Origin of the sequence: Acinetobacter beijerinckii CIP 110307 (genome assembly GCF_000369005.1) — a bacterium.
GTDB classification, from domain to species: Bacteria; Pseudomonadota; Gammaproteobacteria; order Pseudomonadales; family Moraxellaceae; genus Acinetobacter; species Acinetobacter beijerinckii.
This window is the reverse complement of the sequence record NZ_KB849766.1, coordinates 40808-98478: the sequence shown is the minus strand read 5'-3', so window position 1 is coordinate 98478 and position 57671 is coordinate 40808. Positions and strand designations below refer to the sequence as shown.

The 57671-nt window shown below is 36.5% G+C and carries 57 protein-coding genes and 1 tRNA gene (1 of these 58 cut by a window edge); 27 read left to right on the top strand and 31 right to left on the bottom strand.

The features are described 5' to 3' along the window. Together F933_RS13615 and F933_RS13610 are read left to right on the top strand one after the other, a co-directional pair. Window positions 1–1059, top strand: partial view of a 5-oxoprolinase subunit B/C family protein gene (locus tag F933_RS13615; protein ID WP_005062119.1) — the 3' portion only. 525 nt of this gene lie to the left of the window's left edge; 1059 of the gene's 1584 nt are visible here — the last part of the coding sequence; its start codon lies beyond the left edge, outside the window; the stop codon is at window positions 1057–1059. Continuing rightward, on the top strand, window positions 1052–2779 hold the full coding sequence (locus F933_RS13610; protein ID WP_005062116.1) for an acetyl/propionyl/methylcrotonyl-CoA carboxylase subunit alpha: 1728 nt from the start codon (window positions 1052–1054) through the stop codon (window positions 2777–2779). Before F933_RS13615 ends, F933_RS13610 begins: the two co-directional genes overlap by 8 nt. 67 nt (window positions 2780–2846) lie before the next feature. Here F933_RS13610 and F933_RS13605 read toward each other — a convergent pair whose 3' ends face one another. Together F933_RS13605 and crp are read right to left on the bottom strand one after the other, a co-directional pair. Beyond that, on the bottom strand, window positions 2847–3623 hold the full coding sequence (locus tag F933_RS13605) for a M48 family metallopeptidase (protein ID WP_005062113.1): 777 nt from the start codon (window positions 3621–3623) through the stop codon (window positions 2847–2849). Window positions 3624–3827: 204 nt separating this feature from the next. Beyond that, window positions 3828–4535 carry a cAMP-activated global transcriptional regulator CRP gene (crp, locus tag F933_RS13600; protein ID WP_005054388.1) on the bottom strand — a complete coding sequence of 236 codons (708 nt, stop codon included), beginning with the start codon at window positions 4533–4535 and terminating at the stop codon, window positions 3828–3830. 147 nt (window positions 4536–4682) lie between these two features. Here crp and F933_RS13595 point away from each other — a divergent pair, with 147 nt between their 5' ends. Continuing rightward, the gene (locus F933_RS13595; RefSeq protein WP_005062109.1) at window positions 4683–5105 is read left to right on the top strand and encodes an OsmC family protein; all 423 of its coding nucleotides are present in this window, start codon (window positions 4683–4685) and stop codon (window positions 5103–5105) included. A 66-nt stretch (window positions 5106–5171) separates the two neighbouring features. On the opposite strand, the gene F933_RS13590 is transcribed toward F933_RS13595, so the two are convergent. After that, entirely contained in the window at window positions 5172–5972 is an 801-nt protein-coding gene (locus F933_RS13590) for a peptidoglycan DD-metalloendopeptidase family protein (RefSeq protein WP_005062107.1), read from the bottom strand. Between the two features lie 262 nt (window positions 5973–6234). Here F933_RS13590 and clpB point away from each other — a divergent pair, with 262 nt between their 5' ends. Both clpB and F933_RS13580 read left to right on the top strand, forming a co-directional pair. Further along, the gene (gene clpB, locus F933_RS13585) at window positions 6235–8814 is read left to right on the top strand and encodes an ATP-dependent chaperone ClpB (protein ID WP_005062104.1); all 2580 of its coding nucleotides are present in this window, start codon (window positions 6235–6237) and stop codon (window positions 8812–8814) included. Between the two features lie 165 nt (window positions 8815–8979). Further along, window positions 8980–9399 (top strand): hypothetical protein, encoded by a 420-nt coding sequence (locus F933_RS13580; RefSeq protein WP_005054381.1) that lies wholly within the window; start codon window positions 8980–8982, stop codon window positions 9397–9399. Window positions 9400–9415: 16 nt separating this feature from the next. Here F933_RS13580 and rlmKL read toward each other — a convergent pair whose 3' ends face one another. Next, on the bottom strand, window positions 9416–11620 hold the full coding sequence (gene rlmKL / locus F933_RS13575; protein ID WP_005062102.1) for a bifunctional 23S rRNA (guanine(2069)-N(7))-methyltransferase RlmK/23S rRNA (guanine(2445)-N(2))-methyltransferase RlmL: 2205 nt from the start codon (window positions 11618–11620) through the stop codon (window positions 9416–9418). 230 nt (window positions 11621–11850) lie between these two features. Here rlmKL and F933_RS13570 point away from each other — a divergent pair, with 230 nt between their 5' ends. The 6 genes from F933_RS13570 to F933_RS13545 all read left to right on the top strand — a co-directional run bounded on the left by F933_RS13570 (window position 11851) and on the right by F933_RS13545 (window position 16731). Then, the gene (locus tag F933_RS13570; RefSeq protein ID WP_005054377.1) at window positions 11851–12210 is read left to right on the top strand and encodes a hypothetical protein; all 360 of its coding nucleotides are present in this window, start codon (window positions 11851–11853) and stop codon (window positions 12208–12210) included. 207 nt (window positions 12211–12417) lie between these two features. Then, entirely contained in the window at window positions 12418–12711 is a 294-nt protein-coding gene (locus F933_RS13565; RefSeq protein WP_005062100.1) for a hypothetical protein, read from the top strand. 108 nt (window positions 12712–12819) lie between these two features. Continuing rightward, on the top strand, window positions 12820–13836 hold the full coding sequence (locus F933_RS13560; protein ID WP_005062097.1) for an aspartate carbamoyltransferase catalytic subunit: 1017 nt from the start codon (window positions 12820–12822) through the stop codon (window positions 13834–13836). Window positions 13837–13848: 12 nt separating this feature from the next. Continuing rightward, window positions 13849–15081, top strand: coding sequence for a dihydroorotase (locus tag F933_RS13555; protein ID WP_005062095.1), 1233 nt, complete (start codon window positions 13849–13851; stop codon window positions 15079–15081). A 191-nt stretch (window positions 15082–15272) separates the two neighbouring features. Next, a complete protein-coding gene (locus F933_RS13550) occupies window positions 15273–15848 on the top strand; it encodes a hypothetical protein (protein ID WP_005062093.1) in 576 nt (191 codons plus the stop codon). A 106-nt stretch (window positions 15849–15954) separates the two neighbouring features. After that, entirely contained in the window at window positions 15955–16731 is a 777-nt protein-coding gene (locus F933_RS13545) for a Rossmann-like and DUF2520 domain-containing protein (RefSeq protein ID WP_005062092.1), read from the top strand. Window positions 16732–16863: 132 nt separating this feature from the next. Here F933_RS13545 and ruvC read toward each other — a convergent pair whose 3' ends face one another. Then, window positions 16864–17409, bottom strand: coding sequence for a crossover junction endodeoxyribonuclease RuvC (gene ruvC, locus F933_RS13540; RefSeq protein ID WP_005054365.1), 546 nt, complete (start codon window positions 17407–17409; stop codon window positions 16864–16866). A 277-nt stretch (window positions 17410–17686) separates the two neighbouring features. Between ruvC and F933_RS13535 the strand changes: the two genes are divergently transcribed. The 8 genes from F933_RS13535 to F933_RS13505 all read left to right on the top strand — a co-directional run bounded on the left by F933_RS13535 (window position 17687) and on the right by F933_RS13505 (window position 21569). Next, window positions 17687–17763, top strand: a tRNA-Met gene (locus F933_RS13535). 191 nt (window positions 17764–17954) lie between these two features. Next, window positions 17955–18173 carry a hypothetical protein gene (locus F933_RS13530; protein ID WP_005054363.1) on the top strand — a complete coding sequence of 73 codons (219 nt, stop codon included), beginning with the start codon at window positions 17955–17957 and terminating at the stop codon, window positions 18171–18173. 115 nt (window positions 18174–18288) lie between these two features. Further along, window positions 18289–18498, top strand: coding sequence for a cold-shock protein (locus F933_RS13525; RefSeq protein ID WP_005054361.1), 210 nt, complete (start codon window positions 18289–18291; stop codon window positions 18496–18498). A 334-nt stretch (window positions 18499–18832) separates the two neighbouring features. After that, window positions 18833–19045 (top strand): cold-shock protein, encoded by a 213-nt coding sequence (locus F933_RS13520; protein WP_005054358.1) that lies wholly within the window; start codon window positions 18833–18835, stop codon window positions 19043–19045. A gap of 471 nt (window positions 19046–19516) precedes the next feature. After that, the gene (locus F933_RS17285) at window positions 19517–19678 is read left to right on the top strand and encodes a hypothetical protein (RefSeq protein ID WP_005054355.1); all 162 of its coding nucleotides are present in this window, start codon (window positions 19517–19519) and stop codon (window positions 19676–19678) included. Between the two features lie 182 nt (window positions 19679–19860). Next, the gene (locus F933_RS13515) at window positions 19861–20286 is read left to right on the top strand and encodes a hypothetical protein (protein WP_005062090.1); all 426 of its coding nucleotides are present in this window, start codon (window positions 19861–19863) and stop codon (window positions 20284–20286) included. Between the two features lie 97 nt (window positions 20287–20383). Beyond that, the gene (locus F933_RS13510; RefSeq protein ID WP_005062089.1) at window positions 20384–20818 is read left to right on the top strand and encodes a putative hemolysin; all 435 of its coding nucleotides are present in this window, start codon (window positions 20384–20386) and stop codon (window positions 20816–20818) included. Window positions 20819–21008: 190 nt separating this feature from the next. Continuing rightward, window positions 21009–21569 (top strand): FxsA family protein, encoded by a 561-nt coding sequence (locus F933_RS13505; RefSeq protein ID WP_005062088.1) that lies wholly within the window; start codon window positions 21009–21011, stop codon window positions 21567–21569. Between the two features lie 45 nt (window positions 21570–21614). Here the strand turns inward: F933_RS13505 and F933_RS17280 are convergent, their stop codons facing one another. Further along, window positions 21615–21791 carry a hypothetical protein gene (locus F933_RS17280; RefSeq protein WP_005062087.1) on the bottom strand — a complete coding sequence of 59 codons (177 nt, stop codon included), beginning with the start codon at window positions 21789–21791 and terminating at the stop codon, window positions 21615–21617. A 241-nt stretch (window positions 21792–22032) separates the two neighbouring features. Here F933_RS17280 and F933_RS13500 point away from each other — a divergent pair, with 241 nt between their 5' ends. Then, window positions 22033–22290: a hypothetical protein gene (locus F933_RS13500; RefSeq protein ID WP_005062086.1), complete on the top strand. Its 258-nt coding sequence runs from the start codon at window positions 22033–22035 to the stop codon at window positions 22288–22290. A 50-nt stretch (window positions 22291–22340) separates the two neighbouring features. Here F933_RS13500 and metK read toward each other — a convergent pair whose 3' ends face one another. Continuing rightward, complete coding sequence (gene metK, locus F933_RS13495) at window positions 22341–23507, bottom strand: methionine adenosyltransferase (protein ID WP_005054343.1); 1167 nt, start codon at window positions 23505–23507, stop codon at window positions 22341–22343. A gap of 382 nt (window positions 23508–23889) precedes the next feature. Here metK and tkt point away from each other — a divergent pair, with 382 nt between their 5' ends. Together tkt and F933_RS13485 are read left to right on the top strand one after the other, a co-directional pair. Then, window positions 23890–25878 carry a transketolase gene (tkt, locus tag F933_RS13490; protein ID WP_005062085.1) on the top strand — a complete coding sequence of 663 codons (1989 nt, stop codon included), beginning with the start codon at window positions 23890–23892 and terminating at the stop codon, window positions 25876–25878. Between the two features lie 137 nt (window positions 25879–26015). Further along, window positions 26016–26648, top strand: a complete 633-nt coding sequence (locus tag F933_RS13485; RefSeq protein WP_171065965.1) for a hypothetical protein — start codon at window positions 26016–26018, stop codon at window positions 26646–26648. Window positions 26649–26686: 38 nt separating this feature from the next. Here the strand turns inward: F933_RS13485 and F933_RS13480 are convergent, their stop codons facing one another. After that, window positions 26687–27097 (bottom strand): OsmC family protein, encoded by a 411-nt coding sequence (locus tag F933_RS13480; protein WP_005062082.1) that lies wholly within the window; start codon window positions 27095–27097, stop codon window positions 26687–26689. A gap of 227 nt (window positions 27098–27324) precedes the next feature. Between F933_RS13480 and F933_RS13475 the strand changes: the two genes are divergently transcribed. Beyond that, window positions 27325–27903, top strand: a complete 579-nt coding sequence (locus F933_RS13475) for a YceI family protein (protein WP_005062080.1) — start codon at window positions 27325–27327, stop codon at window positions 27901–27903. Between the two features lie 76 nt (window positions 27904–27979). On the opposite strand, the gene F933_RS13470 is transcribed toward F933_RS13475, so the two are convergent. The 3 genes from F933_RS13470 to F933_RS13460 all read right to left on the bottom strand — a co-directional run bounded on the left by F933_RS13470 (window position 27980) and on the right by F933_RS13460 (window position 29612). Continuing rightward, window positions 27980–28486 (bottom strand): GNAT family N-acetyltransferase, encoded by a 507-nt coding sequence (locus tag F933_RS13470; protein ID WP_005062077.1) that lies wholly within the window; start codon window positions 28484–28486, stop codon window positions 27980–27982. Window positions 28487–28566: 80 nt separating this feature from the next. Continuing rightward, a complete protein-coding gene (locus F933_RS13465; protein WP_005062075.1) occupies window positions 28567–28824 on the bottom strand; it encodes a YjhX family toxin in 258 nt (85 codons plus the stop codon). A 254-nt stretch (window positions 28825–29078) separates the two neighbouring features. Continuing rightward, window positions 29079–29612 (bottom strand): lecithin retinol acyltransferase family protein, encoded by a 534-nt coding sequence (locus F933_RS13460; RefSeq protein ID WP_005062072.1) that lies wholly within the window; start codon window positions 29610–29612, stop codon window positions 29079–29081. 210 nt (window positions 29613–29822) lie between these two features. On the opposite strand from F933_RS13460, the gene F933_RS13455 reads away from it, so the two are divergent. Then, complete coding sequence (locus tag F933_RS13455) at window positions 29823–30524, top strand: phosphodiester glycosidase family protein (protein WP_378235770.1); 702 nt, start codon at window positions 29823–29825, stop codon at window positions 30522–30524. A gap of 45 nt (window positions 30525–30569) precedes the next feature. On the opposite strand, the gene F933_RS13450 is transcribed toward F933_RS13455, so the two are convergent. The 3 genes from F933_RS13450 to putA form a co-directional block, all read right to left on the bottom strand. Next, the gene (locus F933_RS13450; protein ID WP_005054329.1) at window positions 30570–30797 is read right to left on the bottom strand and encodes a hypothetical protein; all 228 of its coding nucleotides are present in this window, start codon (window positions 30795–30797) and stop codon (window positions 30570–30572) included. A 249-nt stretch (window positions 30798–31046) separates the two neighbouring features. After that, entirely contained in the window at window positions 31047–32132 is a 1086-nt protein-coding gene (trmA, locus tag F933_RS13445; RefSeq protein ID WP_005062062.1) for a tRNA (uridine(54)-C5)-methyltransferase TrmA, read from the bottom strand. Between the two features lie 197 nt (window positions 32133–32329). After that, the gene (putA, locus tag F933_RS13440) at window positions 32330–36094 is read right to left on the bottom strand and encodes a trifunctional transcriptional regulator/proline dehydrogenase/L-glutamate gamma-semialdehyde dehydrogenase (protein WP_005062061.1); all 3765 of its coding nucleotides are present in this window, start codon (window positions 36092–36094) and stop codon (window positions 32330–32332) included. A gap of 117 nt (window positions 36095–36211) precedes the next feature. Here putA and F933_RS13435 point away from each other — a divergent pair, with 117 nt between their 5' ends. Next, window positions 36212–36703, top strand: coding sequence for an Lrp/AsnC ligand binding domain-containing protein (locus tag F933_RS13435; RefSeq protein WP_005062059.1), 492 nt, complete (start codon window positions 36212–36214; stop codon window positions 36701–36703). A gap of 51 nt (window positions 36704–36754) precedes the next feature. On the opposite strand, the gene putP is transcribed toward F933_RS13435, so the two are convergent. From putP to F933_RS13395, 7 genes are all read right to left on the bottom strand, one after another. Continuing rightward, the gene (gene putP, locus F933_RS13430) at window positions 36755–38251 is read right to left on the bottom strand and encodes a sodium/proline symporter PutP (protein WP_005062058.1); all 1497 of its coding nucleotides are present in this window, start codon (window positions 38249–38251) and stop codon (window positions 36755–36757) included. Between the two features lie 592 nt (window positions 38252–38843). After that, entirely contained in the window at window positions 38844–39218 is a 375-nt protein-coding gene (gene gcvH / locus F933_RS13425; RefSeq protein ID WP_005062057.1) for a glycine cleavage system protein GcvH, read from the bottom strand. Window positions 39219–39312: 94 nt separating this feature from the next. Further along, window positions 39313–40338, bottom strand: a complete 1026-nt coding sequence (locus F933_RS13420) for an AraC family transcriptional regulator (RefSeq protein ID WP_005062056.1) — start codon at window positions 40336–40338, stop codon at window positions 39313–39315. Window positions 40339–40468: 130 nt separating this feature from the next. Continuing rightward, a complete protein-coding gene (locus F933_RS13415) occupies window positions 40469–40909 on the bottom strand; it encodes a MaoC family dehydratase (protein WP_005062055.1) in 441 nt (146 codons plus the stop codon). Then, entirely contained in the window at window positions 40909–42756 is a 1848-nt protein-coding gene (locus F933_RS13410; protein WP_005062047.1) for an ABC transporter ATP-binding protein, read from the bottom strand. The genes F933_RS13415 and F933_RS13410 overlap by 1 nt, the downstream gene beginning before the upstream one ends. A gap of 762 nt (window positions 42757–43518) precedes the next feature. Further along, on the bottom strand, window positions 43519–43836 hold the full coding sequence (locus F933_RS13400) for a DMT family transporter (RefSeq protein WP_005062044.1): 318 nt from the start codon (window positions 43834–43836) through the stop codon (window positions 43519–43521). 204 nt (window positions 43837–44040) lie between these two features. Continuing rightward, complete coding sequence (locus F933_RS13395) at window positions 44041–44982, bottom strand: metal-dependent hydrolase (protein ID WP_034711094.1); 942 nt, start codon at window positions 44980–44982, stop codon at window positions 44041–44043. Window positions 44983–45274: 292 nt separating this feature from the next. Here F933_RS13395 and F933_RS13390 point away from each other — a divergent pair, with 292 nt between their 5' ends. Further along, the gene (locus tag F933_RS13390; RefSeq protein WP_005054312.1) at window positions 45275–45469 is read left to right on the top strand and encodes a hypothetical protein; all 195 of its coding nucleotides are present in this window, start codon (window positions 45275–45277) and stop codon (window positions 45467–45469) included. Window positions 45470–45595: 126 nt separating this feature from the next. Here the strand turns inward: F933_RS13390 and F933_RS13385 are convergent, their stop codons facing one another. The 10 genes from F933_RS13385 to F933_RS13340 all read right to left on the bottom strand — a co-directional run bounded on the left by F933_RS13385 (window position 45596) and on the right by F933_RS13340 (window position 56137). Next, the gene (locus tag F933_RS13385; protein WP_005062041.1) at window positions 45596–46855 is read right to left on the bottom strand and encodes a mechanosensitive ion channel family protein; all 1260 of its coding nucleotides are present in this window, start codon (window positions 46853–46855) and stop codon (window positions 45596–45598) included. Between the two features lie 113 nt (window positions 46856–46968). Then, entirely contained in the window at window positions 46969–47508 is a 540-nt protein-coding gene (locus F933_RS13380; RefSeq protein ID WP_005062039.1) for a DUF2058 domain-containing protein, read from the bottom strand. Window positions 47509–47511: 3 nt separating this feature from the next. Beyond that, complete coding sequence (locus F933_RS13375) at window positions 47512–48192, bottom strand: YoaK family protein (protein WP_005062036.1); 681 nt, start codon at window positions 48190–48192, stop codon at window positions 47512–47514. A 13-nt stretch (window positions 48193–48205) separates the two neighbouring features. Further along, window positions 48206–49399: a serine/threonine transporter SstT gene (gene sstT / locus F933_RS13370; RefSeq protein ID WP_005062034.1), complete on the bottom strand. Its 1194-nt coding sequence runs from the start codon at window positions 49397–49399 to the stop codon at window positions 48206–48208. Window positions 49400–49594: 195 nt separating this feature from the next. After that, the gene (locus F933_RS13365) at window positions 49595–51295 is read right to left on the bottom strand and encodes a SulP family inorganic anion transporter (protein ID WP_005062031.1); all 1701 of its coding nucleotides are present in this window, start codon (window positions 51293–51295) and stop codon (window positions 49595–49597) included. Window positions 51296–51383: 88 nt separating this feature from the next. After that, window positions 51384–51695 (bottom strand): ArsR/SmtB family transcription factor, encoded by a 312-nt coding sequence (locus F933_RS13360; protein ID WP_005054304.1) that lies wholly within the window; start codon window positions 51693–51695, stop codon window positions 51384–51386. Window positions 51696–52245: 550 nt separating this feature from the next. Further along, a complete protein-coding gene (locus F933_RS13355) occupies window positions 52246–52812 on the bottom strand; it encodes a TetR/AcrR family transcriptional regulator (protein ID WP_005054303.1) in 567 nt (188 codons plus the stop codon). Between the two features lie 356 nt (window positions 52813–53168). Continuing rightward, window positions 53169–53675, bottom strand: a complete 507-nt coding sequence (locus tag F933_RS13350; protein ID WP_005062029.1) for a hypothetical protein — start codon at window positions 53673–53675, stop codon at window positions 53169–53171. Window positions 53676–53711: 36 nt separating this feature from the next. Continuing rightward, entirely contained in the window at window positions 53712–54767 is a 1056-nt protein-coding gene (locus tag F933_RS13345) for a linear amide C-N hydrolase (RefSeq protein WP_005062027.1), read from the bottom strand. A 209-nt stretch (window positions 54768–54976) separates the two neighbouring features. After that, entirely contained in the window at window positions 54977–56137 is a 1161-nt protein-coding gene (locus F933_RS13340; RefSeq protein ID WP_005062024.1) for a cupin domain-containing protein, read from the bottom strand. 192 nt (window positions 56138–56329) lie between these two features. On the opposite strand from F933_RS13340, the gene dnaX reads away from it, so the two are divergent. Further along, window positions 56330–57671, top strand: a 1342-nt coding sequence (dnaX, locus tag F933_RS17275; protein WP_005062020.1) for a DNA polymerase III subunit gamma/tau, incomplete at its 3' end; no start/stop codon positions are given.

Here is a 57671-nt window from a genome sequence, read left to right as displayed (position 1 = left end):
CAGACTGATGAGATGTTATGGGATGTCCAACGAAAACAACCTGCTCTATTACTGCCAAGTGATCGTGTCATTTTTAAGGATATAAGCCGTAATCCAACGCAAGTTAGCGTGCCTGCGCAGTCATTTTCTCAAGATGATTCTTTTAAAAAATCAGCCGTACTTCACGTTAAGAATGTTGGTTTACAAGTATTACTCCAAGATGAAGGGCGTAAGCATTTGGCTGAATTAGGCGTAGGGCGAGCAGGTGCAATGGATCAAACTGCATTTCAACAGGCTAATTTAATTGTTGGTAATCCAAACAATGCAGCAGTTTTAGAAGTTTTAAGTGGTGGATTAAGATTCGAGGTTTTAGAGCCAACGGTTATTGCTGTGACAGGTGCAGAGACAGAAGTTTGGATTAGGTATATTGGTACCGATAAAGTAAAAGTGTCGATGTACCAGCCAACTGCTTTAGATTCTGGCGATGAAATTTATATTGCAGCGCCTACAGCAGGCATTCGTAATTATGTTGCAGTACGTGGAGGTATTGCCGTTGAACAGGTTTTAAATAGTGCCAGTTATGACTCTTTAGCAGGCTTAGGTCCACGGCCAGTTCAAATCGATGATAAAATTTATTCTGCTGAATTAAAAACTCAACCTGTTAGTTTAAACGCAATCCCGATTAAATTACCGAAACAAGGTGAGACGATTAACGTTGATCTTGTCTTAGGACCTCGTACGGATTGGTTTGTTGAAGAAAGCCTTGATTTATTGTTTAAACAAACTTGGTTGGTTAGCACAGAGAGCAATCGAATTGGATTGAAATTAGTGGGTGATATGCCTTTAGAACGCCAGTTCAATCAAGAATTAGCCAGTGAAGGCTGTTGTACTGGTGCTTTGCAAATCCCACCCAATGGTCAACCTGTATTATTTATGAATGATCATCCGATTACAGGTGGTTATCCTGTGATTGCGGCGGTCGCATCCTATCATTTGGACTTGATCGCACAGATTCCAGTTGGATGCTCTATCCAATTTAATAAAGTCTCAGAATTCATGGACATCAAAGAAAATGCATAAAAAACATAAGCTATTGATTGCTAATCGTGGGGAAATTGCTGTCCGTATTATTCAAGCCTGTAAAGATATGGACATCACATCAGTGGCTATTTATGCAGATGATGATATTGCTAGTTTGCATGTTCAACTTGCCGATGAGGCTTGGGCATTATCAGGGCAAACAGCACAGCAAACTTATTTAGATATCAATAAAATTTTGGATATTGCGAATAAAGCCCAAGTCACAATGATTCATCCGGGTTATGGTTTTTTATCAGAACGTGCTGAATTTGCCCATGCGGTGATAGATGCTGGTCTGATCTGGATTGGTCCATCTCCTGAAAGCATAAATAAACTTGGTGACAAAATACAGGCACGTAAGATTGCACAATCGGTAAATGCGCCTCTGGTACAAGGAACTGAACAGCCACTCCAATCGGCTCAAGAAGCAGTTGATTTTGCGAAACAGTATGGTCTGCCAATCGCGATTAAAGCTGCCTATGGCGGCGGTGGGCGTGGTTTGAAAGTTGCAAGGCAATTGAACGAAGTCACCGCTCTATATGAATCTGCTGTGCGGGAAGCATTAACTGCATTTGGTCGCGGGGAATGTTTTGTTGAGCAATATCTAGATAAACCTAGACATCTGGAAGCCCAAGTAATTGCCGATCAGCATGGTAATATTGTAGTGGTTGGAACCCGTGATTGCTCTTTACAACGCCGTAATCAGAAGTTGGTAGAAGAAGCACCTGCGCCATTTATCAATGAGCAAATTCAATCGCAATTAGTGCAATCTTCAATTGCAATTTGCCGAACTGCTGATTATGTCGGGGCGGGTACAGTGGAATACTTACTTAGCCAAGATGGTCAACTGTCATTTCTAGAGGTCAATACGCGCTTACAGGTTGAACATCCTGTGACGGAACAAACTTCTGGTCTAGACTTAGTGGTTGAACAAATTCGAATTGCATTAGGTGAACCACTTTCTGTTCAAGAAATGCCAAAACCAGTAGGTCATGCAATCGAATTTCGGATTAATGCAGAAGATCCAGTGCGTGGTTTTATTCCAGCATTTGGACAGATCACTCAGTTTCAACCACCCTCAGGAATTGGTATTCGCCTTGATACTGGCGTGCAAACTGGAAGTATGGTTTCAAGTCATTTTGATTCTTTAATTGCGAAATTAATTGTGAGTGGTGCGACACGTGAGATTGCAATTCAACGCGCTAAAAGAGCACTGGCTCATTTTAAAATAGAAGGGATTGCCTCAGTATTACCATTTCATCGTGCGATCTTGTCAGATAATGATTTCATTGATGAATTTAAAGTGCATACGCGTTGGATTGAACAAGATTGTCAGCATGATTATCCTCACTCTTCACGCAGTAAACTGAGTAATCAAACTGAGCTAAAACGTTATCCACTTGAAATAGATGGCAAGTTGCATCAGATTGGTTTACCAAATGGGCTTTTTAGTTTAATGGGAACACAACAGCTCAATCAAAAATCATATGATTCAGATCCTGTTCAAAATGATAATGCAGTTCTAGCACCGATTTGTGGTGTGATTACAACTTGGAAGGTGCAAGAAAATAATCAAGTTGAAAAGGGTAATACCATTGCCATTATGGAAGCAATGAAAATGGAAGTTCCAGTTGTTGCGCATGAAACGGGAAAAATTCAAAAGCTGTTCAATCTAAATCAGACGGTGGTTGCTGATACAAAAATAGCTGAGATTAATTAAAATTATTTCTCTGTCAATCGACTAAAAGCCATTAAATCAATTGATGATTTAATGGCTTAAATGTGAATTAGCGACGCTTATTGTACAATGCCATTGCAGCAGGCAAGTTTTTACGCATATCGCTAATACGCTGTGTATTTGATGGGTGGGTTGATAAGAATGAACCGCCACCTGCACCGTCTAAACGATTCATTTTTTCCCACAGACTAATCGCTGCATTTGGATTATAGCCCGCTCTAGCCATCAGCATTAAGCCACCATAGTCTGCGCGACTTTCAAGATTACGTGAATAAGGTAGACCAATACCAATTTGACTGCCTAAGTTAATTGCAGCATTCCCAGCCTCACCAATGTTAGCACCCGCATAAGAAGTACCAATTCCGATGGCTAAGTTAGTCAGGGCTTGCGCACCAATTTTACTTTTAGCATGCTCTTCAAGGGCGTGAGTCATCTCATGCCCCATAATTGCTGCAATCTCATCATTGGTAAGATTGAGTTTATTTACAATACCCGTGTAGAAAACAACTTTCCCGCCTGGCGCAACATAAGCATTGACCGTATCAGATTTTAGTACAGCCAATTGCCAATCAAAACGTTGGCCTGTTTGATTCATTTGATCCGCGTACGGTTTAAGGCGTAAAAATACGGTATTAATACGCTGATAAGTGCTTGAGCTTGTATCAAGTTGATTTTTCGCACGAGCTTCTTGAGTCATTTTTGAAAAACCTTGAGCCGATTGAGCATTCAAGGTTGCAGTGTCAGCACCTGCCATTTCTGCAAATGATGCGCAACCAGAAACCCCTAATATTGTCATCGCGCAAAGGCTTAAAGCCAATTTCTTCATATTACTCGCTCCAAATCAGTATTTTTGAATATATTCATGATTAATAAGGATTATAGAAAATGTTTAGATCGGATTACATTCTGAATATCTCTATAATCATAGTAATTATGTAATCAATGTTATTTTGTACTTTAAAACAAACATCCATAAAAAATTAAAGCCAGTGTAAACACTGGCTTATATCTAGGTTAACAACAAGGACGTTTATTCCTCGTCATCAAACTCTTCTTCAGTAAATGTGTTTTCTTCTAAAGAAGTATCGAAGATTAAAATCGCTTTACCATCAGTTTGAATCATGCCTTGATCTTCTAGTGTTTTAAGAACACGACCAACCATTTCACGAGAACAGCCTACGATACGACCAATTTCTTGACGTGTAATACGAATCTGACGACCATTAGGTAAAATCATTGCCTCTGGTTGAGCAGATAAATCAATTAAACAGCGTGCAATACGACCAGAAACATCGATAAAAGCAAGATCTGTCACTTTACGCGTTGTATTTTTCAAACGACGCACAAGTTGAGCGAATACAGCATAGCTTAGATCAGGATACTGTTTGCTTAACTCATGGAAGTTATCATAGGTAATTTCTGCTATTTCACATACATCGCGGGTACGTACTTCAGCAGTTCGTTGAGGATTAGTTTCAAAAAGACCCATTTCGCCAAAGAAATCGCCTGGGTTTAAGTAGGCAACAACAATCTCACGCTCGTCATCTTCACGTAATATAATTGACACTGAACCTTTTAATATTAAATACAGTGATTTTGATTCCGTTCCAGCGTCAACAATCGCGGTGCGTTTAGGGTATCTGTTAATATGAGCACGTTTTAGCAAGGCTTTAACTGATTCAGGTAGTTGGCCTGGTGATAAAGCGTCAGTGCTAAGTTGTGAAAAATTTGAAGTCATGCTTAAAATTTCCGAATTTGGATAAAACCGATCGCACAGGCTCTGTTTGAGCCTTTTCTACACAGAAGAGCTGAAATTCCTTATCAACTCATTTTATGTTAGTGTACAAGAACAGAGTAAATTTATAACGTTTCGTGGGTAGTTGCAATGCAAACAAGTGTACATTGGTTAGAGAATGTTGCTTTTGAAGCGAAATCAGAAAGTGGCCACAGTGTGGTGATGGATGGTTCGGCTGAATATGGAGGTGAAAACCGCGGTCCACGTCCTATGGAGTTGATTTTAATGGGACTTGGTGGTTGTGCTTCATTTGATATTGTGACCATTTTAAAGAAATCTCGCCAAGATGTGACAGGTGTAGTATGTCAGCTAAAAGCTGATAGAGCAGATTCAATCCCAGCAGTGTTTACTAAAATCCATTTGCATTTCATTGTGACAGGTAAATCCGTAAAAGCCAAACAAGTTGAAAAAGCAGTTGAGCTTTCTGCTGAAAAATATTGTTCAGCAAGTAAAATGCTTGCAGAGGGTGGCGTTGAAATCACCCACGATTTTGAGATTGTAGAAGCAGAATAACACGATATTGTTTAGTTTTTCTAAAAAGTGATCTGTGTTTGAGTAGATCACTTTTTTATTGAATTTTTATTTTAGAAATAAGGCTGGATCTACACGTGCATTATTAAGGCTCATTCCCCAATGTAGATGCGGACCCGTAACACGTCCTGTTTTACCGACTAAGCCTAGTAGCTCCCCTTGACGTATAGATTGTCCTTTTTCTACGTAAATTTTACTTAAATGACAGAACATGCTGATTAAACCTTGACCATGATCAATCAGTACAGTATTGCCATTAAAAAAATAATTACCAGTTTGCACCACAATACCATCAGCTGGTGCGATGACTTTTTGTCCAATTGGGGTTGGTATATCTAAACCTGAGTGAGGAGCGCGCTCTTCACCATTAAAAAAACGCTTTCGTCCAAATGAATTGCTAAATTTTCCTGCCGTTGGGCGAATAAAATTTGGAAAATAAGTCAAATGACTGTTACTAAATGAACTATATACATCATTTTGCTCTTTAGCTTCGCGTGCATAACGATCTAGCTGATCTTGGTTGGGATTAACATAGTCTTGATTTGCTACAGTTAGTCGCTGCTCGGCATAAGGATAAGGGATTATTTCAATTTCTATTGGCTTAGTATTGGTCGTTAAAGTTAACTTACCTGTAGGTGCAGAAAGAGGAATACCTAGGACAGCATAACGCTGTTCATTTTGTTGTGTAATTAATACAGGATTTCGCTCATAAAAAACTTGAGTTGTATGAGCCGATAAAGGAATGACAGCAATGCCACCTGCTCGGCGTGAATCTTGAGGTAATTCTGCCGATGAGGTATATGAAATTGTAAGGAGAATAGAACATAGAAAAAATTTATTAAAGTACATTGTTTTCAATGCTAAGAAATTATTCAGTTTAAAATAGGTGAAATAGAGAACATAAGCAATAATACTTTTCTGATGTTCTGACTCAATGAAAAATTATACAAAATATACTTGAAATATATTGTTTATAGACCCATATTATTACTGAGTTTTAACTATGTGTTTATTTATAAGATTTTGAAAAATATATAAAATTTATTTGAAATTTAAAAAAACGTTCCCATCTAAGTGATAAGTTAAAAATTTGTTGTGAGGAATAACAAGAATGCGTTTTGAAAAATTTACAAACCGTCTACAGCAAGCCCTTTCAGATGCACAATCATTAGCTATGGGTAAAGATCATACTGCAATCGCAGGAATTCATCTTTTAATGACTTTATTAGAAGAACCCGCTAACTTGAGCTTGCTACAACAAGCAGGTGCTCGTTTACCTGAATTAAAGCAAAAGTTAGAACAAGCTTTGCAAAATGCACCGACATTAGCGAATCCTACTGGAGACATTAATCTCAATCCTGAAGCTGTAAAAGCACTGAATTTAGCTGATCGATATGCGCAAAAGGTCGGTGATGAGTTTTTATCTACAGATTGGGTTTTGTTGGGGTTAGCCGAAACAGGCGAAACTAAAACGATATTAAATAGTGTGGGTGTAACATCAGATAGTTTACGAAAAGTGATTGAAAATATTAGAGGAAATGACAAAGTCATGAGCAATAATCACGAAGATCAACGTGACTCTCTTAATAAATATACGATTGATTTAACTGAACGTGCCTTAGCTGGTAAGTTAGATCCAGTGATTGGGCGTGATGATGAAATCCGTCGAACCATTCAAGTTTTATCACGTCGTACTAAGAATAATCCTGTTCTCATTGGTGAGCCAGGGGTCGGTAAGACTGCGATTGTTGAAGGTTTAGCACAGCGTATTATTAATGGTGAAGTACCAGAAAGTCTTAAAAGTAAACGGGTACTTTCATTAGATTTAGGCTCATTACTTGCTGGCGCAAAGTATCGTGGTGAGTTTGAGGAACGCTTAAAAGCAGTTCTTAAAGATCTTGCAAAACATGAAGGTGAAATCATTCTATTCATCGATGAGTTACATACGCTTGTTGGTGCAGGTAAAGGTGATGGTGCTATGGATGCGGGTAATATGTTGAAACCTGCATTGGCACGAGGTGAGTTACGTTGTGTAGGTGCAACGACTTTAGATGAGTATCGTCAGTACATTGAAAAAGATGCTGCGCTGGAACGTCGTTTCCAAAAAGTGTTGGTTGATGAGCCAAGTGTTGAAGATACCATCGCGATTTTGCGTGGTCTAAAAGAGAAATATGCAACGCATCATGGCGTACAAATTTTAGACTCAGCCATTATTGCTGCTGCAAAAATGTCACATCGTTATATTACAGATCGCCAATTACCTGATAAAGCGATTGATTTAATTGATGAAGCTGCATCGCGTATTAAGATGGAAATTGACTCAAAGCCAGAAGCTTTGGACAAACTTGATCGCCGTCTTATTCAGTTAAAGATGCAGTTAGAAGCAGTCAAAAAAGATGAAGATGCTGGTAGTAAAGCCGAAGTCAATCATCTTGAACAGCAAATTGCTGAAAAGCAAAAAGAGTACAATGATCTTGAAGAAATTTGGAAAGCTGAAAAAACACTGGTTGAAGGTGATAAGAAGGCACAAGTTGAACTCGATCAAGCCCGTGTAGCTTTGGAAAAAGCAAAGCGTGAAGGTGATTTGGCTGAAGCAGCACGTTTACAGTACGGTGTAATTCCAGAACTTCAAAAACGTTTGGAACAAGCCGAAGTCGCTGAAGAAAATGAAGAACCAAAACTTATTCGTACCAAAGTGACTGAGAATGAAATTGCAGAAGTTGTTAGTGCTGCAACGGGGATTCCTGTGTCGAAAATGCTGCAAGGTGAGCGTGAAAAACTTTTAAATATGGAAGCGTTTTTACATAATCGTGTGGTTGGGCAGGATGAAGCTGTTGTTGCTGTATCGAATGCAGTTCGTCGCTCACGTGCTGGCTTGTCTGATCCAAATCGACCAAGCGGATCATTTTTATTCTTAGGTCCAACAGGTGTTGGTAAAACAGAGTTGACTAAAGCATTAGCAAACTTTTTGTTTGATAGTGACGATGCCATGATTCGTATTGATATGTCTGAGTTTATGGAAAAGCATTCTGTAAGTCGTCTTGTAGGCGCACCTCCTGGATATGTCGGTTATGAAGAAGGTGGTGTGTTGACAGAAGCGGTTCGCCGTAAACCATATAGCGTTGTTCTATTTGATGAGGTTGAGAAAGCGCATCCAGATGTATTCAATATTTTATTGCAGGTGTTGGATGATGGTCGTTTAACTGATTCGCAAGGTCGTGTGGTTGACTTTAAAAATACGGTAATCGTCATGACGTCCAACTTAGGTTCGCAAGACGTTCGCGAATTAGGTGAGGGTGCTAGTGATGATGAAGTTCGAACTGTCGTCATGGCTGCTGTGAGTCAGCATTTCCGACCTGAATTTATTAACCGTATTGATGAGTTAGTGGTGTTCCATTCACTCAAAAAAGCTCAGATTCGTGGGATTGCAGATATTCAGTTGGATCGTTTACGTTCACGTTTAAGTGAGCGAGATATGGGTTTAACTGTTGATGATACAGCGTTTGATTTATTAATCGATGCTGGCTTTGATCCTGTGTATGGCGCGCGTCCTTTAAAACGTGCTATTCAACAGCAAGTGGAAAATAGTTTAGCTCAAAAAATTCTTTCTGGCGCATTTCAAGCAGGTGATAATATCCTGATTAAAGCTGAAGATGGACATTTAGTCTTTGATAAAATGAAATTGAGTTAAGCTTAAATTTTAACAATCAATAAAAGGCGGTGACGAAAGTCATCGTCTTTTTTTATTGATGCAACTTGTCAGATTTATATGGGAAAATTACCAATGACATTGCTACTTGATTAAAAACTTGCTAGTTTGAAAACCAAATAAGAAAAAAATTCAGGATGAATTGCAATGGAGAAAAAGCAACATCATTACACTAGCATGGGTGTGATTTTGTTTACTGCTGTCTTACCCTTAGCGGGTTGGGCTGTACAACCACTAGCTGAAGGATCATTGGCACTCCAAACAGGTGTATTAAATAACGCTTTACCTAGGATTATTGAAAAAGCAGAGCAAGATGCTCAAAAACCTTTGCAAGAGCGATGGCTTGCTCAAAAGGTGTTAAGTGATCGTAATTTAAGGGAAATTCGTATAAATATGTTGGCTGAAGGTGCTTTATCACCTTATGAAGAGCAAAAGAAAACAGCTGTATCGGATGGCCGTGAGAAAAAGAAAGCGACCATGAAGCCTCATGATGAGTCTCCAGATCGCTTTATGATATATGAGTTCGATTCACCTAATATTAAAAGATCGAAAATAACATATAGGTGAAATCGAGAATCAAGCTTTAAACACTTGGGTGTTGAATTTTCCATGCACGATGGATTTTATGATTACGCTTAAAATCCAACCCAATCGTTTCAGAAGTAATCTCTTCAATGTGATACATTGCTTCAATTTCTTCATCTAATTCAAAACCACGATAGTTGTTTGAAAAGTAAAGCGTACCATCACTTGTTAGTCGATTCATCGCACGTTTAATCAATGAAACGTGGTCACGTTGCACATCAAAAGTTCCATAAAACTTTTTAGAGTTTGAGAAAGTTGGTGGGTCAATAAAAATTAAATCATATTGCTCATGACCTTCTTTGAGCCATTCAAAACAGTCACTTGAAAAGAACATATGTTGTTCATCTGCGTGATCTACAGTTAAACCATTTAAGACGAAATTTTCTTTAGACCAATTCAAGTAAGTATTTGATAGATCGACGCTTGTGGTGCTAGCAGCTCCACCTAAAGCAGCATGTAGGCTTGCCGTAGAGGTATAGCTATAAAGGTTAAGGAAATGTTTTCCTTTTGCTTCTTTCGCAATTCTTAGACGAATTTGACGATGATCTAGGAATAAACCAGTGTCTAAATAATCAGTCAAATTCACTAAAATTTTGGCATTACCTTCTTGGACAATAAATCGCTTAGAGGCAGTGCTTTGTTTGGTATATTGATTAGCACCCACTTGCTTTGCACGTGTTTTAATAAAAATCGCATCACGATTCAATCCTGTTACTGCACGTATCGCCGCGAGAGCGAGATTAAAGCGTTTTTTGGCTTTTTCAGGATCAATTGTTTTTGGTGGTGCATATTCTTGTACATGTAATCGATCACCATATAGGTCAACCGCAACATTGAAGTCAGGTAAGTCTGCGTCATAAAGACGTAAACAATAGATATTTTCTTTAACGGCCCATTTTTTTAGGTTTTGCATATTTTTTTGCAAACGATTGGTAAAATCTTCAGCACCTTCAATTTTTTCAAATTGTTGAGGTTGCCAGTTTGCTAAAAATGGTTGTGTAACAGTTGCAGGTTTGATTGTGCCAAATCGAACATAAATTGGCAGTTTACCATTCATCAAACGTAATGTTTGAGGTTCATTGATTGCTAGAACATCTGCCTGCTCAATTTGAGCTGCAATAACAGCGACAGGTTGATTCGGAAAATTCTTTTGTAATAAACCTGACAAACCTAAGTAAAAAGATCGGCTTGAAGCTTTATCACCTAAACGCTCGCCATAAGGGGGATTGGTAACAATAAAGGCTTTTTTACCTTCTGCTTCGAAGTCTTCCCAATCTGCTAATGTTCTTTCTTCAATTTGAATATGATTAAGCAGTTTTTCAAAACCAGCAGCGATAATATTTTGACGTGTAGCTTTTACGGCTTCCCAGTCAGCATCGTAGGCATAAAACTTAGCTAATGGTTGTTCTAAAGCAATCTCGTGTCTTTCGGCTGCTTCAGCTTTAATGTTTAGCCACAAATCACGATCATGACCATGCCAACCATTGAAACCAAAACGACGAACTAATCCAGGTGCACGATCAGTCAAAATCATGAGCGATTCGATGATAAAAGTACCCGAACCACACATTGGATCGACAATTAAGTCTGGATTTAATTGCTTTAATTGTGCTTTTTGAAGAATAGCGGCTGCTAGATTTTCTTTAATTGGCGCATCGGTCATATAGTGGCGATAACCACGCTTATGTAAAGAGTCACCAGATAAATCTAAGCAATAAGTATGTTGCGTTTTTCCTGCTAAAACATAAAGTGTAATTTCTGGCTGTTTGATATCAATACTAGGACGTTTACCAACAGCTTCCATGAATGAATCAACAACACCATCTTTCACGCGTAATGTGGCAAATTGGGTATTTACCTTAATATCTCTTTCCATGTGCAAACGAATAGCAAAGGTACTTTGTGGTGCAAAAATGAGAGACCAGTCAAAGCTAATTGCACCTTCATAGAGTTCTTCTGCAACATCACGAGCATCATGAGTATATTCAAGTTCATGCGTGTGAATGGGTAAGAGTACACGTGACGCGAGACGCGACCACATACAAATTCGGTAAGCTTGTTCAAGCGTACCTTGGAAAATTAAACGTCCAGCAAAGCGTTGGATGTTTTGAATGCCAATATCTTCAAGCTCTTCTTGTAATAAGGTTTCAAGCCCGTCCGCACAGGTAACCCAATAGTCTGTTAGACGTTGTTTAGCATTCATTCAAATTTTCCAAAACATTTTTAGCAATCGGCTATTTTAACTGATTTTTAATGAAACTGTCGGTGCAAATTTGTGTGATCGTCCGCTTTATTCACTATTATTTTGAGAATTTTTAATCATTCATAATAAAAATATTTTCAAGTTTAAGTGTTTTTTAATTGTTGGTACATATTTTGCTTTCTTTGGAATGAGTTAAGAATAAACATTTCTCCCAACGACGTGAGGACTTTATGAAAGAAAGCATGAATAGTGAAATTAAGGTAAATGCTGAAGCTTTTGCAATAGCAACTCAAATGTATGTTCGTTTAAGACGTGTATCTAGTCGTGTAATTGATGTGATGTACTTAGTCCACAATAAAGAATATGCAAAACACATTATAGAAATTGCTTTAGCTACCAGTGATCAGGAATTGGCTCACTATGTAGACCGTCTACGTCCTTTGATTGACTTATATCCTGAGCCTACACTGGACATAGTTGAAAATAATAAGATAGAAGAAAAAGAAGAAGAAACCTATTTCATGGAAGTTACAGAAGAAGAAATTTATAAAGCTCAAGTCGCGCATCACTATATTGGTGCATTGCGATGATTAATAAAAATACATAAATTAAATAATAATTAAAAATGTATTGGGTGTGTATTATATTTTCACACCCATTTTTTTAAACCATAAAATGAAAAAAATAGTCGCCTCAATATATTACTTTCTAGTCAAAACGTCTTTGCTGAACCAATTACGATCAATGTTACTCAGTTTGTAGATGAAGTCTATACAGTACAAAAGCATCCAAATTTTATGCAAGGGTATGAAACAGGGGATAAAAGTCAATTTATTCTCTTTAGAGCTAAAGAGTTGGATTCTACGGGCGTTAAAGTTGTTATCGAAAAAGCCATTAATGCTTCTTATGGCAGTTTTCCTCGACATTCAATCACTAAAACTGAGTTGTCCTGTGAAGATCAAAGCTTAAAACGTACATTTTTCTTATTTGATGAGTTTGGAAATTTAGGACATTTTCAAGAACAAGAGCCTACAGTTTTAGCCATGGATACAGATCTAAGTAAACTTGCTTGTCGTATTGAAGAACAATAATTAACTCAAAACAATCTAAAAGATTTTTACTTAAGTGCTGAAAACTTCAACGACGAATGAAATCTAAAATCTGTATAATGCGTTAACTTAACGTATAGGGAATCTCTTATGCACTTGGCAGCAATGCATACTCTGAGTCAGATTCAACTCAATCAACAAGGAAACTTAAAACATTTTTTAACGATTGAGGGACTGTCTAAAGAAAGCTTAACCAAGATTTTAGATACCGCGCAAAGCTTTTTAGATGATAATAATAATTTGATTAATCGTCCCTTGTTAGAAGGGTTAACGGTTATGAATCTGTTTTTTGAAAATTCCACTCGTACTCGCACCACCTTTGAAGCCGCAGCAAAACGTTTATCTGCCAATGTGTTGAATATAGACATCGCACGTTCTAGTACATCCAAAGGTGAAACTTTACGAGACACGCTTTGGAATTTAGAAGCGATGGCTGCGGATATTTTTGTAGTGCGTCATTCTTCATCTGGTGCAGCTCATTTTATTGCAAAAGATGTCTGTCCAAACGTGGCAATTATTAATGCTGGAGATGGGCGTCATGCACATCCAACTCAAGCCATGTTGGATATGTTAACCATCCGTCGCGAGACTAAAAAGCCATTTGAACAACTCAGTGTTGCGATTATTGGTGATATTAAACATTCACGAGTGGCACGTTCAAATGTTGCAGCTCTACAAACATTAGGTTGTAAAGATATTCGTGTCATTGCACCCAATACTTTATTACCCGTTGGATTTAATGAATATGGCGAACATGTCCGTTTATTTAATCAAATGGATGCAGGTGTGACTGATTGTGATGTGATTATTGCATTGCGTATTCAAAATGAACGTATTGATTCTCCAGCGCTATCTTCACAAGCTGAATTTTACAAAATGTATGGCTTAAATAAAGAACGTTTAGCATTAGCGAAACCTGATTGTATCGTTATGCATCCAGGCCCTATGAATCGTGGCGTTGAAATTGATTCAAGTGTGGCTGATGGTGTGCAGTCTGTGATTCTAAAACAAGTTACCAATGGTATTGCCGTTCGTATGGCTGTACTGGCACTTGCAATGCAAGGACAGTTGCAAGAACAAGGTTTAATTGAAGCAATTTCACTGTAAAGGATAAATCACATGAGTATTGTAAAAATTGAAAATGTCCGTGTGCTTGATCCGATTCAAAAAACAGATCAAATAAAAACTGTTTATATTGAAAATGGTAAATTGATAGATACTGTTGAAAGTGTTAGCGAAATCATTGATGGTCAAGGTAAGTGGTTGATGCCGACCATGGTTGATTTGTGTGCGCGTTTACGCGAGCCAGGGCAACAACAACATGGTACCTTAAAATCAGAAGGTAAAGCTGCACGCGCCAATGGTATTTTGCATGTGATGACGCCACCTGACTCTAAGCCGATTGTGCAAGATAATGGTGCTTTAATTCATGGTTTAATTGAAAAAGCGCAACTTGATGGTGGTATTTATTTACAAATCATTGGGGCACAGACACAAGGCTTAAATGGTAAACAACCCTCTAATATGGCTGGCTTAAAAAAAGGTGGTTGTACTGCTGTTTCAAATGCCAATGCCGCATTTGAGAATGACGATGTGGTTATTCGCACGCTTGAATATGCTGCTGGTTTAGGTCTAACAGTGGTTTTTTATGCGGAAGAACCTCAAATTGCCAAAGATGGCTGTGCACATGAGGGATTCATTGCTTCTCGTCAGGGCTTACCCATGATTCCAGCGATTGCTGAAACGGTCGCAATTGCAAAATATATTCTGATGATTGAAGCAACAGGTGTGAAAGCGCACTTTGGTTTATTGTCATGTGGTGCGTCAGTTGAGTTAATTCGTGCAGCCAAAGCAAAAGGCTTACCGATCACAGCAGACGTTGCAATGCATCAGTTGCATTTAACTGAACAACTCACTGATGGTTTTAACTCTCTTGCGCATGTCCGTCCGCCGTTACGTTCTGAACAAGACAAAGAGTTATTAAGACAAGGGGTAAAAGATGGTGTTATTGATGCTATTTGTACACACCATGAGCCACTCAGTAGTTCAGCGAAAATGGCGCCATTTGCAGAGACGCTATCAGGAATTACTGCTTTTGATACTTATGTTGGTTTAGGTGTGCAGCTTGTTAAAGAGGGGGTATTTGAACCTTTAGAATGGGTAGAAAAAGTGACATTGACGCCTGCTGTCGTGGCAAATATGGCTGAGCGTTGGCAACAAGAAGCAGGATGGGTACTTGTTGATCCAGATTTAGAGTGGAATGTTTCAAAGGAGACAATTGTTTCACAAGGGAAAAATACGCCATTACTTGGACAAAACTTGACTGGAAAAGTGTTGCATACTTTTGCATAAATAAAATTAGCAGAATAAAGTAATTCAAACCACTTTATTCTGCTTTGTTAAATGTGATGTAGATATTGTATCTAATTTATAAAAAATAGAAGAACAGCAATAAAAAATATACTAGAGTAATGAATTAAAAATGTGATTTAAATAACGCAAAACTATAAAAAAGAGATTTTATTTGATAATTTGGAGTGAATATGACTGATATGAACCCAATGGAATTATTAAAGAAAAATGTTTCTACATTAATCGTAAATGATAAAACATGCTTGATGAATGAAAAAAATGATATTTTATCAAGGTTTTATCCGATATTGCTTTATCGATTTTTAACGAAACCCCAAATTATTGATATGTTAAAAGAAATGTTAGTGCCTACATTTTCAGATTTACTTGAAAGAAATGATCCGGTAAAAAATGCTTTACTTATAAGATTATCAGCAGGCAAAGTTTCAATCGCAGAAGCTGAAATAACTTTAAATAGAGCTATTCCAAAAAGTTTAGCTGTACTTTCAAATCATTTTAATAATGATACTTTAGATATTCTTAATTATTTGCGTCAACATCGAGATTCAATTGAATCTTTATTACCTATTTGGAGTAATGAGGTTTTACAGCCGCTTTACCAAGTTCATGAGAAAGTACAAATAAATAATAAAACAGCTGAAGAAATAATTGAACCTCGACTAAAAACAAAGTCTAATTTTTTTCCATATTTTAGTCTATTTATAGCATGTATATCATTGTTATGGATTTATCAGCTAATGAAATGATGGGATATAATTTAAAAAATTTCTTGTAATGCATTGTAGAAAGGAAGAATTGATTCGTTGTTTGTTTATTGGCATGCTAGAGCCAAAATTGTTTTAGATTGAAATTATGCGAATTACATTAATTGGTGCTGGACGAGTCGCAACACATATAGCAAAAGTATTACACAGACAACATCAAATCGTTCAAATCTTTAGTCGTAACCTGTTAAATGCACAAGAACTTGCGGAAAAAATTAATGCACACGCCATTAACCAAGTTGAGCAACTCACTCAAGACACTGATTTAGTAATCATTGCGGTAAGTGATCAAGCTATTCAAAGTGTGATTAAATCAATTCATGGATATTTGCCAAATAATTTAATTATTCATACTTCTGGTAGTACCAATTTACAGATAATGGAAGAGGTGCATCCGCGATCAGGTGTTTTCTACCCATTGCAAACTTTCAGTAGGGAAAGGGAAGTGGATTGGAAGGAGACACCTCTTTTTGTTGAAGCAAGTAATCATGAGGATTTAAGCTTTTTAACAGCTTTAGCAAATAGTTTAAGCCAGCGCGTGTATCAATATAGTTCAAAACAACGCCAAACTTTACACTTAGCAGCTGTATTTGCCTGTAATTTTAGTAATTATTGTTATGACATGGCAAAGCAAGTGGTAGATGCTGAACAGGTCGATTTTAGTTTGTTATTTCCATTAATTTTAGAAACTGCAAGTAAGGCAGTCGCAAATGATCCTAAAGAGATGCAGACTGGACCAGCAAGACGAGGTGATGAAAATATTTTAAAAATGCACACTCAGTTATTAGCAGAATCGAATCAATTAGATTTAGAGCAAGTTTATGAGTTAATGAGCAAAGGTATTTTAAAAAGACATTTGAATTAAGAAATGAGAGATTAGAAAAAAACTGATCTAAAAACACGACCATCTAGAATAAGCTTGTTTCAAAAATATTCGTATGATCAATAATTACTGAAAGACATACGAATATTTTTTAAAAATTAACAAATGTGAATATTAACGTCGTCTTGTACTAGCGCGACTACGTCCACGAGCCATGCCTCCGAGAGCATTTAGCACAGCCAGCTTAGTCATACTCCCAGAAGCATGAGCATGGCAAATAGCGGCTGCTAGCGCATCAGCGGCATCGGATTGTGGTTGAATGCTTAGATTGAGCAAACGCATGACCATCATTTGTACTTGTTCTTTGTCGGCGGCACCATAACCTACGACGGATTGTTTAATTTGACGAGCCGTATATTCAGCAACTTGTAAATCTAAATTTACGAGAGCTGCGATTGCTGCGCCTCGTGCTTGACCTAGTTTTAAAGCAGAATCAGGATTTTGTGCCATAAATACTTGTTCCACAGCAGCTTCTGTTGGGCCGTGAAATTTAACAATACGTTCAACACCTGCAAAAATACGTTTTAGACGTTCAGGCATGGCTTGGGTTTCAGTACGAATTGTTCCAGCATCCACAAACCGTAATTTATTGCCATCTTTTTCGATAATTCCATAACCTGTTAAACGCGAACCAGGATCAATACCAATAATTAATGACATGAAGCACTTTATGATTAAAAGATTATTGATATTGTTACATAATCAACTTTTTACTGCATATTTTTTTTTGTAGATGTTTGAAATAACAAAAAGTTTCGATGTGAATATGCAACTAATCAATATTTTATTGAGGATTTAAAAAATCTAATTGATATTTGAGAAAATGAATTTTCAGTCGTATTTGTATCTATTCTGAGCACTTGATTGGCAAATAAGAGTTTTTTACTTAAATAATTTGCATTATGAAGTTTAAGCGCGTATAAAGCTAAATCTTCGGTGCGGGATGGAGCAGTCTGGTAGCTCGTTGGGCTCATAACCCAAAGGTCGTTGGTTCAAATCCAGCTCCCGCTACCAACCGAATTTTTGAATTATGCTCTGTGATGGAATTAGAGTTGCTATTCTGGAAAGAACAAATAGCAACTAAATTAGCTTAAATAACCCCAAAAAAGCTAAAAATTATTAAATTCTAGTTATGTAATCTCTTATTATCTAGCAATGTAGTAAATTAAGATCAATCACTTGAGCTCAGTAATGAGTATAGAGTTTTGAATATTATCAGTAAATGGCATATTGCCACTGCCACAAATGGCAACGAAATTAGCGTACAAATTATTCCACTTAAACGTCGACAAAGTACAATGGATGGTTTTAAGTGGGTTGAAGTTGGAAAAAAAGTACTTTTGCAGTCTGGTCAAGAAATTGAATTCAACCAAGATGGAAAAAGTTTCTATACTTCGGTCAATCAGCTATATCGTTTGACTTAAAATTTGTTATGCTTATAGTATCTATTTAAGTAAAATAGATAGAGTAGAAATTAGAAGACATTCTGTCTTTATTTTTGCTCTTTTTTTAACAAAAGATTTTAAAGGTTTAGGTTTTATGTCTGAAACTGTTAACGGAACTGTAAAGTGGTTCAACGAAACTAAAGGTTTTGGTTTTATTCAAGCTGACTCTGGGCAAGATGTTTTTGCTCATTTTAGCGAAATCCAAAGCAGTGGTTTTAAAGTTTTACACGAAGGTCAACGCGTTAAATTTGTGCTTGGTCAAGGTAAAAAAGGACCTCAAGCTACAAACATCACCGTTATCTAACAGAAGTAATTCGGTAAAAAAGGAGCTCACATAAGTGGGCTTCTTTGTTTTTTTGGAGGTTAAAGGTTGATTTAATAAATTAATATTCAAATAAAATTAAATATTTATAAAAATAAAGACTGTTAAATCAAGTGAAATAGTAGATTAATATTGCGTCAAAAAAGTAAAGTGGTGTATAGTTGGGAACAACTAGAAGAATAACACTGTTGATTCAGCAAATCTTTCATCTCGTAGTTTAGTCAAACCTTTCGTTTTATCAGATTTAATCTCAGAGTTTATGATTCCAAGTTACTTTGCTGCTAAGCACTCCAAATTTTTAAAGTAGGTTAAGTATATGTCTAACACTGTGACTGGTACAGTTAAATGGTTCAACGAAACTAAAGGCTTTGGCTTTATTCATGCTGATTCTGGGCAAGATGTTTTTGCTCATTTTAGCGAAATTCAAAGTAGCGGTTTTAAAGTTCTTCACGAAGGACAACGTGTTTCTTTTACTATCGCTGATGGTAAAAAAGGTCCTCAAGCAACAGGTATCACTGTAGTTGCTTAATTAACAGTATTCCAAAAAAAAGCTCACTTTGGTGAGCTTTTTTAATATTAAGAATTTATTTAATGATTTTGACATTCTTTGTCAGTATGTGGCTTTAAGTGATATAAAATGCTCTAGTTAGATATACGACTTTTTGCTAATTTAATTTCATTAAGTTTTTAGGCAAATTAATAACTGTAGTACATTTAATGAGCGTTAAAGTTATGGAAAACTTAGAGACATATGCTCATGGGTTTGAGCATGAAGTTCATGTGCATTGCAAAAGATCTTTAGGCACTTTGCTATTTAGCTTTGTAGTATTGATTGCAACAAGCCTATGAGAAACAAAAAAGCATCTTCGGATGCTTTTTTTAATTTTAATCATTGATGCCTTAAGTCAGAAAATTTTTAAAAATTGACTCATCAGGATGAATCTGTAAGTGTGAAAATTGTTGTTTGGTATGATAGGGTTAATAAAAAAGGAATAAGCTTATGGATATCATGCAAATAATAGATTTTTCAGCATCAAAAGGATATACAAAAGCAATAATGGCGATGGATGAATGGATCAATACTCGACCACATTTTTATAAGATTAAAGAGCATTACTTAGTTGATCAAGCGATTCGTCTTGAATATTTTATTGTTCAATAATATTAAAAATATATATGGTCAAATTATGCAGAGCGAAAGCTGTAATTGGTTTGTTCGTTATCAGCTGAAATTAACAACACTACTGGGATAAAGTAGGCATACCTGATGAACCAAAACTCTCGTATTTAATTGATCTGTTTCATACAGCTATTCAAGAGAATGACGAGGACACAGTAGGGCTTTTGATTGGTGCGGTATTTCGATCAGATAATCAAAGTATTAAGGTTACTGCATTAAATGAATTTTTGTTGCTTGATGGTCACTTTAGTCATCAAATGATTAGAAAAGAGCTGCAAGATATTGGTCATCCATCCAGTGTTGTAATTATTTTCAAGATACTTGAACAAGATTTTAAACGTTTTAAGTATACGGCTTCGGACGATGGTGCAATCGCAAAATGGTTTAGTCATGCATTAGCTGATATTGGTACTGACGAAGCCTTTGAATTGTTAAGAAAATATGCAAAGAGTGAAAACAGGGAAATCGCCAATGAAATGCAGTATCGTCTAAGAAGAATAGCAGAAGATAATAGCTCCCGTAATCAGCCACCAAATAAGAATAAAATTAATATATTTAAGAGATTTTTGAGTTTTATGCAAAAATTATAAATAGAATTGATAGGGCTGGTTTGTGTTTCAAATCATAGACATAATGATCTAAATTTTTTTGGTATCTTTGCCTTTTCACTTTATCAGAATTCAAACTATGAAAAAGATCTTACTTTTAAGTGCGGTTGTAGCCTCATTGGCAGCGTGTTCAGCAACACCCAATCATGATATGACCCCACCAAAAATTGGAATGGCAAATCCAGCGAGTAAATATTGTATTGAGCAGGGTGGTCAGCTTGAAATTAGAAATGAGGCGAACGGGCAAGTTGGATATTGTAAGTTGCCAAATGGTCAAGTTGTAGAAGAGTGGGAGCTTTTTCGAGCAAATCAACCTAAATGTATAGCTGAAGAAGCCCAGAAGCTTATCGGCCAATCAGGTCTATCTGAACAGCAAATTAAACAAAAAACGAAGTCGGAAATTGTACGCAGTGTTGGACCAAATCAGCCTGTGACAATGGATTATAGAGATAATAGGATTACTGTTACTGTTGATCCGCAATCTAAAAAAATCATTAGTGCGAACTGCGGTTAACCTTTCAATTTAAGATATCTCTCCACGTCATTTTAATGTAGAGATATCTTAATTTTAGCTTCTACTCTTGATAAATGACAAATAGCACCCATCAATTATTTAATGCAATTATATTTGTTGTATTGGAAGATCCAATATAAAATTCTATTTGTATAAATTTTTCTTATTTTGAGATAGACGAAATATTAACATGAATCTACTTCTTATCGTGGTGTTTGGCGCAATTGCTGAAGTTTTAGTATGGATCGGCGTAGGCGACCTTGTGGGGAGTATGTGGTACGTATTCTTCTGGTTTGTGATTGCATTTTTCATCGGCTTGAATCTTGTTCGATCAAGTACTTCAACAATTATGCCGCAGTTGCAACAAATGCAAATGACAGGGCAGTTAGGCGGCGACCCAGCGGTTACTAAGAAACTTGCATTAGCTATGGCTGGTTTTTTGTTGATGGTTCCAGGTTTAATCACAGATGTCTTGGCTTTACTTGTTTTGATTCCTTCAGTTCAGACTGCTTTTCGTAATGCATTAATGAAAACGATGGCAAAGCGTCAACAAGCAATGATGGATAAGATGATGGGAGGCATGGGTAATGGTGCGGCAGGTCAAAATCCATTTGCAGACCTTATGCGTCAAATGCAAGACATGCAAAATCAACAAGGTGGTAGCCAATATCGGGATTCAACTATTATTGATGGTGAAGCGCGAGAAGTTAAACCTGACCAAAAGAAAATTGAATTTAAAGATGTAAATTAATTTTTAAAACTTATTGAAAGCACACTAAAAATGAGTGTGCTTTTTTTATTTCTGTTTTTTATTTTGCTCAAGCAAGTTCGTTTCTGAGTCATTTTCATCATCTTTCTTTGCGGGCTGATATTGATTTGGCTTCAATGTGGTTATTTCATTTTCTGAGTGTTTGTATTTCCGATTGCGGTTAGCTCGCTCACGGAATCCACCTTTATTAATTAATTGTGTCATTATATTTTTCCCACAATTTAAAAAAATAGTTTAACAAACTATGTGAAAAATCAAAAGAATACTTGGTAGTTGGTAGTTTTAATACAATGAATAACTCATAAAACTGTCATATTTTTTTGTTAATTTGAATGAGCAAGTCAGAAAACTGGATTGAATTCTCTTTTTGTTTCTCATAGGATGAAAAGTATGACGGTGGAAATTGTTGTAAAAAGAAAATAAAAAAACGACTAGGAGGAAATGAATGATGTTATATCAATATCATTGTGCGTGTTGTGACAAGGTCGTCGCATCTACTGATAAAGAGTGCCCTTACTGCGGTTCGCATCATATTCGTAGCCCTTATGGGTTGTGGATGTTCTGTTTTGCAGCTTGTCTAGCAGTTGTTGTTATTGTAAAAATAGCTCATTTATATTCTCAGCATCATCAAGATGAACAACCCGTTCAAACAAATTCAATATTTGAAGTTTTGAAGCAAAATAATTCTGATTCAAATAAGTAAAGAATAAATAAAAAAGCTCGCAATAAGCGAGCTTTTTTATTTAACAATTATTACAATCCAGCAGCATCTTTTAGGATTTCAACTTTATCGGTTTTTTCCCATGTAAATGCAGAATCAGAACCTTCACGACCGAAGTGACCATAAGCAGCAGTCTGCTTATACATCGGTTGAATCAGATTCAACATACGGGTAATGCCGTATGGACGTAAATCGAAGTGTTCACGAACAAGTTGAATAATCAACTCATCAGATACTTTGCCTGTGTTAAATGTATTAATTGAAATCGAAGTTGGCTCAGCAACACCAATTGCATAACTTACTTGGATTTCACATTTGTCTGCTAAACCAGCAGCAACAATGTTTTTTGCGACATAACGACCAGCGTACGCTGCTGAGCGGTCAACTTTCGATGGATCTTTACCAGAGAAAGCACCACCACCGTGACGCGCCATACCGCCATAGGTATCCACAATAATTTTACGACCTGTCAAACCACAGTCACCTACCGGTCCACCAATTACAAACATACCGGTTGGGTTGATGTGAAATTTAGTGCCCGCATGGAACATTTCAGCAGGGATGATCGGTTTAACAATTTCTTCAATGATTGCTTCTTTTAACTGAGCTTGAGAAATTTCAGGATCATGTTGAGTTGATAAAACAACTGCATCTAAACGAACAGGCTTGCCATTTTCATAAGCGAATGTGACTTGGCTCTTCGCATCAGGACGTAACCAAGGTAATGCGCCAGAACGACGTAACTCAGCTTGACGTTCCATTAAGCGGTGCGCATAAGAAATAGGAGCTGGCATAAGAACATCGGTTTCACGGCTTGCATATCCAAACATTAAGCCTTGGTCGCCTGCACCTTGGTCTTCAGGTTTTTGACGATCAACACCTTGCGCAATCTCAGGAGATTGTTTACCGATCATATTGATGACCGCACAAGTTGAACCATCAAAACCTAAATCAGAATGGTGATAACCAATTCCATTTACGGTTTGACGTACAATCGCTTCAAAGTCCACATTTGCTGTTGTTGTGATTTCACCAGCAAGAACAACGGCACCTGTTTTTACTAATGTTTCACAAGCGACACGCGCATACGGGTCTTCTTTTAGGATTGCATCTAAAATAGCATCACTAATTTGGTCAGCCATTTTGTCTGGATGACCTTCGCTTACAGATTCTGAAGTAAAAACAGCATACTCGCGCATGAACGTCCTATCACTGGTATTTTCAAAAAGACAGAGTATGTTACATCGACTTGACGTATAGGACTAGCATAAGCTGACTAAAATGCATGAATTTATTTCATTTTCATCATCTTTTTATTGATATGTGTATCAATAAAATTGATATTAAATCTTATATTGTAAAGTTTTTCTGAATTTAGTTGTTTGTCTGTTTTATGAAAACGTTTTGAACTCGTCTATGAGTTGAACGTTTGTTTATATAATTGTTGGTGATTGATCGAAATATAAGAAATATCGTGTATTAGGCTTTACCCCATGTGTTTTTTTTAAGACAATAGTCGCATCTTTTGAAAGGTGATTTCTCATCTTCTCTCATCTAATTGATTTAATCGGATTCTGACTTATGACAACCCCTTTAAATGAACGTCGTATTGCAAATGCAATTCGTGTCTTGGCTATGGATGCTGTGCAACAAGCAAACTCAGGGCATCCTGGTGCTCCAATGGGGATGGCAGATATCGCTGATGTAGTTTGGCGCGAATTTTTAAATCATAATCCAACAAACCCTCAATGGGCAAACCGCGATCGTTTTGTATTGTCAAATGGTCATGGTTCTATGTTGCAATATGCTTTATTGCATTTGACTGGTTATGAATTATCAATTGAAGATTTAAAACAATTCCGTCAATTACACTCTAAAACTCCAGGTCATCCAGAATTGGGTTATGCGCCTGGTATCGAAACCACAACTGGTCCTTTGGGTCAGGGCATTGCCAATGCTGTTGGTTTTGCTTTAGCTGAAAGAACTTTAGCTGCACAATTTAACAAAGATGGTTTAAATGTTGTTGATCACTTCACTTACTGTTTCTTAGGTGATGGTTGCTTGATGGAAGGTATTTCTCACGAAGTATGTTCACTTGCAGGTACTTTAGGTCTTGGTAAGCTTATTGCCTACTACGATGACAATGGTATTTCGATTGATGGTGAAGTTGAAGGTTGGTTCAGCGATGATACTGAACAACGTTTCAAAGCCTATGGCTGGCAAGTACTCCGTGTAGATGGTCATGATGCTGATGCGATTCGTCAAGCAACTATTGAAGCGAAAGCGGAAAGCAATAAGCCAACGATCATTATCTGTAAAACGATTATTGGTTTAGGTTCACCAAACAAACAAGGTAAAGAAGATTGCCATGGTGCGCCACTGGGTAAAGATGAGATTGCTTTAACACGTGAAGCATTGGGCTGGAAAGAAGACGCATTTGTTATTCCTGAAGATGTTTATGCAGCTTGGGATGCAAAAATAAAAGGTCAAAGCTCTGAAGCAGCTTGGAATGAATTGTTTGCTCAATACCAAGCAAAATATCCAACTGAAGCAGCCGAATTGTTACGTCGTATAAATGGCGATTTACCTGCTGAATTTGCTGCACAAGCAGATGCATTTATTGCTGAAACAAATGCTAAAGCTGAAACGATTGCAACACGTAAAGCTAGTCAAAATACTTTACAAGCATTCGGTCCATTACTTCCTGAATTATTAGGTGGTTCTGCTGACTTAGCGGGTTCTAACTTAACACTTTGGAAAGGTTGCCAAGGCGTACAAGAAAATCCAGCGGGTAACTACGTGTATTACGGCGTTCGCGAATTTGGTATGACTGCAATTGCAAACGGTGTGGCTTTACACGGTGGTTTTGTTCCTTACGTTGCAACATTCTTGATGTTTATGGAATATGCACGTAATGCTGTACGTATGTCAGCATTGATGAAGCAACGTGTGATTCATGTTTATACGCATGACTCAATTGGTTTAGGTGAAGATGGTCCTACGCATCAACCAATCGAACAAATTGCATCTTTACGCGCTACTCCAAACTTAAATACTTGGCGTCCATGTGACACAGTTGAAGCAGCAATTTCTTGGAAATCAGCACTTCAACGTAAAGATGGCCCATCAGCATTAATTTTCTCTCGTCAAAACTTACCATTCCAAGTACGTAATGAAGCTCAAATTCAAAACGTTGCAAAAGGTGGTTATGTACTTGCTGAAGAAAAAGGTGAGTTGAAAGTAATTATCATCGCAACAGGTTCAGAAGTTTCATTGGCAATGGAAGCATATGCACAACTTGAAGGTGTGCGTGTTGTATCTATGCCATGTGCTGAAGAATTTATGAAGCAAGATGCTGGATATCGTGAAGCGGTATTGCCTGCGCATATCCGTGCACGTGTAGCGGTTGAAGCGGCTCATGTGGATTACTGGTGGAAGTTTGTTGGTTTAGACGGCAAAGTGATCGGTATGACCACTTATGGCGAATCTGCTCCAGCAAAAGACTTGTTCCAATTCTTCGGTATTACCACTGAAGAGGTTGTTGCTGCGGTTAAAGAATTGACTGCTTAATCAAATTAAGTGGTAAAAAGCGTCCTGATTAGGGCGCTTTTTTTACATATGTGAATTGAGTTTCTTGAAACAATAGTGATAGAAAATTAAAGAAATTATGAAATACTCTTTGGTTTTATAGGTGAATAAAAATTAATATGAATTACATGCACCCACATTTATTTTCAATAATTTGTAGAATCGCTGCTAACCAGACTTATTATTTTGAGCGTGATGAATGGCGTTTAAAACTTAGAGAAGCTTTATTTGAACAAAGTACTATGGCTGAACTTGATATGGGGTTTGATGCAGAAATACTTTTTACAGAAGATCCAAAACAAAATTTATGCAAATATCAATTATTTAAATATACAGATAGTTTAATTCAGAGTTTGAACGACGTCGAAAATTTATCTACTTGGCGGGTCTTTGGAGTCAATTCTATTGATGCGTATGAAACACATTTTTTGAAGATGGCAAGCTTGGATATGGTTCATAATTTTGAAAAACCAGAGTTGTTTCCGCAGTATAAGACCAAAATTATAGAACTAGTTAACATACTTTTAGCCAATAAGTATGGCTATGAGTTAAGAAGTGTCGATGAAAAATATATTAAACTGAACCAGAAACAAGGGCTTTTCTACTCTCCAGATGACAAAAGTGAAGCGAATTGGTATGACTTAATTTATATGATCATAAGTCCAGAAGCAAAACAGATCATTCCTCAGAATATGTTGGAGGAATTTAAATGTCAGGAATTATCTTATCAGTTCAATATTAATTTTTTATAAAAATATGGTCTTTAAAATAAAAACCATATTTATATCTCTTAGCCGATGCTTAATTCACTCTGAATCGAAATATTCGACGTTAATAATTTATGAACAGGGCAGCTTTCTGCGACTTTTAACAGGCGTTTGTGCTGATCTTCGGTAAATTCACCTTTTAAGATAATTTTACGTTCAATATTGTTTTGACCAGAATCAGGCTCACCATTGGGATTTAAAGCTAAATCGACCTGAACATGCTCAAGTTTAATTCCTTTATGATTGGCATACATTTCCAGTGTAATAGTTGTACAGGCACCTAAAGCAGACAATAGTATCTGGATTGGGTTTGGTGCTGTATCTTGACCACCTTTATTTGTAGGCTCATCTGCATACCAAGTATGACCTGAAGAATCCATTAATGTAACGCGATAAGGTGTTGATGTACTGAGTGCTTGCGCTGTATGTGTCATGTTTTACCTTGTTGTTTATCTTTCAGGAATTAAATGAAAATATACCAATTGATCTTGTTGCTTATAAGCTCAATTGTCTAGTATCGAATAGTCTTATCATAATTGTGTTTGATAAGTACTGTAACGCTTTTATTGTTGCACGGATGAAACATATCGTTTTATAAAGAATAATGAATAAAAATACTTGATCTATAAACTATTACGTATATCAAACAAGGATACGAAAAATGCAATTTAAAACATTAAGCCTCGGTTTAGCTGCTGCTATCGCAAGTTCTGTAACATTAGCTGCGCCTGTAGACTATAAAATCGATCCAACACATACAGCAACAGTATTTAGCTGGAATCACTTTGGTTTCTCTACACCGAGTGCAAACTTCACTGATATTCAAGGTGTGATTAAAGTAGATAATGCTAAACCATCAAACTCTTCTGTAGACGTGATTATCCCGATCAGTAGTGTGAATACAAATGTTGCTGCTTTGGATAAAGAGTTCCAAGAAGAAGCTTGGTTTAACGCTGCTAAGTATCCGAATATCACTTTTAAAAGTACTAAAGTCGAAACTAAAGACAAGAAACACTTCAAAATTACGGGTGATTTGACAGTTAAAGGTGTAACAAAGCCTGTGGTTTTAGATGCTGTGCTTAATAAACAAGGTGAGCATCCAATGGCTAAAGTGCCTGCAATTGGATTTAATGCAACGACTTCATTTGATCGTTCTGCATTTGGTATCGGAAACTATGTTCCGAATGTAGGGGATAAGATCACTGTAAATATTACAACTGAAGCAACTGCTGCAAAGTAATATGAAGTTTTATAAAAAGCTCACATTATGAATGTGAGCTTTTTATTGCTTAATAAATAAGGACTAATAAGAATAATTATGTTGTTGCATTAAACGCATCATCATAAAAAACAGTGCCAGATGGAATATCATTGGTGAACGGTAAGATTTGAAAATATTCAGCTGGCACCCCTTCTAAAATCAGCCTAGCATCAGCCTTAAAACCAAATTTTCCATAGTAATTTGGGTCGCCTAATAAAACGCATCCCAAAGCATCTAAATCTTTCAATGCTTCGAGACCTGAGCGTATTAACTTTGAACCAATACCTTTGCCTTGAAATTCTGGTAAAACAGAAACAGGGCCTAAGCCATACCAGCCAGTAGTTTCATCTGATATTCTTACAGGTGAAAAAGCAATATGTCCAACAACTTGATTGTTAATTTCAGCAACTAAAGAAAGAGTTAATTGCTTACTTTCTCTAAGCGCATTGACGATAAATTGCTCTGTATGGCTAGAATGTTCTAAATCATTAAAAGCTTTTTGTGTTAAATCAAAAATGGCTTGGATGTCAGTATTCTGTTCATTACGTATTTGAATGTTCATTTTAGTTACCTATTACTTTTTAAAATCACTGATGAAACAAAATCATGTTCATATTTCATCAGATCAGTTGTTACCTATGTTTATTGATTGTCGAGTTGAGGACGTACGCTTTTAAGCCCGTTCAAATTGATTTGATAGGGTTTTCCTTCCTGTGATTTGATCAATCGTTTCTTTTTAAGTTTTCGAAAAACATCGATTGTGCAATCAGACAATACAAAACCTTCACGGCTATAACATTCTACAGCGATGAGTTGTCCTGAATCATTTTTAACTTTTACGATTTTTCCGCCTTTAGCTAAGACGTGAAGTGTCCTTTGTTCGGACTTAGATAAGTTCATGTTGTTATCCAGATACAAGTAATCATAAGCAAAGTTAAGCTTTAAAAAGCCCATAAAATCGCGTCGATAACCCATTTCAATATGTTATTGAAATACGATTATCAGATTACTGCTATCTCCAACATAAAACCCTCAATATAGAAGCGATACGAAATGTATCCAAAAGAATTATATGAGATTGAATAAATGAAGTAAATATTTATGTGAATTTTACTTCATATTAATGAGTTGAGTTTTGGGAAATTGCTGTCTAATTATTTTTTAGAATTTTTCTCTTTAAGTTGTAAGTAGGTTGGAATCGTCTTTTTCGCTTGCTTTCTAAGCATAAGTTTAATGTACAAAACAATCGCAAAGCACGCTGTCGCTACAGTTAGCATTAAACTATTCATATAGCTCATAACTGAGCTCACATAACCAATAGTGGCAAGGCGACGTTGCATTCGCTCGACTTGTGTGCTTGATTCAACGCCTGTAATTGCCCATGTACATAAGTGCTCACAGTTGTTAATAATTAAATGATAGTGATTTTCATGCATACGTGAACGCATACGCTTAACAACAGCTTTAGCTTTATAGCGTGGTGAAGGGTAAAGTCTCGTATAAATTGTTTTACCGCGTGCGAATCGTTCAATCGTTGTCATTTCTATAGGATGCTTTTTGAATATATGAGCAAATCCTGAATAGTGTATGACTCTACCACGACCGGCATAGATTCCATGATGACTATAGCCAAAATGTTTAACGATGAGATGTGAACCAAGCGGAAAGCGTTGTTGTTTGGGCTGCATTGGGGATACAAAGATATTGTATTTACATAGGTATTTTAGTGAAAAAGGATGAATGAATCGAGTAGGTTTATACACTGAAAATAGGGTATATGTGTTGAGTTTGTATCTAAGCTTTAGATAACCATCTCGCTATGGGAAAATATTATGAATAAGTTGTTAGAAAAATAAACTGTGATGAAAATTAGTTTTTTACTTCTATTTATGATCGTTATGAGTATGCCAACTTATGCGGTAGAACATAACCTGATTGAAGCTAATGATATTCAATATAATGTCGTAAAAATAGAAAATTTAAATAAATTAAAGCTGTTTCTGAAAGATAAAAGCACTAATCGGTATTATCAAAAGTTCAGTAATCTTCGGGATAAGTTAGCTGCTTGTAAATATTTAAATTTTGCTATGAATGCGGGGATGTATCATGCAGATTTTCAACCAGTCGGTTTGTATGTGGAAAATGGCAAGGTACTTACTCAGCTAAATGAGGAAAAGGGTTTTGGTAATTTCTTTATGCAACCCAATGGTGTCGTTGCTTGGAATGATCGTCGAGCTGTAATTAAAACCACGGTTGATTATAAGCATGATCAATTTAAAGCTCAGTTTGCAACGCAATCAGGACCAATATTGGTGAATCAAGGTCAAATAAATAAGCAATTTCTACCTAACTCAAACTCGTTAAAAATTAGAAATGGAGTGGGTGTAAAAAATAATCAGTTATATTTTGTGATTTCTCAGCAGCGCGTCAGCTTCTATCAATTTGCTGATTTTTTTAAACAACAATTGAAAATCGACAATGCTTTATATTTAGATGGTTCAATTTCCAGTTTATATTCAGCGCAAATTAAAAGAAATGATGAAACCTTCAACTTAGGCCCAATTGTTGCTGAAATTGATGCAGAAAATTGCAAAAAATGATGATGCCCTAATCTTTTTACTCGAAAAAGACTAGGGCTGTTATTTTTATTGAATTGGTGGGTTGATCATCGCAAGAAGCTCTTTACGACTATAGCCACGAGAAATAAGTACTTTTTTGATGCCACGAATAACATCTTCATCTGTTGCTTTTACTAAAGCATCCAACAGTTGTTCGTTTGATTTGCAAGAGCAATCATTTTCAACACAAGAAGTTTGGTTCTTGTGTTCATTGTATTGTTCATCTGCATTAAACAGTTTTTGCCAGAAACTCATATAGCCTTCATATACGACCTAACATAGATCGAAATATAATCACTTTAAAATAAAATACAAGTCAACATAAGTGATAAAAGCAGCAGTTAAACTTCAATTTTTTCGATGATAATTTAAAAATTAAACGAAATTATGACGGTATAATGACTTGATCTTTGAAAATTATAACTTTTTTGAAAGATTAGTTTGATAAAAAATAAAGGGTTAAAGCAACCCTTTATTTAAAACTGTTACGTTGCAATAAATTGTTTAAATTTTTTCAAGCAAAACACCAGATTCAACATGATGGGTAAAAGGGAACTGATCAAACATGGCAAATTTCACAATCCGATGGGTTTGTGCCAGTATTTCTAAATTGTCATGCAGGGTGTCAGGATTACATGAGATATAAAGAATCCGTTTAAAACCTTGAAGTAATTTTAACGTTTCATCATCAATCCCTGCTCGTGGCGGATCGACAAAGACAGTGTCAAAGTCGTAGCTTTGAATGTCAATATCAGCTTCTTGTAGGCGCCTAAACGCTCGCTCACTTTGATAGGCTTGCGTGAACTCTTCAGCAGACAAGCGCGCAACTTGAATATTATCAATGTTGTTTTGTTCGATGTTCCACTGTGCAGCATAAACCGAAGACTTTGCCAGTTCTGTTGCCAGCACACGTTTAAATTTCAAAGATAATGGAAGGGTAAAATTACCATTGCCGCAGTATAACTCTAATAGATCTTTATCAGAGCTTGCGGCAGCATCACAGGCCCATTCCAACATATGTTGACATACTTGTGCATTTGGCTGAGTGAAGCTGCTTTCAATTTGTTTGTATTTAAACGTGCGACCGTGAACATTGAGCTGCTCAACCACGTAGTCATCGCTAATAATAACTTTTTGACCACGGCTACGACCCATAATTTTAATATTTAGTTTTTCTGCTAAGGCTTTCGCAGCAATTTCCCATTCAGCATCTAATTTACGGTGGTATATTAGCGTGACCAGCATTTCGCCACTTAAGGTTGAGAGAAAGTCTGCCTCAAAAACACGTTGCGATAAAATAGGGGCTGCTTTTAATTCATCTAATAAACGTGGCATCAAATCATTGATGCTTTGATCCGCAATCGGAAATTCATCGACACGGATTACTTCTTTTTGTTTACCATCTTCAGCACGTTCAAACATGGCATAGAACAAATCATCTTCAGTATGCCAGATACGAAATTCTGCGCGCATACGGAAATGTTGTTCAGGCGATTGAAACACTTCTAAAGCTGGGGGATTGAACGGTGCAAATTGTGTGGTAATTCGTTCAACTTTCTCTTGAAGTTGCTGTTGATAAGATACGGTCATAAAAAAGAAAACTACAGGTAAAATCTAAACGGGAATGGTATCAAAAAAGCGTAGTAAGGTGCAGGAAATTATGACATTCACTTATTGATATGCTTATCTTGGTGGGTAGATTGAATTAAAACTGTTTAATTATTTGCATTAATAAAAAACCCGAACCATGTAAACATGATTCGGGCTGGGAGATTTGAAGACTTAAATTAGTCTTCAGATAAAGTCATTAAACTCGCATTACCACCGGCAGCAGCAGTATTTACGCTAATAGCGCGTTCAATGACTAGACGTTCTAAAGGAACCTGCTCATCTTTCTTAAGATGAGTAATGCCCACGATTGCTCCAGAACGGTTCGCAATTTTAGTTTGTAGTTCAGTCAACTCATCAACTGAACCATGATGTAAAACAGCATCAAAAGCATCTTTTTCAATGCTAGAAATGACTGTGATTGCAGCTAAAACATCTTTTGGTAAAGATTTCTGATGTTTCGCTAAGAAAGCATTATCTTGAGTTACAGCAGCAGAACTGCTGACTGAGAAAATCGCTAGTAACTGTTGTAACTGACTCGCTTCATCATTTGCGATGGAAAGCACACGATGACGAGGCAAGATAATGTATTGATTGCTTTCACCAGTAGGACCTTGCAACTCATAGAATTTACCAACACCAAATGCTGGAATCGTAGGAATTACTTGAGGCATATTTTGTTTAGCCCAAGTCAATAAGTTTTGGTACGCAACATTAGAAACAGCATCAAATTGAGAGATTTCAGCTTTCACCGCAAAAGGTGTTGCTAAAACTTTCTCTGAACAATGTTCCATCAAACGGTACATATACAGAGGACCACCTGCTTTCGGACCAGTACCAGATAAACCTTCGCCACCAAATGGTTGCACACCTACAACAGCTCCGACGATGTTGCGGTTGATATATAAGTTACCTACCTCAGCACGTTGGATCACAGTATTGATGGTTTCATCGATACGTGTATGTAGACCCATGGTTAAGCCATAGCCTTTAGCATTGATACGGTCGATCAATTGCTCAAGCTCACCATATTTATAAGTGATGATATGCAATACAGGACCAAAGACTTCACGTTCTAGATCGTCAAGGTTTGGCAATTCAATCGCTGTCGGTGGAACAAATGTACCTTGTAGAAGCGCTTGTTGGCTTACCGCATCATTAAACATCAATTGATGAACAGGGTAGCCCTTAGATTTCATCTTTTGAATATGCGTATCAATGGTTTCTTTAGCTTCAGTATCGATTACAGGACCAATGTCAGTTTTTAAGATTGCAGGGTTACCTACGATCAACTGTTGCATTGCACCTTTTAACATTTTGATGACTGTTGCAGCGCTGTCTTCTTGCACACATAAGATACGAAGAGCGGAACAACGTTGACCGGCACTATCAAATGCAGAACTTACCACATCCAATACGACTTGTTCGGTTAAAGCAGAAGAATCAACGATCATAGCATTTTGACCACCCGTTTCCGCGATAAGCGGGATTGGTTGACCATTTGGAGATAAACGTTTTGCCACTGTTTTTTGCAAGATTTTTGCAACTTCAGTAGAACCAGTGAACATAATGCCTTGAATACGATCATCTTGGCTTAATTGCGCACCAACTGTTTCACCGCGACCAGGAAGAAGTTGAACAACCCCACGTGGCACACCAGCTTCCCAAAGCATTTGTACTGCTTGAGCCGCGATCAATGGTGTTTGCTCAGCTGGTTTGGCAATCACACAGTTGCCACTCACCAATGCTGCTGCAATCTGACCCGAGAAAATCGCAAGAGGGAAGTTCCATGGGCTAATACACAAGACTGTACCTAATGGCTTTACTTGCGCGTTTGCAGGTAAGTTCTCAATTTGAGTTGCGTAGTAACGTAAGAAGTCTACAGCTTCACGAACTTCCGCAATCGCATTGGCATAAGTTTTACCACTTTCACGGCAAAGTAATACCATCAATTCTTGAATGCGAGCTTCCATTAGGTCAGCAGCACGTTTTAAGCATGCAGCGCGTTCAACTTTATCAGTCGCAGCCCAGCTTTGTTCAGCTTGTATCGCTGCTTCTAATGCAAGTTGTACATCAGCGCTCGTCGCTTCATTTACATGACCAACAATTTCGCTATTTTGTGCTGGGTTTGTAATTGCAATCGCATTACTTTGATCGTGAACTGTTGATTCAAATCCAAGTAGCGGCATACTTTTCCACACATGATTGCGAAGTTTTTGTGCCGTCGCATCTAAATCTACAAGCGGTGTGTCGTTGTTTAAATCGAAACCATTTGAGTTAGGACGCAATGGGTATAAATCATGTGGAAGAGGAATCGCAGGGTGTTTTAAACCAAGTTGACCTTCTTCTTTTGCAGAAGTTTGAATATCTTTGATCGGTGATTGAATCAAATCATCTACTTTCAATGTCTTGTCTGCAATGCGGTTTACAAATGAAGTGTTTGCGCCATTTTCAAGTAAACGACGAACTAAGTAAGCCAATAAGGTTTCGTGGTTACCAACAGGTGCATAAACACGACATGGAATACCGAGTTTATTATCTTCTTTAGCACCAACAACTTGCTCATACAATGGCTCACCCATACCGTGTAAGCATTGGAACTCGTATTGACCTGGATAATATTTGCTTGGATCGGCCAAGGTGTAGATGGTTGCAAGTGATTGCGCATTGTGTGTCGCAAATTGCGGATATACTTGATCTGGTGCAGCAAGAAGTTTCTTCGCACAAGCAATGTATGATAAATCCGTGTGCACTTTACGTGTAAACACAGGGTAGTCAGTCATACCATCAATTTGCGCTTTCTTGATTTCGCTATCCCAATACGCGCCTTTTACTAAACGGATCATCAGGCGTTTGTTACTACGCTTTGCAAGATCAACGATGTAATCAACCACATAGAAACAACGTTTTTGATATGCCTGAATAACGAAACCAATACCTTTCCAGTTGGCAAGTTTCGGTTCGAAACATAAGCGTTCAAGTAATTCGAGTGAAATTTCTAAACGTTCAGATTCTTCAGCATCAATATTTAAACCGATGTCGTATTGTTTTGCTAAACACGCAAGCTCGAAAACTTTGTTGTAAAGCTCATGATGAACACGATCAATTTGCGCACGCTGATAACGTGGATGCAAAGCAGATAGCTTGATTGAGATGCCAGGGCCTTCGTAAACACCACGACTATTTGATGCTTTACCAATGGCATGAATCGCTTGGGTATAATCGTTATAATAACGCTCAGCATCATGTTCAGTAAGTGCAGCTTCACCCAACATATCGTATGAGTAGCGGAAACCTTTGTGCTCAAATGGTTTGGCATGCTCAAGTGCTTCTTGGATAGTCTCACCCGTTACGAACTGTTCGCCCATCATACGCATTGCTACGTCAACTGCTTTGCGGATGATGCCACGACCACTGCGAGCCAATAAGCCTGTTAAAACACTAGATAAACTGGTTTGCTTAGGTGTTTCCATCAGCTTGCCAGTAAGCATCAAACCCCAAGCAGCAGCGTTGACGAACATGAGGCTACTCTGACCAACATGCTCTTTCCAATTGCCTTGGTTAATTTTGTCTTTGATCAAAAGATCACGTGTTGCAGTATCTGGAATACGAAGCAATGCTTCCGCCAAACACATTAATGCAACACCTTCTTGTGAAGAAAGTGAAAACTCTTGAAGTAAACCTTGAACAATACCTGCTTTACCAGCTGAGCTTTTACGTTCACGTAAATTATTGGCTAAGTTGAATGCAAGTTCGTAAATTTTTTGATCAAGATCAGGTGATATATTTGCAGCTTCTGTGAGTTCTGCAACAGATTCTGGTTCTGCACGTCGCCAAGCAGTATTAATGCGTTGCTCAAACTCACTTTTTTCTTTAAATTCGGTGATATAACCACCATTGGTGTGAGCTGTGTCCATTTGTGCGGGAGTATCCAAAGTATTCATGCTAAATTCCGATAACAATCTATCTCTATTGAGTAGAGAGGTTTAGATAATTTATGATTACAGAATAAAACCCGAGTAACTCACTATATTTGACCCATTTTTTAGAGGAAAATTCAGTTGAATAGCCCTATTTATACATTAGATCGGACTGATCTAAAAATTCTGGATATTCTTCAAACAGATGGAAGAATTTCTAATAGTAAATTAGCTGAATTAGTGAACCTTTCTCCGACAGCGGTTATGGCTCGTGTTCAGAAATTAACAAAGGATGAATTTATATTGGGGTACGAGGCAAAGCTTAATCCCAATAAGCTCAATGCGAATTTTTTAGTATTTGTTGAGGTGCTTTTAGATAAAACTACGCCAAATGTTTTAGATGATTTTATTGATGCAGTGACTCAATACCCTGAAATTGTTGAATGTCACATGGTGAGTGGTGGCTTTGATTTTTTAATTAAATTGCGTAGTGCGGGGATGGAAGAGTTTAGAAAAATTGCAGGACAAATTCTTTGGCAGTTACCGGGTGTTAAAGAAACACGTAGTTATCCTGTGATGCAAGTTGTGAAAGATAGTTCAAAAATTAAAATCAAATCGCGAACCAAATTTTAACAAAGTACAAAAAAGGGGCTCGAAAGCCCCTTGATTATTTTATTTCGTCAATTATTTCATTTCACGTGTATAGATTTCATCAGCTTGTTCAAAACGGCTAGTTACATTTGCATTTGGTGCTTTACCAAGCAAACTCACTACTATGATGCTGATAAACGCGAATAAAAAGCCAGGGATAATCTCGTAAATACCTGTTTCACCGAAGAAGTTTTTCCAAACAATAACGGTAACAGCACCAACGATCATACCCACTAAAGCACCGTTTAAGGTCATGCGCTTCCAGAATAGCGATAGAATAATTAATGGACCAAATGCAGCACCGAAACCAGCCCATGCATAAGCAACTAAGCCTAAAACTTTACTTTCTGGGTTTTGTGCAAGAACAAGGGCAAGCATCGCAACAGCAAGAACCATTGCACGACCGATCCAAACAAGCTCTTTCTGAGAGGCATTTTTACGGATAAAGCCTTTGTATAAATCTTCAGTTAAGGCACTAGAGCAAACGAGAAGTTGGCAGCTCAATGTACTCATTACGGCAGATAAAATTGCAGCAAGGATGATACCAACAATCCACGGATTGAATAGAATTTTAGTGAGTTCCATGAACACAGTTTCAGGGTTACCCGTTACTGCGGCTGCAAGTTCTGGATGCATTTGGAAATATGCAATACCAACAAATCCTGAACCGACTGCACCTGCTAAGCACAAAATCATCCAAGTCATACCAATACGGCGTGCTGCTGGAATCGATTTTACAGAGTCTGCTGCCATAAAGCGTACAAGAATATGCGGTTGACCGAAATATCCTAAACCCCAAGCTGCCGCAGAGATAATCGCAACAAAACTTAAGTTGGTAGCAAAATCAAATGCCTGTGGACGAACGCTTTCAACAACTGCTGTAAACTCTTCCATGCCAATACCTAAAGAGATATAGGTCACGATTGGAAGAAGCAATAAGGCGAAAATCATCAAGCCTGCTTGGAAAGTATCAGTCCAACTGATTGCAAGGAAGCCACCAATACAGACATAACCAATGGTTGCAAAAGCACCTAACCACAATGCAGTTGTATATGGTATTTGGAAAAGGGTTTCAAATAAACGAGCACCAGCAACCATGCCAGAAGCGCAGTAAATTGCAAAGAATATAAGGATAATCAATGCGGATGTAACACGTAAGATTTTCTTCTGATCATCAAAACGACCTGTAAAAAAATCTGGTAGTGTCAGGGCATTATTTTGCACTTCGGTGTGAACACGTAAGCGTCCTGCAACCAGATACCAGTTGAGCCAAGCACCGATAATTAAGCCAATTGCAATCCATGATTCAGATAGTCCGGCAAGATAAATAGCACCGGGTAAACCCATGAGCAGCCAGCCGCTCATATCGGATGCACCAGCTGATAGGGCGGTGACAAAACTTCCTAGACTTCGCCCCCCAAGAATATAATCATCAAGGTTTTTGGTAGAAAAATAGGCGTATAAACCGATGCCTAACATAGCAGCGATATACACCACGAATATTACAACAGTGGGATTAGAAAAATTCATAATGGATGCTTATCCTTATTTATCCATAACGGTACAATCCCATCTGAATAGCCCAAAATTGATTTACTATTCTAACAAGACTGATAAGGTGACAGATTCAAGCATGGATGATTTTGGGAAAACCGTTGTTTTTTTGTAATAAAATTGTTTAATTGTGTAATTAAAAATAAGCTCATGAATCTTATGTTTTTAATCGTATAAATTCAACTTTAGAGCTACTATAAATCAGACAATATTTTATTTTAAATTGCAAAATATTAGCTATGAATACATGCAATTTAATAATTTTGTGTTTTTTGAGCTATTTACGGGATTGAGATGTACTTAAATTGATCTAATTAAGCTATTAAAACGCTGATAAAAATCTATTTTGAATGAAATGGCTTTAAATTTAGCGAATATAGTTTGGTTAAGATGCTAAAGTGGCATATTTTGTGGTTTGTATTCGATCAAAAAAGCTAAATTGCTTGTAATGAGTTAAATTTTCATTCATTTGAAAAATGATATGAGTTTATCGCTAGCTAGTTTTGTATTTGACATAAAAAAACCTAGGCAATTTGACTAGGTTTTTTAAAAATTGCTTTAATGAATCTTACAAACCTGATTCATAATCCGTATTTGACAGAAGCTTTTCAACGTCAGCCATATTGTCAGGTTTGATTTTGTAGATCCAACCTTTACCATACGGTTCTTCATTTACGAAATCAGGATCATCTTCGAGAGCTGTATTTACTTCAACGACAGTACCTGAAATAGGTGCGTGGATGTCAGATGCCGTTTTAACTGATTCTACGATTCCCGCTTGTTCAGTCGCAACAACTTGAGTTCCAACCTCAGGTGCTTCAACATAAACTAAATCACCTAATTCCAATTGAGCATGGTCACTGATACCCGTAACAACTAAGTCACCTTCAATTCTTACCCACTCATGCGTTCTTGCATATTTCAAATCTGCTGGATGGTTCATGACAACTCCTTAAAATCTGTCGTATCATTTTTGTCTGGTTTTATACAGGTTTTTCAATAAAAACAAAAGCATCTAACAAAAAAGCATTTAAATATTATAAATATGGATCTTTGCGCCAGTTGCTAGGGCTTCGACCACTCCAACGTTTAAATGCTCGGCTAAAATTGGCTACATCAGAATAACCTAACTCATCAGCAATTTGTTCCAAGCTATAATCAGTTCTTGAAAGTAGGGAAGTAGCATGACGATACCGTACCTCATCTACCAATGTTGAGAATGACGTGCCTTCGGCTGCCAATTGTCGTTTTAGAGTCCGATCTGACATATGTAAACGATCTGCGACGCTTTCGATACTTAAATAATGCTGCTCTGAATTGGTTAAAATATCACGGACACGCATAGCTAGACGTCTCCGTTCACCTAAAGCAGATAACTCAGTTTCACATTGATTAATAGCAATTTGACTGGCAATCGGGTCAGCATTGACCATTTTCAAGCCTAAGTATTTTTTATCAAAACTGGAAATTAAATGTGGCTGATTGAATCTAACAATACTTGTTAATTTATCCCGATATTTTTCGAATCCAATTGGTTCGGGAAAATCTAAATCAACTTCACCACTTAAATCTTCAATTCCAGTTAAGGCTTTTGCCATGGTCATGATGCCAATAGTCAAACCTAAAATAATTTCGGTGCGTAAAGGTTCAACCTCAATATCACATTGTAGTTGTAAAGTGGCTTTAGGACCAAAAGTAGAAAAATAAAGCTGTAAAAACGGAAGGCGAAGCTGAATAAAACGACTAGCCAGTGCAATGGCATCAGTGATGTCATGTGCAGTCATAATGGCATAACCAATAAAACCATGAATAGAGATACGCATTTGCGTACCTATATGAAAACCAAGAGTACTTTCACCTGTTAAGCGCAAAGAATGCTTTACCAGTTCGTTTGCGATAGGTGTTGGAATTCGATAATTTGGATCAGCCAGTTGTTCGCTCGTGAGATGGAATGGAGCAAATAAAGTTTCATCGTTATATCCCCAACGAGAAACTACGTCTAATAACAATAAGCCATAGACACCTGGTATACCTTGATCTTGACGAGTTGAGGGTGTTTTCATGTGCTTTCCGTGGCGCTCATCAATTTTGCCAATATCTTTTAAACATTTTTAAGTCTTAAACATCTTTACATGAAATAATATAATCAATCATAAAAATTGTTGGACAAAAGAGTCACTGAGTCTTCAAACATTAATTTGGTCTTCTAAATACCATAATTTTGGTTGTTGATATTAATAGCACATCACCATGCTGGTTTAAAGCTTGAGTGACATAGCTGACGATACCTCGATCGTTTTTAGTTTTGGATGGCACGATCGCTGTAATTTCAATTTCAACATGAATTTTATCGCCAACACGAGTCGGACGTGGCCAACGTAGACTTGATTCTGAGCCGAGTAATCCGCCTGCTATAGGAAAACACTCTGTCCATAACCGCATTGTCACGGCAGAAGTATGCCAACCGCTTGCGGCTAAGCCTTGAAAAATCGGATGTTGTGCGGCAGCTTGCTCATCTAAATGAAAGGGTTGCGGGTCATATTGACCAGCGAACTGCTTCACTTCTTCCAAAGTCATTTCATATTCACGACTTATGAAATGATCTCCAATCTTTAAATCTTCTAAATACAACATTATTCTGTGTCCTGAGTCACTCGTTGTTCAACTAGAAAACCACCCGTTTGGCGTTTCCATAATTGTGCATACAAGCCATCATTGGCAATCAGTTCTTCATGTGTACCTTGTTCAGCAATTCTGCCTTGATCGAGTACAATGAGGCGATCCATCTGAGCAATAGTAGATAAACGGTGCGCAATAGCAATAACTGTTTTGCCTACCATTAAGTCATTTAAACTGCTTTGAATCGCTGCTTCCACTTCAGAGTCAAGAGCACTTGTTGCTTCATCTAAAATGAGAATTGGCGCGTCTTTAAGAAAAACACGAGAAATTGCAATACGTTGGCGTTGTCCGCCCGAAAGCTTAACTCCACGTTCACCGACGTAGGCATCGAATCCAACACGTCCTTTTTGGTCTGTCAATTGCGGAATAAATTCTTCAGCACGTGCTTTTTTCACAGCGAGTTGAAGGTCTACTTCGCTTGCATTCGGACGACCGTATTTAATATTTTCAGCAACTGTACGATGTAATAGGGAAGTGTCTTGCGTCACTAAAGCGATGTTGGCGCGTAAACTATCTTGTGTTACATCGTGAATATTTTGACCATCAATCAAAATACGACCTTGGTTGATTTCGTAAAAATGAAGCAGCAATTGGATTAGTGTTGATTTTCCAGCACCAGAACGTCCCACAATTCCAATTTTTTCACCTGACTTGATTGTTAGATTGAAATGCTCGATCACATTTTTCTCATTATAAGCAAAACTTACATTTTCAAAGCGAATTTCACCATTTTTAACGTTGAGCTCAGTTGCATCTTGTTTGTCCTGAATTTGGATTGGTTTCCCCAAAGTTTTCATACCATCTTGAATGGTACCGACGTTCTCGAACAGCATTGTGACATGCCACATAATAAATTCAGCCAAACTATCGAGTTTTAATACCATAGCTGTGGTCGCTGCAATAACGCCAATCGCGGCTTGACCTTGTGTCCATAACCATACTGAAGTTCCGATCACGCCTATGAAAAGAAAGGCACTGAGTAAACGAATGCTAATTTGGTATTTCACACCTAAACGCATTTGTTTATAAACAGTCACCATAAATTCGCGCATAGACTCTTTGGCATACTGGCTTTCTCGTCCAGCATGAGCGAATAATTTTACAGTTTGAATATTGGTATATGCGTCAGTAATACGGCCTGTCATAACGGCACGTGCGTCGGCTTGTTCCATAGATACTTTACCAAGGCGTGGAATAAAGTAGCTGGCGATGATAATGAATAGTACGAGCCATAAAATGAGCGGAACGATGAGAATAGGTGAAATAGAGCCAAGTACTAAACTAATGGTAATAAAGTAAACCAAGACATAAACCAACATGTCGCCCAGAATCATCCAAAATTCACGTACGGCTAATGCAGTCTGCATCACTTTTGCTGAAAGACGACCTGCAAAATCGGTATGAAAGAAATCTAAACTTTGCTGTAATAATAAGTTGTGAAAACGCCAACGCATACGCATCGGGAAATTACTAAATAGAACCTGATGTTTGATAATGGATTGAAGGCTTACAAAGAAAATATTTGCAAATAAAATACTAATTAAAATCGTTAAACTTTGCTGATTGGTTTGTAAAAAGGTACTAGGCTGACTTTTTGTGAGCCAATCTACTAATTTTCCAACATATGCAAAAAATAGTGCTTCAAAACATGCAGCAGCAGCAGTACACGCAATAAGAAAAAATAGAAAAGGGCGTACGCCTTTGGTTGCTTGCCATACAAAAGCAAAGAACGTGGTTGGTAATGGTTTGTTTAAGTCTTTGGTGGGATAAGGATCGACTAATTTTTCAAACCATTGCAGCATTACGTTTCCCTCAAATTTTAAAGTATCGACTTAGCTAGCTGTAGCATAACAGAAAATCAAATAAATAGATGAATAAGGTTGTTTTGTGGAATTTTCTAATATTTTCTTTGTTAGGAGCTGTAACTATAGATCTTATGCTGAATTAAACGGTTTTATGAGATCAAAACGAATGGTATGGGATCACTCTTGAGAACTTGTTTTTAATAGCATGCGATTGTTAAGAAAATGTGAAATTTCAAATATCATAAAAAAAAATGTAGTTTGTATCTTTTTTGTGGTTAAACTGAAAATTAGTTTAACAATTGAAAATTATTCGTAAAATTCAATAATTCAAATGTATTGTATTTTTTTTAAACTGATTTAATTTATCAATCACTTAAATATTTAATTTTATTGGGGATAAAATGAATGACAACTTAGGAATAGTTGTGTTCTATATATTGATTCTTTTAGGGATAAGCATCTTTTTATTTGGTTTTCTTGAGTTGGATCTAATATGGTTTGCAATAAGTGCAGGGTTAATACTTTGTGCTTACTTACTGAAGCATGAATTTAAACTTCCTGTTATTTTTTGGAAAAAGCTAGATTAGCTTCAATCACTTAGTCCCAATTATGAATTTGAAAATAGTGATCTCTTGTACTATATCGTTCAGGATCAGACCGAAGTGAATTTACTGAGAGAAGTTTCTGTAGATATAAAACTAAAAATATGATTGAAATGATAGAGATCTTGTTAAAACTGAAGATCTCTATCATGAATAATCAACTGGCTGTTACTTTCATCAATACAACACCAAATATGATTGAGGCTGCTGCCAAAATTCGCAAAAGTCCTATCGGCTCATGTAAGAAAAATATACCAATAAGAAATGCACCAATAGCTCCAATACCAACCCAAATAGTATATGCAGTTCCTAGGGGTAAGGTTCTCATGGCAGCAGCTAATAGGCCGAAACTCAAAATCATGAAAACAATTGTGATTATACTTGGCGTGAGTTTTGTAAAACCATCTGACATTTTCATAGAAAACGCCCAAACAATTTCGAATATTCCAGCTAAAATTAAATAAGCCCAAGCCATTGAGACACCTCATTATTAGAGTATTAGGTCGTCCTAACAACTTAAGAAATAAAAAGGTCGTCCTTTTCAAAATATAGAAACATTTTTAGCAAAAATTTTCAGTTATTTTTTTATTAAATTTTGTATAGATAGGGGTTTAAAACTTTTAAACTTGGATAATTTATATGTCTATAAATCATCCAAAATCAATAAGATGGTTTTAAATTAAGACGGAATGTTGTTTGGTGTTACTGTCATTTGTTCAAAATATTGAACAGCAGGGGATTTTGCCATATAAGCCAATGCTTGATCTGTATCGCCTTCATGGATTGGATTAAAATTTGGAGAAACCCAACGTAAAGTTGCTTTCCATAAATATTTAATCGTTGGTAAGTTATCAGTTTTAGTGGCTGTTTTTTCAAACTCGCGAATAAATGAGAAGAAACCACGACGCATTAATTTTTGAATGTCTTTATGCTCTAAATCTTGTTTCCCAAGACTGCGTGCAAAATCAGCAAGAAAATAAATAAATAATGGGAAAATCGCCATCATAATCACTTGACGCGAAACGTAGAAGCCTAATTTATTCGTTAATAGATGTTCAAATAAATCATAAGCTACACAACGGTGTTCAACTTCTTCAGCTAAATGCCAGCGGAATAAATCGGACATTGCTGGATCAGCTTTGTCCCAAGATTTACTCTCTAATGTCCATTGACCAATAGTGCCTGTAAAATGCTCAATTGCAGCAATTACACCAACTCGAAATAGTAACCAATATTCATCAAGCTTTTCACCTTTTAGGAACGGAATGCCAAGTGGTTTATCGCCTAAAAGAATATTAAAAATTAAATGTGCGCGATTAAGTGGGTCTTGGATGTCATAACCATTTTCTCTTAAAAAATCTTGGGCTTTTTCATGCGCTCGAGCATGTGCAGCTTCTTGGCGAACAAAACCAACTACTTCTTGTTTTAGTTTTTCATCCGTTATATGGGGGAGTGTTTTGTTAAATACACGACAAAACCAAAATTCACCCGCTGGAAGTAGCATGTTAATGCCATTGGCGATGTGAGAACATAGAGGATCATTTGGCATCCAACAAACTGAAGACTCAGAGAAATTGAAATGTACTTTTCTAGCCTTAATTTGATGATTTTCTGTGATCATATGCATTACCCAATCTAAAATGACAAACTAATTTGAATATGTAATTTTTAGCATTGAGTAAAAAAGATCACCATGTTCATAAAGGACAAAAACAGCAATTAGATAGATTTTAAAGATAAGCAATTGAATGAGGCGTTTTAATTTACATTAAATATTTTTCAGAACGTTGATCTTTTCATCCTTTGAAATTGCTTATGTAACTGGCTGATCAAGCGGTAGTAGTTTAATTCCTTATCTTTTCCAGATTAAAGCGTATACTAAAATCAAGAATCAAAAACGATAGGATTATAAAATGCTTGTTAAATTTGCAGTACGGTTCATGGTGATCTTAGCTTCAGTCTTGGCTTTAGCCGCGATGGTTATTCATTTCTTCTTTTCTAGTAAATTAACTACTGATTTATGGATCATTGTTGTTCCGATTATTTTAGGCATACCGATGTTAGCTTCTGTGGTGCTCGCAAAAGATGATGAGTTAAGTGTCCATTAATTTAAATCTAAGTTTTCTTAAAGTTTAGAATCATTTTTTTCAACTCAAATAAAAGGAAGCCTTTTCTAAAGGCTTCCTTTTATTTATTGCATCATAAATTATTGTCGAATGAAGACTTATTTCAGCTTAAAGTTCAGGTTGAGATATAGAAGATATAGAATTTAGTTTTTGTAAATCATATCCTGATGGGGCTTGATAAATTCTTAAACCAAATTCAGGAATAATTGCGATCAAATGATCGAAAATATCCGATTGAATCGCTTCGTAAGATGCCCATGCAATCGTATTGGTAAAAGCGTAGATTTCTAAGGGTAAACCTTGACTTGTGGGCTGTAATTGACGAACTAAAATAGTTTGATTTTGAGCAATACCTTGATGCTGACGTAAGTAAAATTCCACATAAGCTCGGAATGTTCCTAAGTTTGTTAATCTTCGTTGATTGTATTGAGACTGACTATTTAAATGTTTATTGAACTCATCGATTTCAGATTGTTTTGCATCGAGATAACGATCCAAAAGTAAAAAATTCTTTAGCTTTTGCTGTTCTTCATGATTCATGAAATGAACGCTGCTTTGATCCAAAAAGATAGAGCGCTTTATACGACGACAACCTGAATTACTCATTCCACGCCAATTTCTAAACGTATCTGTTACCAGCTTATTGGTTGGAATGGTTGTGAATGTTTTATCAAAATTCTGCACAGTTACGGTATGTAATGACATATCAATTACATCACCATCAGCATTGAGTGATGGCATTTCGATCCAGTCACCAATACGAACCATGTCATAAGATGCGATTTGTACACTGGCAACAAGCGAAAGTATCGTGTTTTGAAAGACCAACATCAATACCGCTGCCATTGCACCAAAACCAGCGAGTAGAGTAAAGACATCTTTTTTTAGGAATGTACCTAAAATCATCAGACCACACACAACGAATAAAATCAGCTTAATGAGCTGTAAATATCCTTTAATTGGCTTATTTCTTGATTTAGGATTACGTTGATATATCAAATTAAAAATATTTAAGGCTTCACTCACTGTAAGAGCAAGCGTAAGGAAAATAAAAGCTTGTGCCCCCATTTGCACAAATGTAATGAATTTTGCAGAAAGATGTGGAACGGTGGTAATACCATTCATAATCACAATAGCAGGTACTATATTTGCAAAACGTCGCGTTACACTATGTTGAGCAAAAATAGACTGATTTGGAGATTTAAATTTGGTAATTAAATGACGAATTCCACGAACGATAATTCTTTTAGCTACAAAGTTAGCCAAAGCTGCAAAAATAATTAAAACAGCTAATCCAAGCAACATTTCTAGCCATGGATAATGGCTCAACTCGGTTCGAATTTCTCTTATAAAACCTAAATAATCCAAACGAAAACACCTTAAAATTCTTTGAATTAGAATTGTAAGGTGTTAAACACGATATTCATCTTTTGCTCACAGTTTATATACGAACTGTAAGGTGATTTAACATGCAGTAAGGTTTACCACATTAGATCATCAGGAATCACATAAGCTGCATACGGATCTTCTTCATCAGTCGCTTGATCATTCTTTTCTGTATTCTTATTAATCAGAACAAATCCTTGCATTTTTTGGTCAATTTTATCGGCAAGTGCTTTAGGTAAAAAAGCATAGCTTTCTTGATCTTTAGCAATCACCAATGAGCCAGAAACTAAGGCATTATAAATTTGTTGATTGATATATAGCTTTTTAATCTTGTTTTCATCAATAAATTGATAAGTCACATCACCCTCTGTTTGACCAACTTTATGCTGTTTGATCATTTGAATAATTGATGCTTTTAGCGCTTTTTGTTCTAAGATACGTTGTTTTTCAGAATCTAATGCCTGATCTTTCGCTAACTTTTCTTGTTTTGCTCGTTCAATTTCAGCTTTAATTTGAGCATCATCATTGTGACCTGTTCTTTGCTCATGTTGCGCTTGTTTAGTGAGTTTTTTCGCTTTTTTATTGTCTACTAAACCAGCCTTTAATAACTGAGCTTGCAATGCATTTTTAACCATAGTTCAATCCAGATGCGTTTTTGATGAAAAGCGAAAATATGCAACCCAATACGCTAAACTCAATGTCAGACTGAGTCCAGCAGGGACTAAAAATGTTTGTAATTTTAAATAAGGATAAAGCAAACTCGCAATAAGTCCACCAACTAAAAAACCCGAAAAAATGAGTAGATGTAAAAAAATACGACGATTTTCTACTTTTAAACCGCGAACTTTATATCCAATCGCTAAACCAATATCTGTTAATACGCCAGATAAATGGGTTGTACGGATAATTGCACCTTTATAATGGCTCACCATTGCATTTTGTACACCCATAGCAACACAAGCCCATAACAGTCCATATCGAGGAAAATAGGGCAGTAATAACCAAGTGAGAAACAAAAAGATAGCAACTAGACTTAAAGGGAAACCGTAGTGACGACCAAATGCGCTATGGCTATTACCTAAAATTAGACCGCTATAAAATGAGCCGATAACAAAGCAAACAATGACTGAACTTAGATAGAAAAAATGTTCGGGTTGCCAGTTGAGTACGCTCATTGCAAGCATACTGACATTACCAGTCATATGCGAAACGGATTGATGAAGGACAGTGAATAAGCCTAAAACGTTTACCATTCCAGCATTCAGTGCGAGTAAAAAAGCACTTATTTGAATCCAGTTGGGTAAACGTTGTAAGGGCATGAACCTACTCGTTTTAGCGGTTTCGGAAATCTACAGCGGCTGTAAATAAAACGTCAGTTGATGAGTTTAACGCAGTCTCAGTTGAATCTTGTAATACACTAATAATCATACCAATCGCAACAACTTGCATGGCAATTTCAGATGATATACCAAACAAACTACATGCAACAGGGATAAGTAATAAAGAACCACCAGCAACACCTGAAGCACCACATGCAGAAACTGCTGCGACAACTGATAAAATAATCATGGTACTAAAATCAACATGAATACCCAGCGTATGAACTGTAGCAAGCGTTAAAACTGTAATGGTTACTGCTGCACCAGCCATATTGATTGTTGCGCCTAAAGGGATAGAAACACTCGCTGTGGCTTCATTTACACCAAGGCGATGTGCTAAATCCAAATTGACTGGAATATTGGCAGCTGAGCTACGCGTAAAGAATGCAGTAATACCACTTTCTTTTAAGCACTTAAACACTAATGGATACGGATTTTTTCTCATTGTTAATGCAACAAGAATCGGATTGATCACCAATGCAACAAAAAGCATTGTTCCAATCAAAACCATTAATAAATGTGCATAACTTGATAGCGTTGCTAAGCCCGCATCTGCAAATGTAACTGCAACTAAACCAAAGATACCAACAGGTGCAAAGCTGATCACGATATGAATGATTTTATTCACCGCATCAGCAACATCAGTTAATACTTGCTTGGTTGCATTAGAACTATGTCTAAGTGCTAAACCTAGACCGATAGCCCAAGCTAAAATACCAATAAAATTAGCATCACTAATGGCTTGAACAGGATTGGCTATAAAGCTTAATAGTAGATTTTTTAAGATCTCAGCAAGACTACCTGGCGCTTGTAGCTCTGATTGATTTGTTAAATGCAAAAATAATTGACTTGGAAAAATGATACTCGCAATAACCGCACTAAATGCAGCTAATAGCATTCCTGCTACATATAGAACCATCACTGGCTTTAAATTAGAATTCTGTCCAACTTTGAAATTTGCGATTGAAGAGAGAACCAATACAAATACTAAAATTGGCGCAACAGATTTCAATGCTTTGATGAACAATTCACCTAATAAACTTAAATAAGGTGTAAAGTTAGGAAATAGCAATGCCACGCCAATCCCTAAAAAAATAGCAATAATAATTTTGCTAACTAAACTTAAGCGAGACAATACATTAAACATATAAAAGCCTTATAAACCCGTATGTGGTTTAAGGTTAAACAAGCGCCGTATTCTATACCTAAGCACTCAGTATTTAAAAATTTTTTTTACAAGCAAATTAGTTTAAAATTTATGTAAAAAATAAGATAATGTTTTTAAAGAAAAATTATAAGAACAAGCTCTATCTTTTTGAATAAAAAAGCATCTCAAAGCAGGCTAATTATCGCTAGTTTTCACTGAGATTTCTTGGATTGCTTGATAGTGCGTTAAAAAAATGTGCCCTGTTAACTCTTTGATTAGCCTAGAGTCTAACAGTCGATCCATCACTGGACTTTTAACTTCTGATAAATGTAGTTGAATGGCGAGTATTGAAAGTTCTAGATTAAGTTCTTCCAGCATTTCTAATGCGCTCAGATCGATATTGCTGATGCTCGAACAGTTGATAATGACATGTTGAATTTGATTATTTTTACTTAATTCTGTAATAACAGAACCTTTTAGCACATGAGCATTCAAAAAATTTAAATTTTCATCTACACGAAATGAAGAAATTGTAGACATTGTGATTACATTATAACGTGAAACATTTCTAAAATGCTGTGTTCCTTCGACTAAGCCAATTTGAGCAATATGGGGACGACTAATTCGCCACAACAATAAAATGAAAGTTAAAATAATTCCGATCACTAATCCAGTGGAAATATCAATACATGTTACACCGATAAAAGTTGCTAACATTGCAAGCCCATCAGCTTTGGAGTATTTCCATGTTTCTATAAATGGGACTAAACTTACTAACTTCCAAATAGAAACTAAAATGGTAGCGGCTAAAATTGCCAAAGGTAGATTTTGGAAAAAACCTGTAAAGTACAAACCCACAAAGATCATCAGTAATGATGAAAGTACACCTGACATTGGTGTTTGAGCGCCTGCATCAGCATTAACAACAGTTCTAGATAAACTTCCAGAAACAGCGAAACCGGAACTTATTCCAGCCGAAATATTTGCTAGACCGAGAGCAATCAATTCTTGATTACTATTTAAATCATCACGTTTTTTGATGGCGGTTGCTTGAGCAATTGCTAATGATTCTACAAAGCTAATCATGGCGATCATGAAAGCGCTTGGGAGTAAGGTTTCTACAAGCTCGATATTCCACGTTGGAAATTTAAGATCAGGCAAACCTGAAGGAATCATCCCGACGGTTTTTAAACCGTATTGATCTAAATTCAATAAGAAAACTATTCCGATAGAACAAACGACTAATAGTAATGGGCTCAGTTTAATAATCACGTCATTTTTAAACAATTTGGGAATACAAACCAAGATCATAATTGCAGCTAAACTCGTACTAATCGTCAATAGATTGCTTAGATGAATATTTGGAATTAAGGTGCTGATAAATTCAGGAATATTATTTGCTTTTAAAGGGATGTCTAATAAAAATTTAACTTGCCCAAGCGCAATAAGCAAAGCTGAAGCGATAACAAAACTTTTGATTACAGGGTGGCTAATTAACTGAATTAAAAAACCAAATCGAAAAAAGCCGAGTAGGAGTGAAATAAAGCCAACTAATATAGATAACAAACAAGCGGCTTCAATATACGCGACTGTACCTATAGGAAAAAGTGGATTTAAGGTCGCAAAAATCATCATCGAAATAATCGCCACAGGCCCGACAGAAAGGGTGGTGCTGCTACCGATGAATGCGTAAATAATCATAGGTAAAATGCTGGCATAAATACCCATAATTGGAGGTAAACCTGCCAACATAGCATAAGCCATGCCTTGCGGAACAAGCATTGTAAGTACGATGCATGCTGCAAAAAAATCTGACTTGAAGTTGGCTGAGCTATAGTTTTGTAGCCACTTAGAAGAGGGAAATAGATTTAATATTTTTTGATTTATAGAATTCATGCATAAATCATCTAAAAATGTATTTATGCATATATTATGCAGAAAAAAAGCAAAGCAAACTGCATATAAATATAAAACTTAGATCAGTTTAGATGTTAGGACAATAATTCTGATAAAGCGTTGTTAGCACAACTTGTAACTTTGGATCACTGATTGAATAAAAAATTTGCTTTCCATCACGACGAGTACAAACAACATTACTCTTTCTTAACATCATGAGTTGTTGCGAAAGGGTAGGTTGAAAGATTTGAGTTAGCTCTTCAATTTGAGAAACATTTAACTCTTGTTTCGCTAAATGACACAAGATAATTAAACGATCTGTGTTTGCAAGAGATTTAAGTACATTGACAATTGAGCTTGCAGACTCTCTCATTGCTTCGATCTCAAGATCTTTTTGCATATTATCCTCACGATGTTTCAAGCGAACTTAGTATAAGGGCAGCAAAATTAAAAAATGTAGCAAAACTGAATAATTGCAATGGTTTTTTATGAAAAAGGATATAAGTAAAAGTAATAATGACTCTCATTTGTGTATGCCATTATATTTTTTTATTCAAAAGTGAGATTAAAGTCTCTATTTAATATTTTGGTCTATTTTTTAAGTGATTTCTATATTTAAAAATATGGTTGATAATTAAAATTATTAAAAATAACTAAACAATAAAAATAAATTATTAATAACATTAATGAATATAAAAAAATTAAAAAAAAGTTTGTACTTTTTAAAAAAGTAGATATACTGATCATAAGACAGAACGATCTGTCTGCATAAAAAGGAGTGGGAGTGCTACTGTACTACCGCCAGAGGGTAATAATTTTATTATTCTTTTTACAACTCAGACGCAAGCGTGAGCCACAATTATAACTATAAATCACGCTTTATTTTTTAATTTTCCTTATATATCAATTTTCCTTTAAATGACTATTGATTCAAAGGAAAACTCTAACTTTTAAGCCAATTCTTTTTCAAAGTTGATTAAATGTTTTACACGTGTCCAGTATTCATTCATTTGGACAGAATTTTTATTTACATGAGCTTGAATGGTCATGCCATCCAAAATACTCACAATCAGTGTTGCTAGATGGGTCGGATTACGAATATCTAAATGTGTCAATAAGCCGTGAACTAAATTGGTTAACCATATTTTATATTGAGTAGCTGGTTCCAAAGTAGAAGGATAAATTTTAATGACTTCTTCTAATGCTTTTTGAAACATGCAACCATTGAAGTCTTCGCTATGAAACCAAGCGTCATACCAAATGAATATTGCGTTGAGTTGTTCAAGATAATCATCTGGATTACATTCAGCTAAAGCTGCATTTAATGATGTTTGTAAATTTACGTTTCTTTGGAGTAAACACTCTTCAATTAGTTTCTCCTTGGAAGGGAAGTATTTATAAAAAGTCATTTTAGCGACATTAGATTCACTAATAATCCGATCAACTCCAATTGAATTATAGCTATGAGAGTTAAAAAGTCTTAATGCTGTGGTAATAATATCTTCTTTTTTTGACATATTTAGCCTCTAAGTCGCTCCCCATTACTAGAGCATAGTTTCGCATTCTGATATGCAATTTTGGCATGGGATTTTACATGCTATTTTGAAAATATTCTAGCGGAAAATAACAATATTTATGAATTGCGATTATTAGGTGAAATGTATTATTTATCGATAAAATTAACAAATTGAATTAGCTGTATTAATAATAATTTATTAAGTTGATTCTAGGTGGTTTATGATTGTTTATATTTTGATGTTATTAACTGGATTACAAAGATTTTAATTCCTCAATTGGTAAATGAGAAATATTCGTATTATTAAAGTGAGCCAGTATTTTTTTCAACTGACCCACAGATTTAAAATGATTGAGCTTATTTTTGTGGCAAGCTTGCGATTAAGTTCACAAAGTTTTGATAAAGTGGTGAGCGCTGTGTAGGCGTGTAAACAGAACGTTTGATTACGCCTCTATCTGTAGAAATTGATAGATCAATATTTTGTGCGCTTCTGAGTTCATTAAGAAATGAGCTTGGAAGTATGAATGAATTTGATGATCTTCTTGGAATGAGTCGATTTATATATTTTTGCTCGGTCTTTGTCATGGCATCATAATTAATAGATTTTCCATCAACGCTAAAGCTTATACTTTTTATGTCGTAATAGTCATATGTACTTGTAAGTGAAACATCAATTTTAAGCTGTTCTTTTGTTTGTTTATCCCACGCTACAACGACTGTTGGACAAATTTCATTGGATTTACAATTTAAAGAACCAGCCGTAGCAAGATGATCCAAGGTTGTTGGTGATGTTGATTGATGTTGTAAGTTAGAACAACCACTCACAATACTTGCGAAGCACAATAAGCCTATTACTTTTTTCATGATTTCAATTCTCAAGTCTGCTCTGAATTTATTTGCTTAATGATGTAGTGTTGGGCCAAGAAATTCAAATGGTTTAGCGGTCTTAAATTGATTTGTCGCATCGCCAGCAAAAGTATTCTGCTGATCTTTACCTAAATCAAGTTTACGTGTAACACCGTCTTTAAAATTTATTTGCTTCAAATCAACCCAAAATACATTTGGCGATACTGCTGATTCAAAGAAATAAAGTTGCTGTTTATGATCCGCTACTGTTCTCCAACGAGTTGAAGAAATATTTGGTTCTTCGGCAGTGTTTAAACCAAAAGGAACTGAAGCATTTCTAATCACACTAAATACAGATGCGATTGCTTCTTTGGGGTTATCATTTTTAGGAATTGCATTGATATAAAAAGACGCACGAGCGAAACGGTCTGCTGCGCGATTTGTACCGGGGAGCATTATTGTGCCGCCAATTTGTTGCCAGTAGGTGTTTAATGCTAACTGTTGGTCAAAGATAGGCGAGTTGGTCATAACTTGATATTTTTTGTTGTGATGAATAACTTGCTTTCCGTTGATATATTCAATAATCGCGCTATCACCGGTCTTATCAGAAATAGATAAATGAAGAGTCGCTAATCGTTGTTCTCCAGGAACAGCATCTGTGATTAGTGTAAAAGGTTCCTTTTCTAAAGCAGATACTGCTTCAGAAACAGTTGCATAATTATCAAGTACGTATTGAGCCCAAGCAGATATACTTAATTGTGGTTTATTCGATTGTTTACTATCAGGATATTGGGATTCAACTAGCCATAACACATTTGCGACTAATCCTGCTTCATTCATACCATCTGTTGTTGATATATCGTATCCAGAAGCAATCACGCTGCCGTACTTTGATTTCCATTTCAGAGATTTCGAACCTGCATTACTATCACGCTCTACACCACTTGGCATGATCCAAAGATTAGTACCGACATCTACTTTCCAGTCCATAGATCGAGCTGTAATAATGTGATTGTCATTACCTAAATATACAGCTCTTGTACATGCTTGAACTGTTTGAAAAAATAATGACGATGCGATGAATGAACAAAGTAATGTTTTTTTCAACATGTTGATCTCCACATTTTTTAATCAAGAATTATTTAAAATTAATATATGTTTTTAGCTTATCAGTAATTAGTTTATAAATATTTTATTAGTATTCAATCGCTAAAATGTAATATTGGTAAAAGAAAGACTTCTGAATGTGACTGAAATTGATAAAAAAACAAAAACTTTTCTTATCTAATTCAACCATGATCCAGAAGCCTAAATTTGGTTTAGTTTGGTGGCAATAACATCAAGATTGCATTGTTTAAAAGTAGAGCGATATCTTCCAAGATTTCATCTTGGTTCAAGTTTTCATCAAACATCAAAACTTTTCCATCTGCAATCTGTTTTAGTGTCGATGCGAAAGACTCTGAAATGCCAATATTCTCACCATTCGCCCAAAAATCTAAAACTTCATTCTGATTTCTATAAAGAAGTCTTGATGCTGGTTCGAGTATTAGTTGATAACCAGTGCCTACAACCTCTAATAAATCATTTGCCTCAATTTCTTCAGGTTCTGGAATACTATTTGGATAGTTAGATTCGCTCATATAAGACATGATTGCCGCGTCAAACTCTGGCGCTTTGCTGAGGTAGTTAAGTAACTCAGTTTTTAAATAGGAAAATTCAGTACTATTAATTTCCCCAAGATTTTCGGTTTGGTGACGCGCAATATCCAATAAAGGGTTTTTGAGTGAATCATTTTCTGCAAACTTATCACTGACTTGATCTATCATTTCTGAAAGATTTGGCATACGGAAACCGAAAGAAAACGTTAAACAGTCATCTTCAGCCACACCATAATGAGCAAGCCCAGGGGGAACATAAAGTAAGTCGCCAGGAGCAAGCACTTCATCAAAATGAACATCTATTTCTGCAAGCAGTTTTAATGGTTGGTCTGGTAAAAACTCAGTTGATTCATTGCACATTTGACCTAACTGCCAACGACGATGACCATGACCCTGTACTAAAAACACATCATAAAAATCAAAGTGCTTTCCTACAGAACCACCTTTAGGCGCATAAGACACCATGATGTCATCACGACGCCATTGCGGGATAAAAGGAAATTTTTTCCAAAGCTCTGCAATGTCAAATGAATAGTGATCGACTGCTTGAACTAAAATAGTCCATAAATTAGGTAGTTTTTGAAAATCACCTTTAGTCAGTGGAGAAGATTTAACATGCCATTCATTTGGATTTTTATTTTTTTGACGAATTAAGCGGGCAGTAACATCCTCTTCCAATGCCAGCTCTTGTACATCTTCTGGCTCTAATAATCCAATAATTTCAGGTAGAGCATTACGTACTAGCAGTGGTTTTTTTTGCCAATACTCATTAAGAAATTCTTCTGCGGTGATGCCGCCGAGTACTGTTAAAGATTGTGACATGGGAAATGAAACCAAAATATTGAAATTGGCGCGTATTCTCCCTTGAGTTGAATATTGACGCAAGTCTTGTCTGCATAAGATGAAATAGTCATTAAAAGTTAGAGAATGTATTTAAACTTGATCAATTAGAAACGTATTCGTTTACAGTCCTTTCAAAAAAACAGTATGCTTAACATGCAGAGAGGAGCATACATGTATCAAGTACTGGCAAGAAAATACCGTCCACGTAATTTCAATGAGTTAGTGGGGCAAAATCATGTTTCGCGTGCTTTAACCAGCGCATTGGAACGTGGACGTTTGCATCATGCTTATTTGTTTACGGGAACACGTGGGGTTGGTAAAACTACGATTGCACGTATTTTAGCCAAATGCTTGAACTGTGAGACAGGTGTAACCTCAACACCATGCGAAGTTTGCGCAACGTGTAAGGCGGTGAATGAAGGTCGTTTTATTGATTTGATTGAAATCGATGCAGCTTCGCGTACTAAAGTCGAAGATACCCGTGAATTACTTGATAACGTACCTTATGCACCAACCCAAGGTCGCTTCAAAGTTTATTTAATCGATGAAGTGCACATGCTTTCAACGCATTCATTCAATGCTTTACTTAAAACTTTAGAAGAGCCACCTGAGCACGTAAAGTTTCTATTTGCGACTACAGATCCACAAAAGTTACCGATCACCGTTATCTCGCGCTGTTTACAGTTTACTTTGCGTCCTTTAGCTGTTGATGAAATCACAACACATCTAAGTTCTATTTTAAATAAAGAACATATCGAAGCAGATCAAGACGCCATTTGGCAAATTGCAGAATCAGCACAAGGTTCATTGCGTGATGCTTTGTCATTAACTGATCAAGCCATTGCTTATGGTCAAGGTGCTGTGCATCATCAAGATGTAAAAGAAATGTTGGGGTTGATTGATCGAACTATTATTTATGATTTGATTTTAGCGATTCATCAAAATCAGCAAGCGCGTGTTAGTCAATTGCTGTTGCAATTTCGACAGCAAGCCTTAGATGTTTCATTGGTACTAGACCAATTAGTTTCAACACTACATGAATTGGCTTTATTACAATATCTGCCAGATCTTGCTTTGAAATATAGTGAAGAAATTAATCAAAAAATTATTCAACTTTCAAAATTAATTTCTGCTCAAGACTTACAACTTTATTATCAAATTGCTTGTAAAGGGCGAACGGAACTTCAGCTTGCAGTGACTCAAGAGCAAGGCTTTGAAATGACGGTATTGCGTTTACTTGCGTTTAGACCGTTATCCATTAATGAAATCGTCGTCAGCGCAACGAATGAAACTCAAATAGAAGCTTCACAACCTTCAATAATATTGCATGAGGCATCAAAGACTTCTATTGAGCAATCTGAACAAGATTTTCAGGCGGTTGAAAATAAGTTTGATGAGAAATTAGATCAGGTTAATGTTGAACCTGAACCTGAACCTGAACCTGAACCTGAACCTGAACCTGAACCTGAACCTGAACCTGAACCTGAACCTGAACCTGAACCTGAACCTGAAC

Bases quoted from the DNA above. Each gene is read 5' to 3' on its own strand.
- F933_RS13610 (WP_005062116.1), top strand. From the start codon at position 1,052: ATGCATAAAAAACATAAGCTATTGATTGCTAATCGTGGGGAAATTGCT.
- F933_RS13605 (WP_005062113.1), bottom strand. From the start codon at position 3,623: ATGAAGAAATTGGCTTTAAGCCTTTGCGCGATGACAATATTAGGGGTT.
- crp (WP_005054388.1), bottom strand. From the start codon at position 4,535: ATGACTTCAAATTTTTCACAACTTAGCACTGACGCTTTATCACCAGGC.
- F933_RS13595 (WP_005062109.1), top strand. From the start codon at position 4,683: ATGCAAACAAGTGTACATTGGTTAGAGAATGTTGCTTTTGAAGCGAAA.
- F933_RS13590 (WP_005062107.1), bottom strand. From the start codon at position 5,972: ATGTACTTTAATAAATTTTTTCTATGTTCTATTCTCCTTACAATTTCA.
- clpB (WP_005062104.1), top strand. From the start codon at position 6,235: ATGCGTTTTGAAAAATTTACAAACCGTCTACAGCAAGCCCTTTCAGAT.
- F933_RS13580 (WP_005054381.1), top strand. From the start codon at position 8,980: ATGGAGAAAAAGCAACATCATTACACTAGCATGGGTGTGATTTTGTTT.
- rlmKL (WP_005062102.1), bottom strand. From the start codon at position 11,620: ATGAATGCTAAACAACGTCTAACAGACTATTGGGTTACCTGTGCGGAC.
- F933_RS13570 (WP_005054377.1), top strand. From the start codon at position 11,851: ATGAAAGAAAGCATGAATAGTGAAATTAAGGTAAATGCTGAAGCTTTT.
- F933_RS13565 (WP_005062100.1), top strand. From the start codon at position 12,418: ATGCAAGGGTATGAAACAGGGGATAAAAGTCAATTTATTCTCTTTAGA.
- F933_RS13560 (WP_005062097.1), top strand. From the start codon at position 12,820: ATGCACTTGGCAGCAATGCATACTCTGAGTCAGATTCAACTCAATCAA.
- F933_RS13555 (WP_005062095.1), top strand. From the start codon at position 13,849: ATGAGTATTGTAAAAATTGAAAATGTCCGTGTGCTTGATCCGATTCAA.
- F933_RS13550 (WP_005062093.1), top strand. From the start codon at position 15,273: ATGACTGATATGAACCCAATGGAATTATTAAAGAAAAATGTTTCTACA.
- F933_RS13545 (WP_005062092.1), top strand. From the start codon at position 15,955: ATGCGAATTACATTAATTGGTGCTGGACGAGTCGCAACACATATAGCA.
- ruvC (WP_005054365.1), bottom strand. From the start codon at position 17,409: ATGTCATTAATTATTGGTATTGATCCTGGTTCGCGTTTAACAGGTTAT.
- F933_RS13525 (WP_005054361.1), top strand. From the start codon at position 18,289: ATGTCTGAAACTGTTAACGGAACTGTAAAGTGGTTCAACGAAACTAAA.
- F933_RS13520 (WP_005054358.1), top strand. From the start codon at position 18,833: ATGTCTAACACTGTGACTGGTACAGTTAAATGGTTCAACGAAACTAAA.
- F933_RS17285 (WP_005054355.1), top strand. From the start codon at position 19,517: ATGGATATCATGCAAATAATAGATTTTTCAGCATCAAAAGGATATACA.
- F933_RS13510 (WP_005062089.1), top strand. From the start codon at position 20,384: ATGAAAAAGATCTTACTTTTAAGTGCGGTTGTAGCCTCATTGGCAGCG.
- F933_RS13505 (WP_005062088.1), top strand. From the start codon at position 21,009: ATGAATCTACTTCTTATCGTGGTGTTTGGCGCAATTGCTGAAGTTTTA.
- F933_RS17280 (WP_005062087.1), bottom strand. From the start codon at position 21,791: ATGACACAATTAATTAATAAAGGTGGATTCCGTGAGCGAGCTAACCGC.
- F933_RS13500 (WP_005062086.1), top strand. From the start codon at position 22,033: ATGATGTTATATCAATATCATTGTGCGTGTTGTGACAAGGTCGTCGCA.
- metK (WP_005054343.1), bottom strand. From the start codon at position 23,507: ATGCGCGAGTATGCTGTTTTTACTTCAGAATCTGTAAGCGAAGGTCAT.
- tkt (WP_005062085.1), top strand. From the start codon at position 23,890: ATGACAACCCCTTTAAATGAACGTCGTATTGCAAATGCAATTCGTGTC.
- F933_RS13485 (WP_171065965.1), top strand. From the start codon at position 26,016: ATGAATTACATGCACCCACATTTATTTTCAATAATTTGTAGAATCGCT.
- F933_RS13480 (WP_005062082.1), bottom strand. From the start codon at position 27,097: ATGACACATACAGCGCAAGCACTCAGTACATCAACACCTTATCGCGTT.
- F933_RS13475 (WP_005062080.1), top strand. From the start codon at position 27,325: ATGCAATTTAAAACATTAAGCCTCGGTTTAGCTGCTGCTATCGCAAGT.
- F933_RS13470 (WP_005062077.1), bottom strand. From the start codon at position 28,486: ATGAACATTCAAATACGTAATGAACAGAATACTGACATCCAAGCCATT.
- F933_RS13465 (WP_005062075.1), bottom strand. From the start codon at position 28,824: ATGAACTTATCTAAGTCCGAACAAAGGACACTTCACGTCTTAGCTAAA.
- F933_RS13460 (WP_005062072.1), bottom strand. From the start codon at position 29,612: ATGCAGCCCAAACAACAACGCTTTCCGCTTGGTTCACATCTCATCGTT.
- F933_RS13455 (WP_378235770.1), top strand. From the start codon at position 29,823: ATGAGTATGCCAACTTATGCGGTAGAACATAACCTGATTGAAGCTAAT.
- F933_RS13450 (WP_005054329.1), bottom strand. From the start codon at position 30,797: ATGAGTTTCTGGCAAAAACTGTTTAATGCAGATGAACAATACAATGAA.
- trmA (WP_005062062.1), bottom strand. From the start codon at position 32,132: ATGACCGTATCTTATCAACAGCAACTTCAAGAGAAAGTTGAACGAATT.
- putA (WP_005062061.1), bottom strand. From the start codon at position 36,094: ATGAATACTTTGGATACTCCCGCACAAATGGACACAGCTCACACCAAT.
- putP (WP_005062058.1), bottom strand. From the start codon at position 38,251: ATGAATTTTTCTAATCCCACTGTTGTAATATTCGTGGTGTATATCGCT.
- gcvH (WP_005062057.1), bottom strand. From the start codon at position 39,218: ATGAACCATCCAGCAGATTTGAAATATGCAAGAACGCATGAGTGGGTA.
- F933_RS13420 (WP_005062056.1), bottom strand. From the start codon at position 40,338: ATGAAAACACCCTCAACTCGTCAAGATCAAGGTATACCAGGTGTCTAT.
- F933_RS13415 (WP_005062055.1), bottom strand. From the start codon at position 40,909: ATGTTGTATTTAGAAGATTTAAAGATTGGAGATCATTTCATAAGTCGT.
- F933_RS13410 (WP_005062047.1), bottom strand. From the start codon at position 42,756: ATGCTGCAATGGTTTGAAAAATTAGTCGATCCTTATCCCACCAAAGAC.
- F933_RS13400 (WP_005062044.1), bottom strand. From the start codon at position 43,836: ATGGCTTGGGCTTATTTAATTTTAGCTGGAATATTCGAAATTGTTTGG.
- F933_RS13395 (WP_034711094.1), bottom strand. From the start codon at position 44,982: ATGATCACAGAAAATCATCAAATTAAGGCTAGAAAAGTACATTTCAAT.
- F933_RS13390 (WP_005054312.1), top strand. From the start codon at position 45,275: ATGCTTGTTAAATTTGCAGTACGGTTCATGGTGATCTTAGCTTCAGTC.
- F933_RS13380 (WP_005062039.1), bottom strand. From the start codon at position 47,508: ATGGTTAAAAATGCATTGCAAGCTCAGTTATTAAAGGCTGGTTTAGTA.
- F933_RS13375 (WP_005062036.1), bottom strand. From the start codon at position 48,192: ATGCCCTTACAACGTTTACCCAACTGGATTCAAATAAGTGCTTTTTTA.
- sstT (WP_005062034.1), bottom strand. From the start codon at position 49,399: ATGTTTAATGTATTGTCTCGCTTAAGTTTAGTTAGCAAAATTATTATT.
- F933_RS13365 (WP_005062031.1), bottom strand. From the start codon at position 51,295: ATGAATTCTATAAATCAAAAAATATTAAATCTATTTCCCTCTTCTAAG.
- F933_RS13360 (WP_005054304.1), bottom strand. From the start codon at position 51,695: ATGCAAAAAGATCTTGAGATCGAAGCAATGAGAGAGTCTGCAAGCTCA.
- F933_RS13355 (WP_005054303.1), bottom strand. From the start codon at position 52,812: ATGTCAAAAAAAGAAGATATTATTACCACAGCATTAAGACTTTTTAAC.
- F933_RS13350 (WP_005062029.1), bottom strand. From the start codon at position 53,675: ATGAAAAAAGTAATAGGCTTATTGTGCTTCGCAAGTATTGTGAGTGGT.
- F933_RS13345 (WP_005062027.1), bottom strand. From the start codon at position 54,767: ATGTTGAAAAAAACATTACTTTGTTCATTCATCGCATCGTCATTATTT.
- F933_RS13340 (WP_005062024.1), bottom strand. From the start codon at position 56,137: ATGTCACAATCTTTAACAGTACTCGGCGGCATCACCGCAGAAGAATTT.